Origin of the sequence: Martelella lutilitoris (assembly GCF_005924265.1) — a bacterium.
Taxonomy (GTDB): domain Bacteria; phylum Pseudomonadota; class Alphaproteobacteria; order Rhizobiales; family Rhizobiaceae; genus Martelella; species Martelella lutilitoris.
Window position 1 is genome coordinate 57672 of record NZ_VCLB01000005.1, and the last position, 53860, is coordinate 111531.

General features: G+C 62.4%; 64 protein-coding genes and 1 tRNA gene (2 of these 65 only partly in view). 40 read left to right on the forward strand and 25 right to left on the reverse strand.

Features of this window, described 5'->3' with window-relative positions; translation table 11 throughout:
- The 10 genes from plsX to FF124_RS09495 form a co-directional block, all read left to right on the forward strand.
- On the forward strand, positions 1-218 hold the 3' end of the coding sequence (gene plsX, locus FF124_RS09450; protein ID WP_138748256.1) for a phosphate acyltransferase PlsX. 829 nt of this gene lie to the left of the window's left edge; only the last 218 of its 1047 coding nucleotides appear in the window; the start codon falls outside the window, past its left edge; it ends in the stop codon at positions 216-218.
- 57 nt (positions 219-275) lie between these two features.
- Entirely contained in the window at positions 276-1244 is a 969-nt protein-coding gene (locus FF124_RS09455) for a beta-ketoacyl-ACP synthase III (RefSeq protein ID WP_138748257.1), read from the forward strand.
- Between the two features lie 103 nt (positions 1245-1347).
- A complete protein-coding gene (locus tag FF124_RS09460) occupies positions 1348-1692 on the forward strand; it encodes an integration host factor subunit alpha (protein ID WP_024709611.1) in 345 nt (114 codons plus the stop codon).
- Positions 1693-1796: 104 nt separating this feature from the next.
- A complete protein-coding gene (locus FF124_RS09465) occupies positions 1797-2321 on the forward strand; it encodes a MerR family transcriptional regulator (protein WP_138748258.1) in 525 nt (174 codons plus the stop codon).
- Positions 2322-2615: 294 nt separating this feature from the next.
- On the forward strand, positions 2616-5165 hold the full coding sequence (locus FF124_RS09470; RefSeq protein ID WP_138748259.1) for a plasma-membrane proton-efflux P-type ATPase: 2550 nt from the start codon (positions 2616-2618) through the stop codon (positions 5163-5165).
- Between the two features lie 28 nt (positions 5166-5193).
- On the forward strand, positions 5194-6027 hold the full coding sequence (locus tag FF124_RS09475) for a polyphosphate kinase 2 family protein (protein WP_138748260.1): 834 nt from the start codon (positions 5194-5196) through the stop codon (positions 6025-6027).
- 123 nt (positions 6028-6150) lie between these two features.
- Entirely contained in the window at positions 6151-6435 is a 285-nt protein-coding gene (locus tag FF124_RS20670; RefSeq protein ID WP_138748261.1) for a hypothetical protein, read from the forward strand.
- Between the two features lie 307 nt (positions 6436-6742).
- Positions 6743-9337: a cation:proton antiporter domain-containing protein gene (locus FF124_RS09485; RefSeq protein ID WP_138748262.1), complete on the forward strand. Its 2595-nt coding sequence runs from the start codon at positions 6743-6745 to the stop codon at positions 9335-9337.
- 155 nt (positions 9338-9492) lie between these two features.
- Positions 9493-9569, forward strand: a tRNA-Pro gene (locus tag FF124_RS09490).
- A gap of 205 nt (positions 9570-9774) precedes the next feature.
- On the forward strand, positions 9775-10719 hold the full coding sequence (locus FF124_RS09495) for a formylglycine-generating enzyme family protein (RefSeq protein ID WP_138748263.1): 945 nt from the start codon (positions 9775-9777) through the stop codon (positions 10717-10719).
- A 21-nt stretch (positions 10720-10740) separates the two neighbouring features.
- On the opposite strand, the gene clcA is transcribed toward FF124_RS09495, so the two are convergent.
- Together clcA and FF124_RS20760 are read right to left on the reverse strand one after the other, a co-directional pair.
- Positions 10741-12087, reverse strand: a complete 1347-nt coding sequence (gene clcA / locus FF124_RS09500) for a H(+)/Cl(-) exchange transporter ClcA (RefSeq protein ID WP_425462522.1) — start codon at positions 12085-12087, stop codon at positions 10741-10743.
- Positions 12088-12272: 185 nt separating this feature from the next.
- Positions 12273-12482, reverse strand: coding sequence for a hypothetical protein (locus FF124_RS20760; RefSeq protein WP_246072375.1), 210 nt, complete (start codon positions 12480-12482; stop codon positions 12273-12275).
- Here FF124_RS20760 and FF124_RS09505 point away from each other — a divergent pair.
- Positions 12442-13371, forward strand: coding sequence for a magnesium transporter (locus tag FF124_RS09505; protein WP_246072365.1), 930 nt, complete (start codon positions 12442-12444; stop codon positions 13369-13371). The two genes, FF124_RS20760 and FF124_RS09505, sit on opposite strands and share 41 nt — an antisense overlap.
- A gap of 4 nt (positions 13372-13375) precedes the next feature.
- Here FF124_RS09505 and FF124_RS09510 read toward each other — a convergent pair whose 3' ends face one another.
- Positions 13376-14227 carry a hypothetical protein gene (locus FF124_RS09510; RefSeq protein ID WP_138748266.1) on the reverse strand — a complete coding sequence of 284 codons (852 nt, stop codon included), beginning with the start codon at positions 14225-14227 and terminating at the stop codon, positions 13376-13378.
- A gap of 215 nt (positions 14228-14442) precedes the next feature.
- Between FF124_RS09510 and FF124_RS09515 the strand changes: the two genes are divergently transcribed.
- The 5 genes from FF124_RS09515 (at position 14443) to FF124_RS09535 (ending at position 17209) form a co-directional block, all read left to right on the forward strand.
- On the forward strand, positions 14443-14934 hold the full coding sequence (locus tag FF124_RS09515) for an acyl-CoA thioesterase (protein WP_138748267.1): 492 nt from the start codon (positions 14443-14445) through the stop codon (positions 14932-14934).
- A gap of 232 nt (positions 14935-15166) precedes the next feature.
- Positions 15167-15742: a YceI family protein gene (locus tag FF124_RS09520; RefSeq protein ID WP_138748268.1), complete on the forward strand. Its 576-nt coding sequence runs from the start codon at positions 15167-15169 to the stop codon at positions 15740-15742.
- A 66-nt stretch (positions 15743-15808) separates the two neighbouring features.
- Complete coding sequence (locus FF124_RS09525; protein ID WP_138748269.1) at positions 15809-16393, forward strand: cytochrome b; 585 nt, start codon at positions 15809-15811, stop codon at positions 16391-16393.
- Between the two features lies 1 nt (position 16394).
- Complete coding sequence (locus FF124_RS09530; protein WP_138748270.1) at positions 16395-16946, forward strand: YceI family protein; 552 nt, start codon at positions 16395-16397, stop codon at positions 16944-16946.
- A gap of 44 nt (positions 16947-16990) precedes the next feature.
- A complete protein-coding gene (locus FF124_RS09535; RefSeq protein WP_138748271.1) occupies positions 16991-17209 on the forward strand; it encodes a hypothetical protein in 219 nt (72 codons plus the stop codon).
- Between the two features lie 184 nt (positions 17210-17393).
- On the opposite strand, the gene lepA is transcribed toward FF124_RS09535, so the two are convergent.
- Together lepA and FF124_RS09545 are read right to left on the reverse strand one after the other, a co-directional pair.
- A complete protein-coding gene (gene lepA, locus FF124_RS09540; protein ID WP_138748272.1) occupies positions 17394-19220 on the reverse strand; it encodes a translation elongation factor 4 in 1827 nt (608 codons plus the stop codon).
- 62 nt (positions 19221-19282) lie between these two features.
- Positions 19283-19723, reverse strand: coding sequence for a hypothetical protein (locus FF124_RS09545; RefSeq protein ID WP_138748273.1), 441 nt, complete (start codon positions 19721-19723; stop codon positions 19283-19285).
- A 70-nt stretch (positions 19724-19793) separates the two neighbouring features.
- Here FF124_RS09545 and FF124_RS09550 point away from each other — a divergent pair, with 70 nt between their 5' ends.
- The 6 genes from FF124_RS09550 (at position 19794) to FF124_RS09575 (ending at position 24354) form a co-directional block, all read left to right on the forward strand.
- Positions 19794-20597 carry a hypothetical protein gene (locus FF124_RS09550; protein ID WP_138748274.1) on the forward strand — a complete coding sequence of 268 codons (804 nt, stop codon included), beginning with the start codon at positions 19794-19796 and terminating at the stop codon, positions 20595-20597.
- An 87-nt stretch (positions 20598-20684) separates the two neighbouring features.
- The gene (locus tag FF124_RS09555; RefSeq protein ID WP_187326902.1) at positions 20685-21251 is read left to right on the forward strand and encodes a helix-turn-helix domain-containing protein; all 567 of its coding nucleotides are present in this window, start codon (positions 20685-20687) and stop codon (positions 21249-21251) included.
- 12 nt (positions 21252-21263) lie between these two features.
- On the forward strand, positions 21264-21791 hold the full coding sequence (locus tag FF124_RS09560; protein WP_138748276.1) for a GNAT family N-acetyltransferase: 528 nt from the start codon (positions 21264-21266) through the stop codon (positions 21789-21791).
- 106 nt (positions 21792-21897) lie between these two features.
- Positions 21898-22935 carry a histone deacetylase family protein gene (locus tag FF124_RS09565; protein ID WP_138748277.1) on the forward strand — a complete coding sequence of 346 codons (1038 nt, stop codon included), beginning with the start codon at positions 21898-21900 and terminating at the stop codon, positions 22933-22935.
- 133 nt (positions 22936-23068) lie between these two features.
- The gene (locus FF124_RS20950) at positions 23069-23674 is read left to right on the forward strand and encodes a BA14K family protein (protein ID WP_342777056.1); all 606 of its coding nucleotides are present in this window, start codon (positions 23069-23071) and stop codon (positions 23672-23674) included.
- Between the two features lie 173 nt (positions 23675-23847).
- Positions 23848-24354 carry a BA14K family protein gene (locus tag FF124_RS09575; RefSeq protein WP_138748278.1) on the forward strand — a complete coding sequence of 169 codons (507 nt, stop codon included), beginning with the start codon at positions 23848-23850 and terminating at the stop codon, positions 24352-24354.
- 94 nt (positions 24355-24448) lie between these two features.
- Here the strand turns inward: FF124_RS09575 and FF124_RS09580 are convergent, their stop codons facing one another.
- From FF124_RS09580 to FF124_RS09610, 7 genes are all read right to left on the reverse strand, one after another.
- Positions 24449-24796 (reverse strand): helix-turn-helix domain-containing protein, encoded by a 348-nt coding sequence (locus tag FF124_RS09580; RefSeq protein ID WP_210237458.1) that lies wholly within the window; start codon positions 24794-24796, stop codon positions 24449-24451.
- A complete protein-coding gene (locus FF124_RS09585) occupies positions 24793-25164 on the reverse strand; it encodes a type II toxin-antitoxin system RelE/ParE family toxin (RefSeq protein ID WP_138748279.1) in 372 nt (123 codons plus the stop codon). Before FF124_RS09585 ends, FF124_RS09580 begins: the two co-directional genes overlap by 4 nt.
- 45 nt (positions 25165-25209) lie before the next feature.
- A complete protein-coding gene (locus tag FF124_RS09590) occupies positions 25210-26463 on the reverse strand; it encodes a class I SAM-dependent RNA methyltransferase (protein WP_138748280.1) in 1254 nt (417 codons plus the stop codon).
- The gene (locus FF124_RS09595; RefSeq protein WP_138748281.1) at positions 26453-27232 is read right to left on the reverse strand and encodes a TlyA family RNA methyltransferase; all 780 of its coding nucleotides are present in this window, start codon (positions 27230-27232) and stop codon (positions 26453-26455) included. Before FF124_RS09595 ends, FF124_RS09590 begins: the two co-directional genes overlap by 11 nt.
- A gap of 45 nt (positions 27233-27277) precedes the next feature.
- On the reverse strand, positions 27278-29197 hold the full coding sequence (gene dxs / locus FF124_RS09600) for a 1-deoxy-D-xylulose-5-phosphate synthase (protein ID WP_138748282.1): 1920 nt from the start codon (positions 29195-29197) through the stop codon (positions 27278-27280).
- Between the two features lie 63 nt (positions 29198-29260).
- Positions 29261-30190 carry a pirin family protein gene (locus FF124_RS09605; RefSeq protein ID WP_138748283.1) on the reverse strand — a complete coding sequence of 310 codons (930 nt, stop codon included), beginning with the start codon at positions 30188-30190 and terminating at the stop codon, positions 29261-29263.
- A 39-nt stretch (positions 30191-30229) separates the two neighbouring features.
- Positions 30230-30484 carry an exodeoxyribonuclease VII small subunit gene (locus tag FF124_RS09610; RefSeq protein ID WP_138748284.1) on the reverse strand — a complete coding sequence of 85 codons (255 nt, stop codon included), beginning with the start codon at positions 30482-30484 and terminating at the stop codon, positions 30230-30232.
- 274 nt (positions 30485-30758) lie between these two features.
- Here FF124_RS09610 and FF124_RS09615 point away from each other — a divergent pair, with 274 nt between their 5' ends.
- A complete protein-coding gene (locus FF124_RS09615; RefSeq protein WP_138748285.1) occupies positions 30759-31157 on the forward strand; it encodes an acyl-CoA thioesterase in 399 nt (132 codons plus the stop codon).
- A 5-nt stretch (positions 31158-31162) separates the two neighbouring features.
- Here FF124_RS09615 and FF124_RS09620 read toward each other — a convergent pair whose 3' ends face one another.
- Genes FF124_RS09620 through FF124_RS09630 form a run of 3 tightly spaced genes read right to left on the reverse strand, consistent with a single transcriptional unit; the run spans position 31163 to position 33023 of the window.
- Entirely contained in the window at positions 31163-31726 is a 564-nt protein-coding gene (locus FF124_RS09620; RefSeq protein WP_138748286.1) for a biotin transporter BioY, read from the reverse strand.
- Positions 31723-32346, reverse strand: coding sequence for an energy-coupling factor transporter transmembrane component T family protein (locus FF124_RS09625; RefSeq protein WP_138748287.1), 624 nt, complete (start codon positions 32344-32346; stop codon positions 31723-31725). Before FF124_RS09625 ends, FF124_RS09620 begins: the two co-directional genes overlap by 4 nt.
- Entirely contained in the window at positions 32346-33023 is a 678-nt protein-coding gene (locus tag FF124_RS09630; RefSeq protein ID WP_138748288.1) for an energy-coupling factor ABC transporter ATP-binding protein, read from the reverse strand. The genes FF124_RS09625 and FF124_RS09630 overlap by 1 nt, the downstream gene beginning before the upstream one ends.
- A 112-nt stretch (positions 33024-33135) precedes the next feature.
- On the opposite strand from FF124_RS09630, the gene FF124_RS09635 reads away from it, so the two are divergent.
- Positions 33136-34329, forward strand: coding sequence for a winged helix-turn-helix domain-containing protein (locus FF124_RS09635; RefSeq protein WP_138748289.1), 1194 nt, complete (start codon positions 33136-33138; stop codon positions 34327-34329).
- A 3-nt stretch (positions 34330-34332) separates the two neighbouring features.
- Here FF124_RS09635 and FF124_RS20900 read toward each other — a convergent pair whose 3' ends face one another.
- The 4 genes from FF124_RS20900 to fabI form a co-directional block, all read right to left on the reverse strand.
- A complete protein-coding gene (locus FF124_RS20900; protein WP_281285262.1) occupies positions 34333-34458 on the reverse strand; it encodes a hypothetical protein in 126 nt (41 codons plus the stop codon).
- 60 nt (positions 34459-34518) lie between these two features.
- Complete coding sequence (aroC, locus tag FF124_RS09640; RefSeq protein WP_138748290.1) at positions 34519-35616, reverse strand: chorismate synthase; 1098 nt, start codon at positions 35614-35616, stop codon at positions 34519-34521.
- Between the two features lie 61 nt (positions 35617-35677).
- Positions 35678-36271 carry a histidine phosphatase family protein gene (locus tag FF124_RS09645; RefSeq protein ID WP_138748291.1) on the reverse strand — a complete coding sequence of 198 codons (594 nt, stop codon included), beginning with the start codon at positions 36269-36271 and terminating at the stop codon, positions 35678-35680.
- Between the two features lie 184 nt (positions 36272-36455).
- On the reverse strand, positions 36456-37274 hold the full coding sequence (fabI, locus tag FF124_RS09650) for an enoyl-ACP reductase FabI (RefSeq protein WP_138748292.1): 819 nt from the start codon (positions 37272-37274) through the stop codon (positions 36456-36458).
- Between the two features lie 258 nt (positions 37275-37532).
- On the opposite strand from fabI, the gene pdxH reads away from it, so the two are divergent.
- Both pdxH and FF124_RS09660 read left to right on the forward strand, forming a co-directional pair.
- Entirely contained in the window at positions 37533-38153 is a 621-nt protein-coding gene (pdxH, locus tag FF124_RS09655; protein WP_138748293.1) for a pyridoxamine 5'-phosphate oxidase, read from the forward strand.
- 39 nt (positions 38154-38192) lie between these two features.
- Entirely contained in the window at positions 38193-38666 is a 474-nt protein-coding gene (locus tag FF124_RS09660) for a heme-degrading domain-containing protein (protein ID WP_138748294.1), read from the forward strand.
- Positions 38667-38673: 7 nt separating this feature from the next.
- Here the strand turns inward: FF124_RS09660 and FF124_RS09665 are convergent, their stop codons facing one another.
- From FF124_RS09665 to FF124_RS09675, 3 genes are read right to left on the reverse strand one after another with little or no spacing between them, the layout of a single operon-like run.
- Positions 38674-39201, reverse strand: a complete 528-nt coding sequence (locus tag FF124_RS09665) for a GNAT family N-acetyltransferase (RefSeq protein WP_138748295.1) — start codon at positions 39199-39201, stop codon at positions 38674-38676.
- A gap of 36 nt (positions 39202-39237) precedes the next feature.
- Positions 39238-40656, reverse strand: coding sequence for a metalloprotease TldD (gene tldD, locus FF124_RS09670; RefSeq protein ID WP_138748296.1), 1419 nt, complete (start codon positions 40654-40656; stop codon positions 39238-39240).
- 57 nt (positions 40657-40713) lie between these two features.
- Positions 40714-41289, reverse strand: a complete 576-nt coding sequence (locus tag FF124_RS09675; protein WP_425462523.1) for an invasion associated locus B family protein — start codon at positions 41287-41289, stop codon at positions 40714-40716.
- Positions 41290-41668: 379 nt separating this feature from the next.
- Here FF124_RS09675 and coxB point away from each other — a divergent pair, with 379 nt between their 5' ends.
- The 14 genes from coxB to FF124_RS09740 all read left to right on the forward strand — a co-directional run bounded on the left by coxB (position 41669) and on the right by FF124_RS09740 (position 51887).
- Positions 41669-42562: a cytochrome c oxidase subunit II gene (coxB, locus tag FF124_RS09680; RefSeq protein WP_187326890.1), complete on the forward strand. Its 894-nt coding sequence runs from the start codon at positions 41669-41671 to the stop codon at positions 42560-42562.
- 17 nt (positions 42563-42579) lie between these two features.
- On the forward strand, positions 42580-44235 hold the full coding sequence (gene ctaD, locus FF124_RS09685; RefSeq protein WP_138748298.1) for a cytochrome c oxidase subunit I: 1656 nt from the start codon (positions 42580-42582) through the stop codon (positions 44233-44235).
- A gap of 91 nt (positions 44236-44326) precedes the next feature.
- Positions 44327-45262 carry a heme o synthase gene (locus tag FF124_RS09690; RefSeq protein ID WP_138748299.1) on the forward strand — a complete coding sequence of 312 codons (936 nt, stop codon included), beginning with the start codon at positions 44327-44329 and terminating at the stop codon, positions 45260-45262.
- 7 nt (positions 45263-45269) lie between these two features.
- Positions 45270-45404 carry a hypothetical protein gene (locus tag FF124_RS20905; protein ID WP_281285270.1) on the forward strand — a complete coding sequence of 45 codons (135 nt, stop codon included), beginning with the start codon at positions 45270-45272 and terminating at the stop codon, positions 45402-45404.
- 13 nt (positions 45405-45417) lie between these two features.
- On the forward strand, positions 45418-46020 hold the full coding sequence (locus FF124_RS09695) for a cytochrome c oxidase assembly protein (RefSeq protein WP_138748300.1): 603 nt from the start codon (positions 45418-45420) through the stop codon (positions 46018-46020).
- Between the two features lie 97 nt (positions 46021-46117).
- On the forward strand, positions 46118-47002 hold the full coding sequence (locus tag FF124_RS09700; RefSeq protein WP_138748301.1) for a cytochrome c oxidase subunit 3: 885 nt from the start codon (positions 46118-46120) through the stop codon (positions 47000-47002).
- A gap of 64 nt (positions 47003-47066) precedes the next feature.
- The gene (locus FF124_RS09705) at positions 47067-47345 is read left to right on the forward strand and encodes a GNAT family N-acetyltransferase (protein WP_138748302.1); all 279 of its coding nucleotides are present in this window, start codon (positions 47067-47069) and stop codon (positions 47343-47345) included.
- 39 nt (positions 47346-47384) lie between these two features.
- Positions 47385-47777 (forward strand): DUF983 domain-containing protein, encoded by a 393-nt coding sequence (locus FF124_RS09710; protein ID WP_138748303.1) that lies wholly within the window; start codon positions 47385-47387, stop codon positions 47775-47777.
- Entirely contained in the window at positions 47770-48507 is a 738-nt protein-coding gene (locus FF124_RS09715) for an SURF1 family protein (RefSeq protein WP_138748304.1), read from the forward strand. Before FF124_RS09710 ends, FF124_RS09715 begins: the two co-directional genes overlap by 8 nt.
- The gene (locus tag FF124_RS09720; RefSeq protein WP_138748305.1) at positions 48500-49027 is read left to right on the forward strand and encodes a mismatch-specific DNA-glycosylase; all 528 of its coding nucleotides are present in this window, start codon (positions 48500-48502) and stop codon (positions 49025-49027) included. Before FF124_RS09715 ends, FF124_RS09720 begins: the two co-directional genes overlap by 8 nt.
- Complete coding sequence (gene ispH / locus FF124_RS09725; protein WP_425462519.1) at positions 49024-50043, forward strand: 4-hydroxy-3-methylbut-2-enyl diphosphate reductase; 1020 nt, start codon at positions 49024-49026, stop codon at positions 50041-50043. The genes FF124_RS09720 and ispH overlap by 4 nt, the downstream gene beginning before the upstream one ends.
- 91 nt (positions 50044-50134) lie before the next feature.
- Positions 50135-51097: a homoserine kinase gene (locus FF124_RS09730; RefSeq protein WP_138748306.1), complete on the forward strand. Its 963-nt coding sequence runs from the start codon at positions 50135-50137 to the stop codon at positions 51095-51097.
- 2 nt (positions 51098-51099) lie between these two features.
- Entirely contained in the window at positions 51100-51543 is a 444-nt protein-coding gene (rnhA, locus tag FF124_RS09735; protein ID WP_138748553.1) for a ribonuclease HI, read from the forward strand.
- A gap of 35 nt (positions 51544-51578) precedes the next feature.
- A complete protein-coding gene (locus FF124_RS09740; protein ID WP_138748307.1) occupies positions 51579-51887 on the forward strand; it encodes a Dabb family protein in 309 nt (102 codons plus the stop codon).
- Positions 51888-51893: 6 nt separating this feature from the next.
- Here FF124_RS09740 and FF124_RS09745 read toward each other — a convergent pair whose 3' ends face one another.
- The 3 genes from FF124_RS09745 to FF124_RS09755 all read right to left on the reverse strand — a co-directional run.
- Positions 51894-52994 carry a hypothetical protein gene (locus tag FF124_RS09745; protein WP_138748308.1) on the reverse strand — a complete coding sequence of 367 codons (1101 nt, stop codon included), beginning with the start codon at positions 52992-52994 and terminating at the stop codon, positions 51894-51896.
- Between the two features lie 144 nt (positions 52995-53138).
- Positions 53139-53624: a peroxiredoxin gene (locus FF124_RS09750; protein ID WP_138748309.1), complete on the reverse strand. Its 486-nt coding sequence runs from the start codon at positions 53622-53624 to the stop codon at positions 53139-53141.
- Between the two features lie 44 nt (positions 53625-53668).
- Positions 53669-53860, reverse strand: the end of a protein-coding gene (locus tag FF124_RS09755) for a protein-disulfide reductase DsbD domain-containing protein (protein WP_138748310.1). It continues 642 nt past the right edge of the window; only the last 192 of its 834 coding nucleotides appear in the window; its start codon lies beyond the right edge, outside the window; its stop codon occupies positions 53669-53671.

Consider the following 53860-nt stretch of genomic DNA (forward strand, 5'->3'; position numbering starts at 1 on the left):
GCGAGAAGCTTGATCCGCGCAAGGTCAATGGCGGCGTGTTTCTCGGTCTGAACGGCATCGTGATCAAGAGCCACGGCAGCACGGACGCCGAAGGTTATGCCTCGGCGATCGAGGTGGCCTATGACATGGTGCATAACGGGCTGCAGGCCAAGATCCAGCATGATCTGAGCGAGTATCACGCGCGCAATGAATCACCCATGGGGCCGGAAGCGGCCTGAAGCGACAGTGCGCAAACGGCTTACCGGCCGCAATGTCTGCCAACAAGGAATAACAATATGATGCGATCTGTCGTTTGTGGTTTCGGTGCGGCGCTGCCAGAGCGCGCGGTCACCAATGACGAACTGCGGCAGCTTGTGGACACGACCGACAGCTGGATCCAGCAGCGCACCGGCATTCGCCAGCGCTATATCGCCGGCCCCGAGGAGACCACGGCATCGCTCGGCGAGAAGGCCGCGCGCGCGGCGCTCGACAATGCGGGCCTCGCGCCCGCCGATATCGATCTGATCGTGGTGGCGACGTCGACCCCCGACAACACCTTTCCGGCAACGGCCGTGAACATCCAGAACCGGCTCGGCATGGAGCACGGCTTTGCCTTCGATATGCAGGCGGTTTGTTCCGGCTTCGTCTATGCGTTGACGACGGCCGACAATTTCATCCGCGCCGGGCGCGCGCGCCGCGTTCTGGTGATCGGCGCGGAGACGTTTTCGCGGCTTCTCGACTGGACCGACCGGACGACCTGCGTGTTGTTCGGCGACGGCGCCGGCGCGCTCGTGCTGGAGGCAAAGGAAGAGAGCGAGGCGGAAAATCGCGGGATCATTGCCGCCAGCCTGCGCTCCGACGGCTCCCATTGCCAGAAACTCTATGTCGATGGCGGCGTTTCCACTACAGGCGACATCGGCCATCTGCGCATGGAGGGCCGCGAGGTCTTCAAACATGCCGTCGGGATGATCACCGATGTGATCGAGTCGGCCTTCGCCGAAGCGAAAATCGACATCGACCAACTCGATTGGCTGGTACCGCACCAGGCGAACCGACGGATCATCGAAGGCTCGGCAAAGAAGCTCGGCATTCCGATGGACAAGGTTGTCGTGACCGTGGATCAGCACGCCAATACATCGGCGGCCTCCATTCCGCTGGCGCTCGCAACGGCTGCAGGCGATGGCCGGATCAAACGCGGCGATATGGTGATGCTGGAGGCGATGGGCGGCGGATTTACCTGGGGAGCGGTGCTTTTGCGCTGGTAATGCGCTTCGCGCAACGAAATCAGTCCTTTCATGCGCTTGACCGCCCTGCCGCACAGCAATAGTGTCTTGGCCAAGGGGAAATTAAGAAAACTGGGATGCGGCAATGCCTGGCAAAACTGTGACGCGTGCGGATCTGGCCGAGTCGGTGTTCCGCAAGGTGGGACTTTCCCGTACGGAATCGGCCGAGCTGGTCGAGACCGTTATCGATGAAATCTGCGACGCGATCGTCAAGGGCGAGACGGTGAAGCTCTCTTCCTTCGCGACCTTTCAGGTGCGTGACAAGAACGAGCGGATCGGCCGGAACCCGAAGACCGGCGAGGAAGTGCCGATCTCGCCGCGGCGGGTCATGACCTTCAAGGCGTCAAACGTGTTGAAGCAGAAGATCCTGAAGGCGCATCTCAACCGCAAGCACAAGGCCGAAAAGGCCGCGCAGAAATCGGCCTCCTGAGGCATTTGCCGGAACGGTCTTCTGCCCGGCTTGCTTTGCCGGCCTTATCGCGCTGAAATACAGGTCCGATTCGATCATTCTGGCAGGCGAGGACGGCTGAGCCCATGGACAAGTCTCCCGAGGCATTTCGCACCATTTCCGAAGTCGCGGAAGAGCTGGAGTTGCCGCAGCACGTGCTGCGCTTCTGGGAAACGCGGTTCACACAGGTCAAGCCGATGAAGCGGGGCGGCGGTCGCCGCTACTATCGCCCCGAGGACATCGAGCTTCTGAAGGGGATCCGTCACCTCCTCTATGATCACGGCTATACCATCAAGGGCGTGCAGAAGCTGCTGAAGAGCAACGGCAACCGGTTTGTCACCGCGATCGGCAGCGGCGACGCCGAGCTTGTCGAGGCGCTGGCCGTGACGCCGGAGGCCCGGCAGAACGAGGATCAACCCTCGATCTTCGACGATGACCAGGTTGTCGGACGTCCGAAGAAAGCCGGCGGGACCGGCTTTTTCCGCCGCAAGAAGGATGAGGAGGGGGCTGTCGATCCCGCCTCTGGCCTGGCGCGCTCGGATGACGCGCTCCTGCAAGAAGTGCTCTACGACCTCCTGGAATGCAAGCGCCTGCTCGATCAGGTGCGCTGACGGTCTTCTCCTCGGCCTGCAGTACAGCAAAAGCCCCGGCAACGGGGCTTTGTCATGTCTGCGGCCGGGCCCCGCATCGGCGTTGATCCTCTTCAAATTCCTGTCTTCACGGCTGCGCTATAGTGTCCGCCAGAGGGGGAATTGCGACTCCCGTATTGCCAAAGCCGTCCCATTCTGCTTCCACTTATGGTGGCAATTTCGTATCGTCTCAATACGAAGGCCGGTTTCGGGGGTGAGTTTGCGGATCGCGACGGCGGTGCCCGACACGATGCGCCATGATTTTGGAGAATGATGATGGCGGAGAATGCAGCGGCCAATGACCTGGAAAGCCTGCCGGTCGAGGCGGTTCTGGAAAAGCTCGGCGTCGACCCCGAAAAGGGCCTGAGCGCGGCGGAGGCGCAAAAGCGGCTGGCGCAATATGGCCCCAACGCATTGCCCGAGGAAAAGACCAGCCTTTTCAAGAAGATTGCCCAGCACTTCGTCGGCCCGATCGCCTTCATGATCGAGGCCGCCGCGCTGGTGTCTTTGATCCTCGGGGATACGGGCGACTTCATCATCATCTTCGGCCTGCTGCTCTTCAACGCCGGCCTCGAATTCTACCAGGACAGCAAGGCGACAAGCGCGCTCGCGGCACTCAAGAACTCGCTCGCCCCGCAGGCAACGGCGCTGCGCGACGGCAAGTTTGCCGTCATTGATGCGGCAACGCTCGTGCCGGGCGACATCATCAAGATCCGATTGGGCGGCATCGTGCCCGCCGATGTTCGTCTGGTCTCCGGCGACTACGCCTCGATCGACCAGGCGGCGCTGACGGGCGAATCGCTTCCGGTCAACAAGACGGTCGGCGATATCGCCTATTCGGGCAGCGTGGTGAAACAGGGCGAGATGGCGGCCGTCGTCACCGAAACGGGGTCGGAGACCTTCTTCGGTCGCACCGCCAAGCTTGTCGCCGGCGCCGGCGCCGTCAGCCAGGCGCAGAAGGCGATGTTCCAGATCGGCAATTTCCTGATCGTCGTGGCGGTCGTGCTGGCGCTGATCATGGTCGCCGTCCAGGTCTATGTCGACATCGTCAAGACCGACAACTGGGGTCTCGCCGATGCGCTCGGCATTCTGCAATTCGTGCTGGTGCTTTTGGTCGCCTCCATTCCCGTGGCGATGCCGGCGGTATTCTCCATCACCATGGCGCTTGGCGCGCTGGCGTTGTCGAAGGAGAAGGCGATCGTCTCGCGTCTGTCGTCGATCGACGAAATGGCCGGCGCCGATATTCTCTGCTCCGACAAGACCGGAACGCTGACGAAGAATATCCTGACGCTCGGCGATCCGATCCCGGTCGGCGGGGCAAAGGCCGAGGACATCGTGCTCGCCGGCGCGCTCGCCTCGCGCGCCGAGGACGGCGATGCGATCGACGGCGCGGTGATTGGCGCGCTTGCCGACAAGGCCGTGCTCAAGCAGTACACGATCGGCAAGTTCACGCCCTTCGATCCCGTGTCAAAGCGCACCGAGGCGACGATCAACGGTCCCGACGGCAAGGCGTTCCTGACATCCAAGGGCGCGCCGCACGCGATCGTTCTCCTGGCCAATGCGGACAAGGCGGTTGCCGATGAGGTCGACGCCCATGTCGCAGAACTCGGCGCCAAGGGCTATCGCGCGCTCGCCGTCGCCCGCTCCGATGACGGCGGCGCAAGCTGGACGCTGCTCGGCATCCTGCCGATGTTCGATCCGCCGCGCGACGATTCGAAACAGACGATCGAGAATGTCCGCGCCAAGGGCGTCTCCGTGAAGATGATCACCGGCGACGACACCGCGATTGCCAAGGAGACGGCGCGCCAGCTCGGCCTTGGCACCAATATCCTGCCTGCCGCGGAGGTCTTTCCGAAGGACATGGACCCGGACAATGTGCCTGGTCCGATTGCCAACCGGATCCTGACGGCGGACGGCTTTGCCCGGGTGTTCCCCGAGCACAAATACGCGATCGTCAAGACCTTCCAGAAGAACGGCCATCTGGTGGCGATGACCGGCGACGGCGTCAATGACGCGCCGGCGCTGAAACAGGCCGATTGCGGTATCGCCGTTTCCGGCGCGACGGATGCGGCGCGGGGCGCCGCCGCTTTGATCCTGACGGCGCCCGGCCTTTCCGTGATCCAGAATGCGATCGACGAGGCGCGACGCATCTTCGGCCGGATCACCAGCTACACGATCTATCGCGTGGCGCTGACCATGGACATCATGTTCCTGGTGGTGCTGTCGACCATCTTCCTCGGTTTCCAGCCGCTGACGCCGATCATGATCGTGCTGATGTCGCTCCTCGACGATATCCCGATCATGACGGTGGCCTATGACAATACCAGCGTCTCCGAACAGCCGATCCGGTGGCGCATGCCGCACCTTCTTTCGGTCTCCGCCGTGCTCGGCTTTGCCTCCATCGTCCAGTCCTTCGGCCTGTTGCTGATGGGCATGGAAGTGCTGTCGGAACCGGGACGCTGGGCGGGACTTGGGCTGACCGACCAGTCCCACCTCCAGTCGATGATGTTCCTGCAACTTGTCGCCGGCGGTCATCTGCTGATGCTGGTCAGCCGCAAGGAAAACTGGTTCATGAAGAAACCCTATCCCGCGCCGCCTTTGCTCATCGCCATTTTCGCCACGCAGCTTGTCGCCGTGCTGATGTGCGGGTTCGGTATCATCGTGCCCGAGATCCCCTGGAGGCTGATCGGCTTCGTCTGGATTTACCTGATTGTCTGGCTGTTCATCATCGGGCTGGTCAGGATCGGGATCGACCATGTTCTGGAAAACCGCAGCGCCCGCAGAGCCATGTCGATCGATGTGGTCAATGAACGGCTCTTTCGTTAGACTTGGCCGGTAAAAGGGAGGCCTGCCGATGGATTTTCGCGAAAAACTGAGGATCGAGCCCGCAAGCGCGGTTCGGCTTGCCGATATCGACCCGTCCTTTCACGGCAGCATCAAGGACAAGGAAGAGGGCAAGGCGGAGCTTGACGCTGTTCTCGACGAGATCACGCCGCTGCAGGAAAAGCTCTATGCCGAAAAGAAACACGCGCTTCTTGTCGTGCTGCAGGGCATCGATGCCGCGGGCAAGGACGGCGTTTGCTGGCATGTGATCCGGGCGATGAACCCGCAGGGCACCTATGTGGCGAGCTTCAAACAGCCGACCGAAACGGAAAAGGCCCATGATTTCCTCTGGCGCGTGCATCAGCGCACGCCGGCGCTGGGCCAGGTCGCCGTCTTCAACCGTTCGCATTACGAAGATGTCCTCGTTGCCCGCGTTCACAATCTGGTGCCTGAAAGCGTGTGGTCGAAGCGATACCGGCAGATCAACCATTTCGAGGAGTTCCTCTCCGAAAACGGCGTCAGCATCGTCAAGTTCTTCCTCTATATCTCCAAGGACGAGCAGCTTGATCGCTTCGAGAAGCGGCTGGAGGACAAGGAGCGCCAGTGGAAGATTTCCGGCTCGGACTATTCCGAGCGGGAGCGCTGGGACGACTATATCGCGGCCTATGAGGACATGCTGTCGAAATGCTCAACCGAGCATGCGCCCTGGTATGTGCTGCCGGCCAACCGGAAGTGGTTCCGCAACCTGGCGGCGGCGAAGATCATCCACCAGACCCTTCTCGACATGCGGATCGAAACGCCCCAGCCGACGGTGGATCTGGCCGAGATCTATCGCAAATATCACCATGCCGTGCGCAGCGGCTAAGCTGCATATTTCCTGGCAACGTTCAGATAGGTTATGTTGCGCTGCCACAATATTACTTGATAATAGCTTGATTTGTGTCATCATCGTCTTGGGTGCGGGCTGCTGACGACCCAATTGGTTTTATTGCATCGCATCATTTTACCCTTTTTGGTTGTCCAAAGTGAAGACGACCTGACGACGTTCCTTGCGGTTCGTTATCGCTTCGACATCGACTCCTTTCAGGAGGGCGCGAAGGACATGCGACTTTTAAACTGCCACTATTGCGGACACCATCTTCGCTTCGGGCCTGCAGTCTGTACTGCCTGCAGCATGCCGACGCCGTTGGCCAATCGCAGCCGGTTCTGGGCGAAGGTTCTGCTGGGAACCGTGGTCGCGCTGGTCGCCGCCCTGTTTGTGCTGGTGTTCTGAGGATAAGCCGTTCAATCGGGAAGCAAAAGCCGCACGCTTGCTGAACTTGCGCATGATTTCGGCTAAGTCACCGGGCGTTTGATGTGAACCGCCCGCCGATCCAGCTTTTTGCGCATCAGGTTGTCGAAAAACCGGATTCCACTTTTTCCCCCGATGCTCTAAGTTGAATATCTTCAAGGGTTTGGGCGATGGTGCCCGACCGATGAGGAAACCAACTTGGTTGCGCCATGGGTTGAGAGCGCCCTGCGTCGTTCGGACGCGTCAAGGACGCTCTCACTGACGATGCGCCAGCGAAAGGAAGGGCAGAGTGGAGCTTGCGATCCTCGTCGCAATCGCTGCAGGCATTTTTGCCGTTATCGGGCTGAGCGAACCGCTGGCGGCGCGCCTCAGGCTTCCGTTTTCCGTGATCCTTGCCGCAATGGGCATCGGTATCGGCATCACCGCCACTTTCTTCTGGCAGACGAGCCTGACCAATGCGCTCAACCCGCTGGCGCACGGCATATTGAACCTACCGATCCGGGCGAGCTTCTTTCTCAATGTCTTCCTGCCGCTGCTTGTGTTCCAGGTGGCGCTCAATATCGACATCCGGCGCATGCTGGACGACTGGGTGCCGATCATTGTTCTGGCGGTCCTTGCGGTTTTCGTGGCCATGCTCGCCGTCGGCTTTGCGCTTTACCCGGTCGCCGGGCTGCCGCTTGCCGCCTGCCTTCTGGTCGGCGCGATCGTCTCCACCACCGATCCCTCCGCCGTCGTCTCGATCTTCAAGGCGACGCCGTCGCCCCAGCGGCTGGCGCGTATCGTCGAGGGGGAGAGCTTGCTGAACGATGCGGCGGCAATCGCCTTGTTCTCGCTGTTTCTGGGCTTCGTCACCGTCAATGTCGCCAATCCGAAGATCGGCCCGGCGCTTGTCACCTTTCCCTGGATTGCCGGCGTCGGCGGCCTGATCGGCATTGCCGCCGGGCGGTTTGCCGTCGAGGTAATCGCGCGCATGCCGGATTTTCCGCGCGGTCAGATCTCGGCCTCGGTGGCCGTGCCGCTCCTGACCTATCTGCTGGCGGAGCAGTTCTCCGCCTCGGGCGTGATCGCCGTCGTCGCGGCGGGGCTCACCATCAACCTGCACATGACCGCCCGGTTCACGCCGGCCGCCAACCTGCAGATGCGCGACACCTGGGACCTGATCGCCCACTGGGCCGGCTCGCTGATCTTCATCCTCGCCGCCATCCTTATTCCGAAACTCCTGTCGGAATTCGTGCTCTACGACCTGTTCCTGATTGCGATCGTGGTGGTCGCGGCGCTTGTCGCGCGGGCGCTCATCCTGTTCGGCGTCCTGCCGGTGCTTGCCGTTCTCAGGCTGTCGCCGAAAATGGAACGGCCTTACAGCGTGGCCATCCTTTGGGGTGGTCTCAGAGGCGCGGTGACGCTGGCTCTGGCGCTGGCGGTCACCGAGAACCGCTACGTGCCGCAGGACATCAAGCATCAGGTCGGCCTGATCGCCACTGGGTTCACGCTGTTCACCCTGATCGTGCAGGGCACGACGCTGCGCTGGATCATCCACAAGCTGAAGCTCGACAGGCTCAGCCCGCTCGATGTCGCGCTCAGCAACCAGGTGATCGCGGTCGCGTTGCAGAGCGTGCGCGAGCGGGTCTCCGAGACCGCGCGCGACCTTGGCCTGACGCGCGAGATCGTCCGCGACGAGGCCAAGCGCTTCGCCGAGCGCGTCGATGCCGCCGTGGAGGAGACCGACGCGACGGAACAGCTTCAGGATCGCGACCGGATCACGCTCGGCCTCGTCGCGCTGGCTGCCCATGAGCGCGATTCGATCCTCGACGGCTATCGCGACCAGATCATCTCCGCCGACCTTGCCGAGCGTCTGGTCATCGGCGCCGACATGATCATCGAGGCGACGCGGACAAGCGGGCGCGCCGGCTACCGCGCGGCCTCGCGCCGGGTCTACGCAACGAACCTGCGCTTCCGCGTGGCGACGCTGCTGCACAACTACCTCGGCATCGCCCGGCCGCTCGCCAGCCTTCTGGAAGACCGGTTCGATGTCCTCGTGTCCTACAGCATGGTGCTGCCGCGCCTGGAGCTGTTCATTGACGAACGCATCCGCCGCATCCATGGCCGGCGCGTGGCCGAACTCCTGCACGAACTGCTCAACCGCCGCCTCGAGGAGGCGCGCCGGGAACTTGAGACCCTCAGGCTTCAATTTCCCGGCTATGCCGAGGAACTGGAGCGGCGGCTGATCCGGCGCACCACGCTGCAGCTTGAGGAGGGCGAATACGAGGCGCTGGTGGAAGATGGATTGATCGGTCCCGAACTGCGCGCGACCCTCGGTGCGGATATCGACAAGCGACGGGCGCAGCTGAAGGGCAGGCCGGTTCTCGACCTGAAGCAGCAGAAGCGCGTTGCTGTCGAGGGTTTTGCCGCCTTTTCGGATTTCAACGAGCGCGAGCGCAAGCTGCTGCGAAAGAAGATCCGCATCGTCTACGCCGCACCCGGCCAGCATATCCTGAGGAAGGAGAGCTCGGCCCGCGAAGTTTGGTTCATCGCCGCCGGCACGGTGAATGTCGTCACCGACGGCGTGAAGCTCAGGCTGACGGAGGGGGAGCTCTTCGGCCAGTTCGCCGTTCTGGCCAAGCGCCGTCGTCCGATCCAGGTGACGGCGGTGACGGATTGCACGTTGCTGACGCTGGACGAGCATACCGTCCGCACCTTCATGGCGCGCGAAGGCGCCTTCCGGCGGGCCGTCATTCAAAGCGCTGCCGAGCGCGGCGTTATCATTCCGCCTGAGACCTTCGATCGTCCGGCGGACGAACAAACAGCCGAGATCCGCGCGATCCTGGTGAAATCCGGCTCGCTCAAGCCGCGGCCGCGGAGACGCTTCTACCAAAGCGGATTTTGACCGAGCCTCTAACGCGGTCCGCACCAATTTCGTGAAGTTCGCTGACGTGTTCCGGAGCTTCCGGCGCAAATTTCCGGTTTTTGGTTTGGATCGTCAAATTGCCTCTTGCGCGCCCGGCATCGAAAGTCTAATGGGGACGGGCCGTTATGGCTGGTCGGGGTGTAGCGCAGCCCGGTAGCGCACTTGACTGGGGGTCAAGGGGTCGTGGGTTCGAATCCCGCCACCCCGACCATTTAAACTTCCCCCAAATCTTTCTGGAAATACAGGCGGATAGGGTCGGTTCGGATCGTGAACCGGGCCAATCGCCCTTTGGTCCGTCCACGCTTTCCCGCCAACCCTCCCGTGGTGGAAACGGTTTCCAAACAGCTGGAAAAGCATTAAAGGTCGCTTGAGAGCAACCGGAACGGGCATGGCCCGCTCCATAAGGGAGAAGAACGATGGATGATGCCGTCAAGGGCTGCTGTGCCGTCTCGCGCAATGCAGGAGAGCCGGCGCCCGCCTCGGCCCCCGCTGCCGCGCCTTCTGTTGCCGGCGAGCGTTCCAACGCGATCTTCATCCCCGGCGGACGCAGCCATGTCGGCATGGACAACCCGGTCATCCCGCTCGACGGCGAAGGGCCGGCGCGCAGCGTCAAGCTCAATGACTATAGGCTTGAAGCCCAGACGGTGACGATCGGCCGTTTTGCCGACTTCGTCGCCGCGACGGGTTATGTCAGTGAGGCGGAGCGCTTCGGTTGGTCGGCCGTTTTTGCCGGGCTTCTGCCCGCCGAGACCGAGGTGACGGGCAACGCGCCGTCGACGCCCTGGTGGGTGCGGATCGACGGCGCCAGCTGGCGTCAGCCGGAGGGGCCGGGAAGTTCGATCGACGACAGGCTCGATCACCCCGTCACCCAGGTGTCCCATGCCGATGCGCTCGCCTTTGCCGAATGGGTCGGCGGCAGGCTTCCGAGCGAGGCGGAATGGGAACGCGCGGCCCATGGCGGCGTGCGCGGCCGCAAATTTGCCTGGGGCAATGACGAGCCGGATGACGAGACCATTTTCTGCAATATCTGGCAGGGCACGTTCCCGCATACCAATACCATGGCCGACGGCTATATGGGGACAGCCCCGGCACGGTCGTTCGAACCGAACGAAGGCGGGTTCTACAACATGGCCGGCAATGTCTGGGAATGGACGGCAGATCCCTACCGCATCCGTTCGCTGTCGCGCCACGCCAAGAAGCGCAATGCCGACGCGGTTGCCGCTAACGAACGGCTGTTGAAGGGCGGGTCCTTCCTCTGCCACATCTCCTATTGCTATCGCTACCGGATTGCCGCCCGCATGGCGCTCACGCCCGACAGCGCGGCGAGCAATGTCGGGTTTCGCGTCGCCTATGACGCGTGAGGCCTGCGTCTGAACCGTATCTCAGGCGATGCCCGCGCCTGAACGTTTCTTCGGCATGCGTTCCGGATGGACGCCGGCCTGGGCCAGGGTGCGGTCGAGAAGCTGTTCGTAGATCGGATGACCGCCGATCCACTGCGCCACAAGATTGGCCGTCAGGCAGGTGGCGATCAGCGGCAGCGTCATCGTGTAGGCGCCGGTGAGTTCCAGCGTCAGCGCCACGCCGACGATCGGCGCGCGCACCGAAGCGGAGAACAGTCCGCCCATGGCGGCAATGCCGAAGGCCAGCGGCACGGCGGCGCCTGCGGGCAGCAGACCCGAAAGCGCGGTGCCGAAGGCCAGCCCGATGCAGATGGCAAGCGCCAGCATCGGCGCGAAGATGCCGCCCGGCGTGCCGGCCGAATAGCTGGCGACCATGCTGACATAGCGCAGCACCGCAAGACCCAGCAACGCGCTGAGCGCCATGTTGTCGCGCGCCATCATCACGATCACATTCTCGCCGCCGGTCACGGCGCGCGGAAACAGGATGAACAGCGCGCCGACGGCAAGGCCGATCAGCGCCGGCATCAGATAGGGCACGCGCTTGTGCATGGCCATGACAAAGTTGCTTACGCCCATGATCGCGGCGTTGAGGCTGACGCCGACCGCGCCGAGCACGCAGCCGAGGATGACGAAAGCCGGCAAAAGCGCCAGTTCGGGCGTCGGTACGGACATGGAAAAATCCGGCGCCGTGCCGCCGATCATCTCCGTCATCACAGTGGCGAAGAAGGCCGCGGCGATCACGCCCATATAGGTGCGGAAGGTGTAGGGAAACTGACTGTGCGTTTCCTCGATGATGAACAGCACGGCGGCGAGCGGCGCATTGAAGGCGCAGGCAAGGCCGGCCGCGGCACCCGCGCCGAGAAGCCCGCGCCGCTCCACGTCCGAGACCTTGAAGAAACTGGTGATCGCCGCCGAAATCGATGCGCCGATATGGATGGTCGGCCCCTCGCGACCGAGCACCAGCCCTGAAGAAAGCGCGGCGATGCCGGTGAGGTATTTGACCGGCAGCACCTTGCGCCAGTGCACGGTGCGCAGGTTGCTCATCGCGCCCTCGATCTCCTGAACGCCGCTGCCGCCGGCCTCGGGCGCATAGCGGCGCACGATATAGACCGAGGCGACCGTGAGACACATGGTGATGAGGGCGGCAACGCCGACCAGCGGCGCGCCGTCGAGATGGCGCGACAGAACCGCCGGCCAGGTGAGCAGCCTGTCGATGATCATGTGGAAGAAGGAGCCCGCCGTGCCGGTCAAGATTCCCGCAGCCGCGGCCAGGACGATAAAGCGGACCTCGGCACGCCGGTCGCCGGGTTGATCGGGAAGTTGGGACATGTCATCCATGAAGAACGGCCGGATCGCAAGGGGTCAATATCAACGCAAAAAGCGGGTATGCAGAGCCCTTCGAGAACAAAGGCGCGCCGTGTTTCATCCCCCTTTACGCAACTTCAGTATGCAGACAAGCTGGGTGAAGTCCAGCCTTGCCCAGGGTCGATGCACAACTCGCGCCTGCGGCGTCATCAAATCTTTAGACTGCCTTGTTTAGTAAAGGGAAAAATGAAAAGGAAATGTGTCGTGACGGATGCCACTGCCGGTGATTTTGCGCTGAGCGCGCCCCTAACGCCGCTTGCGCGGATAACTGACCAATCGCCGTTGACGCTGAAGCCTGAAACAAGCGCGGGCGAAGCGGTGAGGCTTTTTGCTGCAAACGGCGCCAGGCCCGTGACCATGGCCTGCATCCGCGACGCGGAGGGGCTTTTTGCCGGCGTCGTCTCTCTGCACGACTGCCTTCGCCGCAAGCCTGACGACCCTGTCGGCGCCTTCGCGCGCGCCGATGCGAAAGTCGCCCTTGCCGAGCGTTCGGCTGAAAGCGTCTCCCATGAGATGGTGGAGGGCAGCATCGACTTCTTGCCGGTCGTCGACCGGCAGAACCGGCTCGTCGGCGTGATCGACGGGGCGCGGGCGAGCCGTTTCGTCGTTGACGCGCTGCAGGAGGATGCCGGGGTTTTCGTCGGCCTTTCGGGCGCCGTCAATGACGACTATTTCGAACATTCGGTCTGGTCGGATTTCCGCCGCCGCTTTCCCTGGGTGCTGGGTCTCGCGATTGCGGGCCTCGCCGCGGGCTATGTCGTCCATATCTACGAAAGCGCGCTCGATGCGCTGGTGATCCTTGCGCTCTACATGCCGATGGTGGCCGATACCGGCGGCAATGTCGGCACGCAGTCGGCCAGCCTCGTTACCCGCGTGCTGACCACCGGCAGCATAAAATGGGCCGAGGCCGGCGCCATCATGTGGCGGGAGGTCCGCGTTTCGCTGCTCATGGCGGCGATGCTGTTTGCCTTCGCCTTTCTCAAGGTTGTGCTGATCTCCAATGCCGCCGATGTGCCCGAAGGGCTGACGCTTGAGGGCATCGGTCTGGCGATTGCCGTCGCCCTCGCGGCTCAGGTGGTTTCCGCCACGTTGATCGGCGCGCTCCTGCCGCTCGGCGCGATCGCAGTGAAGCAGGACCCGGCCGTCGTCTCCGGTCCGGCGCTGACCACGATCGTCGACCTGACCGGGCTGCTTCTCTATTTCACCATCACGACCATGATGCTTGGCATCGTTGTGGTTCACCAGTAACGGCTCATGCGGCGGCGTTGTCGCCCGCATGGCGGGCCTCGCGCATGCTGAGCGCGGCTGCGAGCGCGAAACAGAAGGCGCCGAACCAGAGATTGGCGTTGGAGACATCCATGACGACGGCGGAAACGCCGTGGCGCGGCACATAGGCAAGCGTCGAGGCGATCATGAAGGCGACGCAGCCGGCAAGGTTGATTGCCGCGATCCACCAGCCGAGCTCGCGGCGCGGCCGGGAAAGGTGCGCATGGCCGACCTCGATATAGGCGAGATAGGCCGAAACCAGGAACAGCACCGAGCCGATCATGCCCGGCGTCCAGATCACGAGATCCTGCGCGACCCAGCCCTTTGGCGTGTTGATGGCGTCAAAGGTGTTGAAGTTGAAGGCGACCGTGCCGATGAACTGCGTCGCGGCACTGAGCCAGCCGGGGCTATCCGGGCTCCAGCCGAAGAGCCTCGGCCTGACGCCGGTCCCCGCCGCCGTCTGGTCGGCATTGGCCGCCTGGAACAGCTGCAGATAGGCCGCCGTGGTGAACGGGATCGATCCTGCGAAGAAGGTGACATTGGTCGTCCAGTCCGGCAGCCCGGCGACGATCTTCGGAAAGAGCGCCATCGCGCTTCCCGCCATGAACAGCGAAGAACCGATCACGAAGATGAGGCCCATGATCCAGTTGTAGAGCGCGGTCTGCCAGGCCGGCGCGCGCACATGCTCAAGCGCGCGCTTCTGGCGGAACAGCCCTTTGCGGTGGTCGCGGGCGCGCCAGAGCAATCGCCGTCCGCCGCGCGTTTCATGGCGCAGCGTGACGAAGGGCCAGGGGCCCGCCTGAAGGGTCTCTTCCGCGTGGTTGACCTTTGATATCATGCGTTCTTCTGTCTGCTTGGTTGTGTTGAAACGGCGGTTGCCGGCGACTTTCGCCGCTGGCGTGACGAAGGTCAACTGCAGGCAATGGCACGGTGCTCGGAAAGAGAGCTTCTTTGCTGTTGATCGCGGACGCCATTCGGGCAAAGCTCGGCGCTGCCCGCAGGATGCGGGGAGGGACGGCGGCGCTGCCGCGCAACGAGAGGGATGAACAACGCATGGATCGTGCACACGACCCGAGCCAACTTGAAATGGTTGTACTGATGACGCCGGATATGGCGAATTTTTCCGGCAAAGTGCATGGCGGGGCACTTTTGAGCCTTCTCGACCGGGTGGCCTATTCCTGCGCCGCGCGCTTCTCACAGGATTACGCCGTGACGCTGTCGGTCGATCAGGTGACCTTTCGCGAGCCGATCAATGTCGGCGAACTCGTCACACTGCGTGCCTCCGTCAACTATACCGGCCATACCTCGATGGAAATCGGCATCCGCGTTGAGGCGGAGGATGTGCGCAGCGGCAAGCGCCGCCACACCAATTCCTGCTATTTCACCATGGTTGCGGTCGACGAGCACGGTAAGCCGACGCCGGTGCCGAAACTTAACCTCGAGGCGCCCGACAAGGAGCGCCGCTTCGAGGAAGCCAAGATGCGTCATCAGCTGCGCAAGGAATATGAGGCCCGCTTCAGGGAACTGAAATCGGACAGGGACTGAGGGGCAGGGTTGCGGTTCAGCGCGGTCTCCGCGGATTTTTTGCTGCGCTGCAACCGGTAAAGCGCGGCTCACATTTTCTTCAACTCGAGAGAATAGAAAAAATTCAAACACTTAAGTTGTTGAACAGTGCGTTCAGCATTTGCGAAATTGTCGAACACGCAAATTCCGCTAGCTGTAGCGGTGCACGCGACCATTCCGGTCCTGTCCAAACCGCATCAGCGAGAGGTTATTTATGTTCCGTTTTGCTACCACGGCTGTCGTTCTGTCCATGATGTCCGCTCCGGTTCTTGCCGCCCCGGTCTCCTATGAATTCGACAAGTCGCACAGCAACCTGTCATTCAGCTACAACCACCTCGGCTACTCGATCACCGACGGTCGTTTCGGTGACTGGGACGCCACGCTGACGATCGACACGGATGCGCCGGAAAACTCGTCGGTCGAATTCGTGATCGATGCGGACAGCCTCGACACGTTCTGGGACGCGCGCGACGAGCATTTCAAGAGCGCCGATTTCTTCGAAGTCGAGAACTATCCGGAGGTCACCTTCACCAGCACTGAGGTGAAGAAGCTGTCCGACACCGAGCTTGAGGTGACCGGTGACCTGACCATCAAGGATATCACCAAGCCCGCCGTGCTGACGGTGGAAGTCCTGTCGCTGGGCGAGCATCCGATGGCAGAAAAGCAGGCGGCCGGCTTCCTGATGGAAGCGACGGTCCTGCGCTCCGACTACGGCATGGACATGTACACGCCCTATATCAGTGACGAAGTCTCCGTCGTCTTTTCCGGCGAAGCGCTGATCGCCGAGTAACGGCTGACCAATGAGCGCGCGGGCGGAGCCCGATAGAGGTTCGCCCGCGTCTCTCGGAGATTTTCGATGATCAAGAACACCAGACATGGCTATGGCGCCGTCGCCATCCTGTTTCACTGGGTCATGGCGCTGCTTATTCTCGGCATGCTCGGTCTTGGGCTTTACATGGTGCGGTTGCCGCAGTCGGATCCGGACGCCTTCGCGCTGTTCCAGCTGCATAAGTCGATTGGCTTCGTGGTGCTGGCGCTCGCCGTGCTTCGGCTCCTGTGGCGGGCCGTCAACCCTTCGCCGAAACTGCCGGCGGAGATGCCGGTCTGGGAGAAGGGCGTCGCGCATCTCGGTCACACCGGGCTCTACGCGATGATGTTCCTGCTGCCGCTCTCCGGCTGGCTGGTGGTCTCGGCATCGCCCTGGGGCATCCCGACGATCGTCTTCAATCTTTTCGAGGTGCCGCATCTGCCGGTTCCGGGCGACAAGGCCGCAACGGAGGCGCTTGCCTCGACCGCGCATGAATATGGCGCCTATTTCCTCATCCTGCTGATTGTCGGCCATGTCGCCGCCGCCTTCAAGCATCACTTCATCGCCCGCGACGAGACGCTGAAGCGCATGGTACGACCCGCGCGCGGCGCCCGTCCCATACCCGGAGAATGACATGAACATCAAAGCCTTTGCTGCCGCGCTTGCGCTCGCAACAGCCTTTGCCTCGCCGGCACTCGCCGATACCTGGGCCGTCGATCACGACAACAGCACGCTCGGTTTCGAGGTGCCGCAGGGCGGCAAGACGCTTTCCGGCACATTCGAAAGCTGGTCGGCTTCGATTGATTTCGACCCGCAAGCGCCGGAAGACGCGCTCATCACCGTCGAGATCGACACTGGCAGTGCTCTAACCGGAAACGGCCAGTATGACGGCATGCTGGAGACGTCCGACTGGTTCGCTGTCAAGGAATTCGGTTCCGCCGATTTCACCACAGACAATGTCCTGGTTCTCGACGACGGCAGCTACAAGGCCGACGGCCTTCTGACCATCAAGGCGGTCACCCTGCCGATCGAGCTTAACTTCACGCTCGATATCGACGGCGATACGGCCCATGCCGTCGGCACGGCGACACTGGACCGCAAGGAATACAATCTCGGTCCCGCCGTGAACGCCGATACGGTCGGAGAGACGGTGACGGTGCTTCTAGATTTGACGGCGATGCGGTAAGCTCGCGCCACGAAGGGCCTTGTGAAAGGGCGCGCGTGGCAGAGATGCAGAAACACACAATCCACAACGAGCGCATCAAGCTTCTTGCGAATGCGCTCGACAGGGCTTCAACGGCCTCGATCGCCGCCGGTCTGATTGTCTCGTCTGTCTCGGCGCTTAGCCATGTCGAAGCGCTTTCAGGACTTGCCATCATTTCAAGCATGGTTTGGCTTTTGCCGCTTTTGCACTACATATGGGTGCAAGACACGTTCTCGGAAGGTTGAGAGAGCCATGAACAGCACAATGATATTTTTCTATTTCGTGCTGCCCCTGCTGGTCGCGGGGCTCGGCTGGGTGGCCGTTCTCGCCAACGACTGGAACGTGAAGCGACGGGAACGCCTCTTGCCGCCGGGAGAATGATCCCGGCGCGCATTCGTCGCTCAAACACTCGCAAAAGCGCTGCTTGCTTTATTCGTCGCTCATCTTCAGCGCGGCGATGAAGGCTTCCTGCGGGATTTCCACCTTGCCGAACTGGCGCATGCGCTTCTTGCCCGCCTTCTGCTTTTCCAGAAGCTTGCGCTTGCGGGTGGCGTCGCCGCCATAGCACTTGGCCGTGACGTCCTTCCGGAGCGCCGAGATCGTTTCGCGCGCGATCACATTGCCGCCGATGGCGGCCTGGATCGGAATCTTGAACATGTGCTTCGGGATCAGCTCCTTCAACTTCTCGCACATGTCGCGCCCGCGTTTTTCGGCGGCGGTGCGGTGCACCAGCATGGAGAGCGCGTCGACCGGCTCGCCGTTGACGAGGATCGACATCTTCACCAGATTGCCGGCGCGATAGTCGTCGAGGTGATAGTCGAACGAGGCATAGCCCTTGGAGATCGACTTCAGCCGGTCGTAGAAATCGAAGACGACCTCGTTGAGCGGCAGGTCGTAGGAAAGCATCGCCCGGTTGCCCACATAGGTGAGGTTGGTCTGGATGCCGCGCCGGTCCTGGCAGAGCTTCAGGATCGATCCGAGATGGTCGTCCGGCGTCAGGATCGAGGCCTTGATCCAGGGCTCGCGGATCTCGGCGATCTTGACCACTTCCGGCATGTCGGCCGGATTGTGCAGCTCGATCTCGCGCCCGTCCGTCATCGACATCTCGTAGACCACCGAAGGCGCGGTGGCGATCAGGTCGAGGTCGAACTCGCGCTCCAGCCGCTCCTGGATGATCTCCAGATGGAGAAGGCCGAGGAAGCCGCAGCGGAAGCCGAAGCCGAGGGCGGCCGAACTTTCCATTTCATAGGAGAAGGACGCATCGTTGAGGCGCAGCTTGCCGACGGCAGCGCGCAGATCCTCGAAATCATTGGCATCGACCGGGAACAACCCGCAGAACACGACAGGCTGGGCCGGCTTGAAGCCCGGCAGCATTTTTTCCGTCGGGCGCTTGTCCTCGGTGATCGTGTCGCCGACGCGGGTATCGGCCACTTCCTTGATGGAGGCGGTGATCACGCCGATCTCACCGGGGCCGAGCTCGTCGACAACCAGCATTTTCGGCGTCAGAACGCCGACGCGATCAATCGGGTATTTGGCATCCGTGCCCATCATGCGGATGGTCTGGCCCTTTCTCAGCACGCCGTCGATGACGCGCACCAGAACCATGACGCCGAGATAGGTGTCGTACCAACTGTCGACCAGCAGCGCCTTCAGCGGCGCATCGGCGCCCTTTTCGGTCTTCGGCGGGGGCAATCTGTGGACGATGGCTTCCAGCACGTCCGGCACGCCCATGCCGGTCTTGGCGGAGATCAGCAGCGCGTCGGAGGCATCGATGCCGATCACGTCCTCGATCTGCTCCTTCACCCGCTCCGGGTCGGCGGCCGGCAGGTCGGCCTTGTTCAAAACCGTGACCAGTTCGTGATCATTGTCGATCGCCTGATAGACGTTTGCGAGTGTCTGGGCTTCCACGCCTTGCGAGGCGTCGACCACCAGCAGCGACCCCTCGCACGCCGAAAGCGAGCGCGAAACCTCATAGGCGAAGTCGACATGGCCGGGCGTGTCGATCAGGTTCAGCACATAGGTCTCGCCGTTCTTCGCCTTGTAGTGCAGGCGCACGGTCTGGGCCTTGATGGTGATGCCGCGCTCGCGCTCGATATCCATGTTGTCGAGAACCTGGGCGGACATCTCACGCTCGGCAAGCCCGCCGCATGTCTGTATCAGGCGGTCGGCCAGCGTCGATTTCCCGTGGTCGATATGGGCCACGATGGAAAAGTTGCGGATATGGTCCAGTGGGATGCGGTCTTCATTTGTGCTCATGCGCGCGCATATAGCAGCGCGCGCGGTTTCTTGGAAGCGAAATTGCGGGGAGAGGGGCGGGGTCAGTAGGGACGTTTTGGGCAGCCCAGTTGTCGCTGTTCCTCAATGTTGGCATCGCGCTCCCTGTTTTTCTGGATGATCTCATAAGTGACGGCGACGATTTCGGCTTGCAAGTCGGAAAGCCGCGCTTCAAGTTCTTTTCGCTTCCGCAGGAGGTTTTCGACCTGAGAAATTGTCGAAGCAGAATTTATTGTCTGTAACATGGCGATTGCTTGCCGCCAACGACTGCCTGTGAACATACCGATGATATCGGAACCCGAGAGGTTAAATTCGTCCCCGATGCGGGCGAGGTCAAGTTCAAGCTCATGGATGGTTCCCTCTGCCCTTTGTCGTTCGGCAAGTCTTTCTTTTTTCTTGTCGCTTAGGCGACTGATTTCGTTGTTGATTGCCAATTCGATCCTTCTTAAACTGCGGCATGCATTTTCATTCTGGTCTGCAAGCATGGTTTCGTCCTTTTGCTTGTGGATTCCTCTTCCAGATTAAATGCTCGGACGCTGTCGGGGATTTGCGGGTATGAAAAGCGGCGTGAAGCGAATTTGCACTCTGGCGATATTGACCTTTGGCCTGATAACCAGCCGAGCCTACGCCGCCGACCCCGACATCTGGTTTCAGCGCCATCCGCAGCCGCCTGTTTGGGATCTGACGCCGGAAGAATTCGAGTTTCTCAATCCTCCGGGCTCCCACCTCGATTATACGACGCCGGGTTGCGGTGATTATCTGGAAAAGGCCTTTAGCGTCTATCTCAACCGTTATCCCGCTTATGCTGGCGGCAACAGCGACAGAGATGCGCTCTTCCAGCGATGGAAAAACTATGCCGAAATCAGTGAGGTCTCGAGGCTTCCCTTTTGTCTTACCGCGCCCTATGCCTACCGGCTCAAGAAGCTCGCTGAGGCGCCGGAAAGCGCGATTACGATTTCCTATTGCGGGCGGTATTCAGGCAAAGACAGTACGGTTGACGATAGTCGGGCACTTGCGCTGATCGACGAAGTGGAGCGCATTGCGCGCCGGGGTTCTGTCTCGGCATTTTCAAGCTTTCTTCAACTCGATGGCAACACCAAGGTGGTGCGCCTCAATCCCGATGTCCTTTATTTTCTGAAACAGTCTTTGATGAACGCCTCTCCAATCTTGAGGCCGGACTATTTGTTCGACGGCGCAGGGAATTGGGCCAACGATGCCTGGAACAGACCAGATCTTGAGCAACAGCTTTCGCCGGAACGCCGGGCGTTCGTGGATGGTGCGGTGTTGCGAAACGATCTTGCCGCCGTGCTGGAAACCACCGAACCGTGCGGGGATACGGCCTGGCGAGAGGCTGACTAGACCTGTATGTCAATTGCAGCCGGGTCTTCCATCAAATAACCACTTGACTCTCCTATAGTGGAAATCCATGATCGCATCATGGATATTATCGACTCAACTTTCGACCGAACCATTGCGCTCAACCTCAAACGGCTACGCACCGAAAAGGGGCTGACGCTCGACCGGCTTGCGGAATATTCCGATGTTAGCCGCGCAATGATCTCGCGCATCGAGCGGGCGGAAGCTTCGCCGTCCGCGCTGGTGCTGGCGAAGCTCTGCGCCGCGCTCGGCACGTCGCTCTCGGCCTTCTTTTCCGATGCGGACAGGCCTGTCGACCCGCTGTCGCGCCGGGTCGACCAGCCGGTCTGGCGCGATCCGGAAACCGGCTATACGCGCCGTTCCGTTTCGCCGTCGGGCACCGGTTCGGCGGTCGATATCGTGCTCATCCGCTTTCCCGCCGGCGGCCGCATCGCCTATCCGCCAAAGCATGGCGCGGCGGAGTTGCGCCAGCACGTCTGGGTGCTGGACGGCGTGCTCGATGTCGAATTCGGCGAGGAAAGCCGCCAACTTTCGAAGGGCGACTGCCTGTTCATGCCGGTGGCCGAGCCGCATGTTTTCTCAAATCCCGGCGCAACCGATGTCACCTATTCGGTGATCATCGAGCGCGCGCCATAGTCAGGAGCAGCCATGGACATCAGGCTTTTGAACGCAGACGAGGCGGAAGCAGCGATCCCCGCGCTTTCGGCCCTCCTGGCGGACAGTATCGAGGACAATGCCTCCATGGGCTTCATGGCGCCTTGTGATGCGGGCGCGGTGGACGCCTTCTGGCGACAGGTGGCCGCGGGCGTTGCCGCCGGCGCGGTCATCCTCGCCGTTGCCGAGGAAGAGGGCGAATTTGTCGGTACGGTGCAGGCGGGGCTGGCGCAAAAACCGAACCAGCCGCATCGCGGCGATGTGATGAAGCTCATCGTGCTGCGCGCCTTCAGGGGGAGGGGCGTTTCCCGACTGCTGATGGAGGCGCTGGAGGCGGAATGCCGCAAGCGGGGCCGCTGGCTTCTGGTGCTCGACACCGCCACGGGCAGCGCGGCGGAGGCGATCTATCCGCGCTTCGGCTGGAACCGCGTCGGCGTGGTGCCGGATTATGCGCTTTATCCCGAAGGCGGCTATTGCGCCACGACCTTCTTCTACAAGCGGCTCGCTGATCCGTCGCCATGATGGCGTTGTCACAATTGTCTCAGCGAACTTGGCGTCTGCTGTGGATTTCGCGCCGGAATGGGGCTACCGACAGAGGGGAAGTCTTTCTCGTCAAGGGGCCCTGAAAATGCGTGTCATCTATTCCGAGGATCACAAGCTGCGTGATGCCAAGACCGAGCTGCATGGCGGCGAGTTGGTGAAGCCTTTCGAAGGGCCCTTCCGGGTCGAGTGGATCCGGGCCGCGCTGAAGGAAAAGGGTTTTGACGACGAGGTCGCGCCCAGGCGCTATGATCTCACCGTGCCGCTGAAACTGCATGACGCGGGCTATCTGCAGTTTCTCGAGACCGTGTGGGAGCGCTGGCTCTCCGCCGGCTTCACCACCGAGGCGATCCCGATCTCGCTGCCGGTGCGCCGCTCCTATTACGCCCGCCCGCCGCACAATATCGACGGCCTTCTGGGCTACTACGCCAATTCGGTGGAAACCTCGATCACCGAGGGCACATACGAGGCGGCGATCGCGGCGAAGGACTGCGCCATGACCGGGGCCGATTATCTCGGCGAGGGGCATCGCTTAGCCTTCGCGCTCTGCCGCCCGCCCGGCCATCATGCGGGCATCGACCTTTTCGGCGGCTATTGCTTCCTCAACAATGCCGCCATCGCCGCCCAGCGAATGCTCGACAATGGCGCGAGGAAGGTCGCGATCCTCGATGTCGATTTCCACCACGGCAACGGCACCCAGGACGTCACCTATGAGCGTGACGACATCTTCTTCGCCTCTCTGCATGGCGAGCCGGACGATGCCTTCCCCTATTTCTGGGGGCACAGGGAGGAGACCGGCAAGGGCAGGGGCGAGGGCTACAATGCCAACTTTCCGATGCCGCGCAATACTGCCTGGCCAGCCTATAGCGAGGCGCTGGAGGCGGCGCTGAAGCGGATTGCGGCCTTCGGCGCCGAAGCCCTGGTCCTGTCGCTCGGCGTCGACACGTTCGAGAAGGATCCGATCTCCTTCTTCCGCCTGAAGACGCCTGATTTCCGCACCATGGGCGCCAGGGTTGCCGGGCTCGGCATTCCGGTCCTCACCGTCATGGAGGGCGGCTACGGCGTGCACGAGATCGGCGACAATGTCGCCAATGTCCTGATCGGACTGGAAGAGGACGGAGCCTGAACCCTCCGGCCGACAATCCCTCCGTTAATGCTGCATTCAGGTTGAAAGGCGTAACGCCACGACCGAAGATTGCGGTTGGACGCCTATCCGGTCCGCCGCCGTCGCTTCAGGTGTTTGCTTCAGGAGGAAGCCGATGTTGAAGGCAGTAAGGAAGGCATTCGTCGCGGTCGTGGCGGCGGGCATGCTGGCGGCGGCCGCGATCACGCCGGCCGCGGCGCATCCCGCGGGCGGTTTTCATGGCGGCGGCTTCCATGGGGGCGGTTTCGGCCATTATCACGGCGTGCCCATGGGGCCCGGTCCGGCGCTTCACGGCGGGCTCCACGGGCCGGTCGCGCCGCACTGGCACGGAAATCCGGGCGGGCCGGGTTGGCATGGCGGCGGCCGCTACGGGCCGCATTGGCACGGCAATCCGCCGCCGCCCTACAGGCCGGTCGGTCCCTATCCGGGTCCCTATTTCGGTCCCGTCTATGGCGGTCCTTACGGGCCTTATGGTCCGGGCTGGTATGGCGGTCCCTACTGGAACAACTGGGGGCCGGCCATCACCTTCGGCGCCGGCGCGCTGATCGGCGGCGGCGTTGCGGCTGCTGCATCGTCCAGCGATGCTGCCCCGGTTCAGGCCGGCATCAATCCGAAGCACTATCAATGGTGCGAGGACCACTACAAATCCTATCGCGCCTCGGACAACACCTATCAACCCTATAACGGGCCACGCAAACAGTGCACCTCGCCCTACTATTGAGACGGCGCGAGAACACACGAAATGTGACAGCGCGCCTTGCCATTTGACCGGCGGCGCGCGCCCTTTCTCCTTTCTGAAACGTTAATCTCGGGTTCAGGCAGGCTTGATTAGTCTCTGCCTGTAACCAAGGATTTCGGCGTCCGACCCTTCGGCGCGGCAAACAGGAGAATGAGATGATCAGATTGGCAAGGAAAACGGCGGCGGCCGCCATTGCCTCCGCATTCATGGCGGTGAGCGTTCTGCCTGCGGAGGCGATGCCGGTGATGAAGCCGGCCCCGACGGCGGATAATGCCGTGCAGACGGTGCAGTATCGCGGCGGCGATCGCTATAACGACAATCGCGGCGGCTGGGGTCGCAATCGCGGCTATAACAACAGGCGCTATTACAACAATGGCGGCTGGGGTTACAATAACGGATGGGGCTATCGTCCGCCACCGCCCGGATACTACTACGACAACAATGACAATGCCTGGGTTCCGCTCGCCATTCTCGGCGCGGGCGCGTTGATCATCGGCGGCGCAGTCGCGGCTAACCAGAACCGCCAGCCGCAGCAGACCTACGGGCTGAATCCGAAGCATTACCAATGGTGCGAGGCGCGCTACCGCTCCTACCGCCCGTCTGACAATACCTTCCAGCCCTATAACGGCCCGCGCAAACAGTGCCTGTCGCCGTATTACTGATTAGGGTGCAATGAAAAGAGAAGAGGCCGCGCACATCAGGAGCGTGGCCTTTTCTATTACCGAAACCCGTACCCTCAACACGTAACAGTCAAAATCAAGCGGCTACTGAGACGCGTTTTTTCGGCGTCGCTATGGACAGGCGACCCTGATCGACTTTCGGATTTTTCTTCTTGATCACGATATCGATATCGCGGCCGAGCTTGAGGAGCATCCGCAGAATCCTGTCTGACGTTATTCCCTCGAGCTTGCCGTTCATGATTTTGGATACATGGGACTGAGGAATTCCCAGTATCTCCCCGGCATCGCGCTGCGTCAGGTGACGGTGCTTGATGATGGATGCCACCTGAATCGCGAGCGCAGCCTTCAGGCTCAGTTCCTCTGCGTCTGGGAGGCCAAGATCGGCGAAGATGTTGCCCGAGCTTTCTGTAATGTCTTCAATCATGTTGCTGGTCTTTTCTTGTAGTCATCCTCGGCGAGCTTGATCCGAGACTTGATCATTTCGATGTCTTTGGGCGGCGTTTTCTTGCCAGTCTTCGATTTCTTCTGGAAGGCGTGAAGCACGTAAACGACCTCCTTCAAACGAAGAAGGTAGACGCAACGATAGGTATCGCCATCATGGTCATCGACGATCTCCCAAACGCCGGATCCAACACCTTTGAAGGGTTTGGCGCTGCCTGGTTTCTGCCCGGCTTGCGCGAACATGAGAGCCGTGCCGATATCCTTCTTCACCCGTTCCGGAAAACCCTGAAGATCCTTCTGGGCGCTTCCCACCCAGCGACACGGCTTAAGTGCGTCCTTTTTTATACTCATTTATGTATACTCCGTCAACCTTAAGCAGGTTTCCCGGAGAGTATGCTATTTCCGGCTGAGACAGGCCACCGCCTCGACATGGGCGCTCCAGAAGAACTGGTCGACCGGGACCACAGTGTCGATGCTGTAGCCGCCGTCTCCCAGGATCGAGAGGTCGCGGCCAAGGGTCTGCGGATTGCAGGATACGGCGACGATGCGGGCGACGTTCGAGCGCGCCAGTTCCTCGGCCTGTTCCTTCGCGCCGGCGCGGGGAGGGTCGAACACGACCCCGTCGAAGGGCGCGAGCTCTCGCGGCAGAAGCGGACGGCGGAAAAGGTCGCGCCGCTCCGTTGTCACCTGTTTCAGGCCCTGCCGGTTTCGCACCGCATGATCGAGCGCTGTCAGCGCCGGGCCGTCGAACTCCACCGCGTGGACGCGCGATTTCGCCGCGAGCCTGAGAGCAAAGGTGCCGAAGCCCGAAAAGAGGTCGGCCACCCGCTTGCTGCCCCTCAGATGTCTGACGACCAGATCCGTCATCGCCGCTTCGGCGCCGAGCGTCGCCTGGGCAAAGCTTGCCGGCGGCGGAAACACGCGCGTGCCCGACAGGTTCAGTTCCGGTTTCACCGGTTCGACGATGATCTCGTCGCCGATGGCGAGCCGGTCGATACCCTTGACGGTCATGACTGCGCGGGTGGCGGCCTGCCGGCGTTTTTCCGACGGCGCCTTGATGCCGGCAAAACTGATGTCGAGCCCGGTCTCGGTCTCCATGACGGCGACGCGGAAGGGGTCGCTGGTGGAGACCAGAATGCCGGCCAGAAGTTTCAGTGCAGGAAGCCTGGCAAGAAGCGCCGGCGAAAGCACGGGACATTCCTCGATGGCGACGATGTGATGGCTTTCCGGGCTGGAGAAGCCGAGCAGGATGCCGTTTTCCGTGCGGCGCCCGGCAAAGCTCGCGCGGCGCCGCTCTCCGGGGCCGGAGGTCACCAGCGGCGCAACCGGACAGTCGATGCCATGGGCGGAAAGCGCGTCGATCACCACCCGCCGCTTGAAGGCGTCATAGGCGGAGCGTTCGAGATGTTGCAGCGAGCAACCGCCGCAGGTGCCGTTCTCCCCGTCCGGCCCGAAATGGCGGCAGGCCGGCGCGATCCGCTCGGGCGCGGCTTCGAGCAGCGACAGCATGACCGCCTTCGACTTCTCGCGCGCAACCTTCACTTTCTCGCCGGGCAGTGTGAAGGGGATGAAGACCGGGCCTTGCGCATGGGCGGCAATGCCGTCGCCCTGGCTCCCGAGCCGTTCGATCTCAAAGGTTTCAGCGGCCATGGCGGTCCAGCCTTTCGGTTGCGCCGGGCTTTTTCCCGGCAAGCAGATATTCGTGGTTTCCGTCGCCGCCCTCGATCGGGGAGGGGGCGATGCCGAGGCTTTGCCAGCCCTGATCGCGCGCCAGCCAGTCTTCCAGGTCTTCGGCGATCTTTGGCCCGAGCGCGGGATCCTTCAACAGGCCCTTCTTGCCGATATTCTCCTTGCCGGCCTCGAACTGCGGCTTGACCAGAAGCACGCAGACGGCGCCGGGTTCGGCAAGGGCGAGCGCCGGCGGCAAGGCCAGCTTCAGCGAGATGAAGGAGACGTCCGAGACGACGAAGCCGATGGACCTGTTGCCGATGTCTTCGCGCGCAAGCCGGCGCGCATTCAAGCCTTCGAGATTGGTCACGCGGGGATCTGCGGCAAGCCGCCCGGCCATCTGGTCGTGGCCGACATCGACAGCCGTCACATGGGTCGCGCCGCGTTCCAGCAGCACCTGGGTAAAGCCGCCGGTCGATGCGCCGATGTCAAGCGCATTGGCTCTCTCGGGCGAAAGGCGGAAATGGTCGAGCGCGGCGATCAGCTTCAGCGCCGCGCGGGAGACATAGGCGCCTGCGGGATCATCGACTGCAATGGCGCTTCCGGCAGGCACGGTCTCGCCTGGCTTTTTCGCGATCCGGCCATTCACCGTGACGGCGCCGCGCAGAACGGCGTCGCGCGCCCGCGAGCGGGTTTCGAAATGGTTGAGGCTGACCAGAAGCTGGTCGAGGCGCCGGGCGGTATCGGTCATATCCGCTCCATGAACGCATTTGTCGGCAAGCGCAAGCCTTGCCGCTCACCCCGTCGTGCCGGTCGAGATGCCGGAGCGGCCGAGCGCGCGGAAGACCGTATCGACGATCCCGTCGCGATCGAGACCCGCCTTCGCATACATCACTTCGGGTTTGGCCTGTTCCATCCATATATCGGGGAGCACCATCTGGCGCACCCTGAGCCCGTGGTCGAGCAGGCCTTCATTGGCGATAAACTGGATGACATGTGCGCCGAAGCCGCCGGCCGCGCCTTCCTCGATCGTCACCAGCACCTCGTGCTGGGTGGCAAGCTGGCGGATGAGGTCATAGTCCAGCGGCTTGGCAAAGCGGGCGTCGGCCACGGTTGTCGAAAGCCCGGCCGCATTCAGCACGGTTGCCGCCTCGCGACATTCGCCAAGGCGCGTGCCGAAGGAAAGCAGCGCCACCTTCGACCCCTCGGAAATGATCCGGCCCTTGCCGATCTGAAGGATTTCGCCGCGTTCGGGCAGCTCGATTCCCGTGCCCTCGCCGCGCGGATAGCGGAACGAGATCGGGCCCTCGCTGTAGTCGGCAGCGGTGCGAACCATATGCATCAGCTCTGCCTCGTCGGCGGCCGCCATCACCACGAAGCCCGGCAGGGTCGCGAGATAGGTCGTGTCGAACGAGCCCGCATGGGTCGGCCCGTCGGCCCCGACAAAGCCGGCGCGGTCGATCGGGAACCGCACCGGAAGGCCCTGGATCGCGACATCGTGGACCACCTGGTCATAACCGCGCTGCAGGAAGGTGGAGTAAAGCGCGCAGAAGGGCTTCATCCCCTCGCTGGCAAGCCCGGCGGCGAAGGTGACGGCATGCTGTTCGGCGATGCCGACATCGAAGAGCCGGCTTGGGTAAAGCTCCTGGAACTTGTCGAGCCCGGTGCCCGACGGCATGGCTGCGGTAATCGCCACCACATTCTCGTCTTGCCTTGCTTCCTCGATCAGCGCCTTGGAAAAAACGGATGTATAGCTCGGCGCATTCGGCTTGGATTTCGCCTGTGTGCCGGTCACCACGTCGAAACGGCTGACGGCGTGGCACTTGTCGGCGGCGGCCTCCGCCGGGGCATAGCCCTTGCCCTTCTGGGTCACGACATGGATCAGCACCGGTCCGCGCGCATTGTCGCGCGCGTTGCGCAGCACCGGCAGCAGGTGCTCGAAGGAGTGGCCGTCGATCGGGCCGATATGATAGAAGCCGAGCTCCTCGAACATGGTGCCGCCGGTGACGAAGCCGCGCGCATGGCCGACGGCGCGCGAGATCGCCCGGTCGATCGACTTTCCGAGATAGGAGGTGAGCCGCTTGCCGAAGTCGCGAACCTCGAGATAGGTCTTGCCGGAAGCAAGCCGCGCCAGATAGGCGCTCATCGCCCCCGTCGGCGGCGCGATCGACATGTCATTGTCGTTGAGGATGACGATCTGGCGGGCGCCAAGCGCGCCGGCATTGTTCAGCGCCTCAAAGGCCATGCCGGCCGACATCGCGCCGTCGCCGATGACGGAGATGACGTTGCGCGGCGTGTCCTGAAGCCTGGAGGCGACTGCCATGCCGAGGCCAGCGGAAATCGAGGTCGAGGAATGGCCGGCGCCGAAGGGGTCGTATTCGCTCTCGGCACGACGGGTGAAGCCGGAAAGTCCGTTCTCCTGGCGCAGCGTGCGCATCCGGTCGCGCCGTCCGGTCAGGATCTTGTGCGGATAGCACTGGTGTCCGACGTCGAAGATCACCCGGTCATGCGGCGTGTTGAAAACCTTGTGGATCGCGATCGTCAACTCGACGACGCCGAGACCCGCGCCCAGATGCCCGCCGGTGCGCGAAACCGCGTCGATCATCTCCGCGCGCACTTCGCCGGCAAGCTGCGGCAGGTCGCGGTCGTCCACGTCGCGAAGGTCTGCGGGCAGGTTGATCCGGTCGAGAATGGAGGTTTTGGCCGGTAGCGTCACGTCGTAAGCCTCATGCGCGAAACGGTCGCGCGTTTCCTGTTTCTAAATCGGTTCTAGCGAATTTCAGCGTCCGGGCAAAGGAACAAATTCCGCTTCATCGCCGGGGACAAGCCCGAATCGGCCCTGCCGCCAGTCTTCCTTGGCCTGCTCGATACGCTCCTTCGAAGAGGAGACGAAATTCCACCAGATATGCCGCGGTTTTTCCAGAGCCGCTCCTCCAAAAAGCATGAGACGGCATCCGTGTTCCCCCGAACCCGAAATCGTGATCGTGTCGAGGGGCGCCAGAACCAGCAATTGCTCCGGGCCAAACCGATCGCCGGCGATCTCCACTTCGCCTTCCAGCACATAGATCGCGCGCTCTTCATGCTCGGCGGGAAAGGAAAACCGCGCGCCGGGCCTGAGCGCGAGATCGACGAACAGCGTGTCGGAGAAGGTCCGTACATTAGCCTTCAGACCGCAGAAATCGCCAAGCACCACGCGCCCGCTGACGCCCGCCTCCGAGATCGTTGGCAGCGCGTTCTTTTCCGTATGGCCGAAGGTCGGGTCGGTCTCCTCGTCGTTCTCCGGCAGGGCGAGCCATGTCTGGACGCCGGACAGCGCATGCGGGCGCAGCCTGAGATCCTCCGGCGTGCGCTCTGAATGAACGATGCCGCGTCCCGCCGTCATCAGGTTGACGTCGCCGGGGCGGATGACGGTGTGGTTGCCGAGTGTGTCGCGATGGCCGATTTCGCCCATGGTGAGATAGGTCACGGTCGAAAGCCCGATATGGGGATGCGGCTTGACGTCGAGCGCCTCGCCATTGCCGCCGAAACGTGCCGGGCCCATGCGGTCAAAGAAGATGAAAGGCCCAACGAGTCTGCGCTTGATCGTCGGCAGCGCGCGACGCACCTCGAAGCCGCCGATATCGCTGGTGCGCGGGATGATCAACTGCGAGACGGCATTGCACGACTGTGCGTCGCCGAATTCGGGGTCTTGTCCGGGGAAAAACGACATTACGGCACCTTTCTCAGCGCCGGGCGCTGTCAATCGGCCTCAGGCCTCATCAAGCGGTTCGGTTCCGGCGGGCTTTCCCTCGCGGTCCAGCCTGATTTTCTCGACGCGCGCCTCGGCGGCATTCAGAAGCCTTTCGCAGTGCTTCTTCAACTCTTCGCCGCGCGCATAGATTGCGATTGATTCATCCAGCGCCACGTCGCCGCGTTCAAGCCGCGCAACAATCCGCTCGAGCTCGTCTACGGCGCGCTCGAAGGTAAGTTCGCCAACGGCGGTCGGCTTTGCCGGATCGGTCATAGTCCTGCCTCTTGAATTTTCGATCATTGCCCGCACTTAACGCGACGGGACCGTTCAGGCAAGGTAATGCAAGGCGGCGCGATTGCAAGCAGAGGCAGGGTTTTCCTGTCTGGCCTGACGGGCGCTAACCATTCCCTGACCGCATCGTTTCATTTGATGTGGAAAGGTTCTATAGAACGAATGAGCCGTGCCGCGTTGCGGGGGCTTTGAAGACCGAGGTTTTGCGTAACGCGTCGCAAGTCCCATGAAGGGCAGGCGGCCGGGAAGGTGTCCGATGGACGACAGGCATCCGGAGCGAATTGAACTGCGCGTTCCCTACCGGGATATCGATATGCACGGCCGCATGCACACGGCCGCCTATATCGAGCACGCGGAAGAGGCGCTTGCGCATTTCTGGCGCTTTCGACCCGAGGTCGAGAACGAGCCGGCCTATGTGGTGCGCAAGGTCGGCTGCACCTATTACCGAGGCCTGCGCAATGGCGAACTCGCGCAACTGACGGTCAGGGCGGCCAAGATCGGCGGCAAGTCGATCGGCTTCAATGTCGCCGTGCAGACCGGAAACGAGATCGCCGCCGAGGTCGAGCTTCTGTGGAGCGCCGTCAATCGCGACAGCGGCGAGCCCGCGCCGCTTCCCGAAGCGACACGGGACTGGCTTTATTCCTTCCTCGACTGAGCGCTTCAGGAAGATCGCCGCGGCAGCAGAGGGTAGCCTACCATCACCGCGCGGGCGGCAAGGGCGGCAAGAACGGCCTTGATCACGTCGCCGGGCACGAAGGCTGCCGATCCCGCCACGGCCTTCGATATGCCGAGACCGACCCCGAAGGCGAGCCAGGCGACGCCGAAGAAATAGACCACCACGATTCCGCCCATGGCCGCGGCAATGAAGAAGCCGAATGTCTGGCGCACAGCGCTCTTGGTATCGGCGTGCATTTCCGCAAGGCCGCCGGCGATATAGGCGCCCGGCAGCCAGCCGATGAGGAAGCCGGCCGTGGGGCCGACGAAGGCGCCCAGTCCGCCGCGCCCGCCGGAAAGCACCGGCAGGCCGATGGCGACCAGCACGAACATGAGAAGCACGGCAGCTGCGCCGCGCCTGCGCCCGAGAATGAGGCCGGCAAGCATGACGCCGAGCGTCTGCGCGGTGATCGGTACCGGGACGAAGGCGAGCGGGATCGGCGGAAGAATGCCGAGCGCCACGATGATGGCCGTGAAAAGCGAAACCAGAACCAGGTCGCGTGAGGTCATTTCGTCTTCCTTTTTTCCTGCCCGCCGCGAATGCCGCGGGCGTCAATCGCATCGGCGATACTGTCGGCGTCCCGCAAGGTCAAGATGATCAGCGGGACGATCGCGCCGGATGGCCTGAAGCGGATGCCCCGCGCCCGGTGCGCGTCGCGAATGGCGTGATAGCGTTGAAGGATATCCGGCACGAAGCGGATGACAAGCCCGACCGCAAGGCCGATGTCGGCCGCCTTGAGAAGGCCGGCGCGCTCGAGCGGCATGGCGAAGCGCGTAACCGTGTCGATGAAGGCCGGAACCGGCGTCGCTGCCGTGATCGCGGCGGCCAGGAACATCAGCGCCGAAAGCCTGAGGACGGAGACGGCCGCCACCTGCCAGGGACTGAAGATCAGGTTGAAACCGCCGACAAGAAGGATTGCCGCCCCGATCGGAACGAGCCGGGCGAAGGCCTGGCGGGGTCGCATCGGCAGCGAGAAGTACAGCCCGGCGGCAAAGGCAAGCAGCACGCCGAGGAAAACGAGGCTGTCCGACAGAAACACGGCGATGGAAAAGACCACGAGGCCGCCGAGCTTGAGGCCCGGGGACAGGCGGTGCAGGAACGTGTTGCCCTCGACATAAAGCGACTGCATCAGCGGTTCATCGCCTCGTATTCGGCAATGACTGAAGCGGCGGGACCGTCACTCACCAGCCGGCCTTCATGAAAAAGCAACACGCGTTCGAAGGTCGAAAGCGTGGCGAGATCGTGCGAGATCGCGATCACGTCCTCATTGAGCGCGTCGATTGTTTCTGCCACCCGACGACGGTTCTTCAGGTCGAGCTGGTTGGTCGGCTCGTCGAGGATCACCAGTGAAGGCCGGGTGGCGAGCACGGCGGCAAGGGCCGCCAGTTGCAACTCTCCGCCGGAAAGCTCATGGGCGCGGCGCTCCGCAAGATGGGCGATGCCGAGCCGCGCGAGGCTTTCCTCCGCGCGCTGGGCAAGATCGGCCTTCGCCACGCCGCGCGCCTTGAGGCCAAGCTCGATATCGTCCTTCAGGATCGGCAGGATGATCTGGTTTTGCGGCGACTGGAACACATAGCCGGCATCGGCCGTGACGGCGGCCTGGTCGTCCACCGTGTCGCGGCCGTTGACGCGCACTTTCCCCGTGGTCGGCTTCGTCAGCCCGTTGATAAGCCGCGCGAAAGTCGTCTTGCCGGAGCCGTTCAGGCCGATAATGCCGATGCGGCGCCCGGTGAGCGTCAATGTCAGCGGGTGAAGCGCCGCGCGTCCCTCATAGGTAACCCCGGCTTCAAGAAATTCGATTTTCACATGCGTCCCCGGTTTTCTCTAAAGACTGTCGGGCGCTTCCTTATAGGCATCAACGCGCGGTTTCGAAAGTCCGGATGTTCTTATTTTGTCCGAATCGCATTAACGTTGGTCCATGGCCAAGGTGATTTCGAACATGGATGCGCGTCGCGTCTTCCTCGCGCGTCAGGGACTTTCCGGCCCGCCGGGGCAGGCGATGGACAAGGCGGGCCTTCTGGCGCTGATCGAGAAGATCGGCTTCGTCCAGGTCGATTCGATCCGCACCGTCGAGCGCGCCCATGATCTCATTCTGTTTTCCCGCAACCAGACCTTCCGCCGGCAGCATCTGGCAGCGCTCCTGGAGAAGGACCGCGACCTGTTCGAGCACTGGACCCATGACGCCTCGCTCATTCCCACCCGCTTCTACCCCTACTGGAAACACCGCTTCGCCCGCGAGCAGCAGCGGCTCGTCGCGCGCTGGCGCAAATGGCAGGGCGAGGGCTTCGAGGCGGTTTTCGAGGAGACCTATGCGGCGGTCAGGGACAATGGACCGCTCTTTTCCCGCGACCTGAAGGAGGATGATCACGTCTCCGGCGGCTGGTGGAACTGGCATCCGGCCAAGACTGCGCTTGAATATCACTGGCGCACAGGGCGCGTCGCCATCTGCCACCGGGTCAATTTCCAGAAGGCCTATGATCTTGCCGAACGGGTGATCCCGGACGAACACCGTCTCGTCGATGTCGATCATGACGCCTTCGTCGACTGGGCCTGCCGGGCCGCCCTTCAACGGCTTGGCTTTGCCACCTCAGGCGAGATCGCCGCCTTTTTCGATATCATCACGCCGCTGGAGGCGAAAAACTGGGTGGAGGCAAACCGCGACCAACTGGCGGAGGTTGCGCTGGAAACCGTGGAGAACGGCAAGCCGCGCCTCGCCTTTGCGCTGGCCGGAGAGGTCGAGAACCTTGCCGATGTTCCCGACCCGCCGGGACGCGTTCGCGCGCTGAGCCCCTTCGACCCGCTGTTGCGCGATCGGGCGCGGGCAGAGCGCCTGTTCGGTTTTTCATACCGGATCGAGGTTTTCGTGCCCGAGCCGAAGCGCCAATATGGCTATTACGTCTTTCCGCTTCTGGAAGGCGCGCGCCTGATCGGGCGGATCGACATGAAGGCGGATCGCAGGCGCGGCACGCTCGATGTCAGAAAGCTCTGGCTTGAGCCGGGCGTGCGGCCCTCCGCCGGGCGGCTTGAAAAGCTTGATGCCGAACTGCAGCGGCTTGCGCGGTTTACCGGCGTGGAGCGGGTGGAGTACCTGCCGGGATGGCGGGACCGATAGCCGTCAGGCCCTCGGGCCTTTTTCCTTCCAGACGGCCACTGCCCAGAATGCGGCGCAGCCGACGAACAAGACGCCGAGACCTGCGAAAAAGATGCCAAGCTGGGCAAGAGATGCAGCGGAACCGGACATATCAGCCTCCCTGGGTTTCACGCTTTCCCACATTGGCTGATTGTAGGTCCGGGCGTCGCCTCAGTCCAGACGACCGGTCTGGCCGCGGTCGCGCAGATAGTGGTCGGCGATGGTGCAGGCGAGCATGGCCTCGCCGATCGGCACGGCGCGAATGCCGACGCAGGGGTCGTGGCGGCCCTTGGTGCGCAACTCCACGTCCTGCCCGTCCTGGTCGATCGACTGGCGCGGCGTCAGGATCGAGGAGGTTGGCTTGATGGCAAAGCGGGCGACGATCGGCTCGCCGGTCGAAATGCCGCCGAGAATGCCGCCGGCATGGTTCGACAGGAAGCGCGGCCGGCCGTCATTGCCGATCCGCATCTCGTCCGCGTTTTCCTCGCCGGTGAGGTCGGCCGCATTGAAACCCTCGCCGATCTCGACGCCCTTGACGGCGTTGATCGACATCAGGCCGGAGGCGATGTCCTGGTCGAGCTTGGCGTAGATCGGCGCGCCGAGGCCGGCCGGAACATTCTCGGCGATCACCTCGATCACCGCGCCGACGGAGGAACCCGCCTTGCGGATATCATCCAGATAGCGTTCCCAGACCGGCACCATTTCGGCGTCCGGGCAGAAGAACGGATTGTTGTCGATCTCGGACCAGTCCCAGTTGTCGCGGTTGATCCTGTGCTTGCCGATCTGGATCAGCGCGCCGCGATAGGTGACATCCGGCAGCACCTTGCGCGCGATCGCGCCGGCAGCGACGCGGGCCGCCGTCTCGCGCGCCGAGGAGCGGCCGCCGCCGCGATAGTCGCGCAAGCCGTATTTGACGTCATAGGTGTAGTCGGCATGGCCGGGGCGGTACTGCCGGGCAATCTCGCCGTAATCCTTGGAGCGCTGGTCGGTGTTCTCGATCATCAGCGAAATCGGCGTTCCCGTGGTCACATAGGTGCGCCCGTCTTCCTGCGGCAGGACGCCGGACAGCACCTTCACCTGGTCGGCCTCCCGCCGCTGGGTGACGAAGCGCGACTGGCCGGGCTTGCGGCGGTCGAGATAGGCCTGGATTTCCGCAAGCTCGAAAGCGATGCCGGGCGGGCAGCCATCGATGACGCAGCCGAGCGCCGGGCCATGGCTTTCGCCCCAGGTGGTGACGCGGAAAAGATGTCCGAATGTGTTATGCGACATGGTTTACCTCTGCCGTCGTTGCGCGGCTTCGCTCTATCGCAATTGCCGGGTGAGGGGAAGCCTACTCGATCCAGCCGATCGCTCCGGCCGCCGGATCGATGCGCAGGGCGGCATCCTGGGGGATCGGAAGCTCGGCGGCCTCGGCCGTCGAAACGCCGCCGACAATGCGGAAGAAGCTGCGGATCACGCCGCCATGGCAGACGCAGACGGTGGGGCCGACGACATCCTTCAGCCAGGCGCCGACGCGCCAGGACAGGATTTCGTAGCTTTCGGCATCCGCGCCGGGGGGCACGAAGGCCCATTTGTCCTTCTCGCGTTCATGCAGGAGAGCCGGGCTGAAGCCTTCCACCTCTTTCAGCGTGCGGCCTTCCCAGTCGCCGAAGGAGAGCTCCTTCAGCCGGTCGTCGGTGCGGTAGAGTTCGGGCGTCAGGCCCATGGCCGCGCGCGCCCGCTCCATCGTCTCGCGCGTGCGCAAAAGGGGACTGGAAACGAAATCGTAAAGCCGGGCCTCCTCGCCCAGTATTTCCCCCAGCCGCTCGCCGTTGCCGCGGGCCTGTCCGCGCCCGATCTCGTTCAGCGGAATGTCCTTCTGCCCCTGCAGACGGTATTCGGCATTCCAGTCCGTTTGTCCGTGACGAATGGCGTAGATCAACACAATTTCTTACCGTTCAATTTTCATTAAAGGATGATGCTAAAATTCAAAAGGTTAGGAGGGTTTTGCACATGTTTTGGAAAATCTTCACCCGCGAAACCACGGTTGCGGCTGTCGAAATCTATCGCCGTCGCGAAGAAAGCGCAAAGCAAAACGGCGCGGGCAAGGTCCGCGCCGTCATTCGGACTCAGTCCTTGACCACTGAAATGTCGGGTGCGTCGACCGCCTTCATACCGACCACGTGATAACCGCTGTCGGCATGGAGAACCTCGCCGGTGACCGAGGTCGAAAGGTCGGAGAGCAGGAACAGCGCCGTGTTGCCGACCTCGTCGATGGTGACATTGCGCTTCAGCGGCGAATTGTACTCGTTCCACTTCAGAATGTAGCGGAAATCGCCGATGGCGGAGCCGGCGAGCGTCTTGATCGGGCCGGCGGAAATGGCGTTGACGCGGATGCCGCGACCGCCGAGATCGACCGCCATGTAGCGCACGCTCGCCTCCAGCGCGGCCTTGGCGACGCCCATCACGTTGTAATGCGGCATGACCTTTTCGGCGCCGTAATAGGTCAGCGTGATCATCGATCCGCCTTCATTCATGATCTGTTCCGCCCGCCGCGCGATCGCGGTGAAGGAATAGACCGAAATATCCATGGATTTGGCGAAATTCTCGCGCGATGTATCGATATAGCGGCCGGTCAGCTCGTCCTTGTCGGAAAAGGCGATAGCGTGGACGACAAAGTCGATCTTGCCCCATTCCTGCTCGAGCGTCTTGAAGACATTCTCGACGCTTGCGGGGTCCGTTACGTCGCAATGGCCGGCCATCAGGGCGTTCAGCTCCTTGGCCAGCGGCTCGACGCGTTTCTTGAGGTTGTCGCCCTGCCAAGTGAGCGCGATCTCGGCGCCGGCTTCATGACACGCTTTGGCAATGCCCCATGCGATCGATCGGTTGTTGGCAACACCGAGTATAATGCCGCGTTTGCCTTTCATGAGGCCGTTAGCTTCAGCCATGTGTCGATGCTCCTTGCAACTCTCTTCGTTTCTGCCTATGGCATAGGCAGCAATACGGTTCAAGCAATCAGAACCGTGCTGAACCCGCTTTAGCTTCCGAAAAGGTTATTGCCAAGCCCTTGCAAAAATGCCCCGACCGGCCTTTGGCCGGGTGCCCGGAATCTCTTTTTGGGTGGGGGGATGGCAATGAAAACAGTTCGGTCTCGGGCGGGATCCGAATTGAAACGCGCCGCCGGGCGCGATGCGGGAGACTATGCCATGTCCAAGACGGACGAGACCCCCAACGATTTCACTGCCGAGAACGATCCCTTCGCGCTTTTCGGCACCTGGCTCACGGATGCCGAGGCAAGCGAACCAAATGACCCGACCGCCACGGCCGTCGCCACGGTGGACGAGGATGGGCTGCCCAATGTGCGCATGGTGCTGATGAAGGAGTACGATATTCGCGGTTTCGTGTTCTACACCAATTTCGAGAGCCAGAAGGGCCGGGAGCTTCTCGGCCAGCCGAAGGCGGCCATGTGTTTCCACTGGAAGTCGCTGCGCCGCCAGGTGCGCATTCGCGGTCCTGTCGAGGTCGTTTCGGAAGAAGAGGCGGATGCCTATTTCCGGTCGCGCCCGCGCGGCAGCCGGATCGGCGCCTGGGCCTCGAAACAGTCGCGCCCGCTTGAGAGCCGGTTCGCGCTGGAAAAGGCGGTCGCCCAGCATACCGCCAAGTACGGCGTCGGCGAGGTGCCGCGGCCGTCCTACTGGTCCGGTTTCCGGCTAAAGCCGGTCGCGATCGAATTCTGGCGCGACGGCAAGTTCCGCCTGCACGACCGGATCGAGTTCCGCCGGGCGAACCCCGAGGGCGGCTGGCAGAAGGTCAGGATGTATCCCTGACAACCCTGAAAGGCCGGATTTCCGGCAAGGGAGGAAAGAATGAACGATATCGCAGATTTGGAAAAGCAAGTCGCCGAGCAGGAAGAGCGGCTGGTGTTTCGGACGTTCAGCGAGGATGACGCCTGGGATCTGGGCCAGCGGCTGGTCGGTCGGGCGCTGGCGCATGAGGCGAAGGTGGTGATCAATATCCGCACGCCGAACCGCACCCTGTTTCATGCCGCCCTGCCGGGTTCCGCGCCGGACAACGACATGTGGGCGCGGCGCAAGTCCAACGTCGTCTTCCATTTCCACCGCTCGTCCTATGCGATTGAACTGGAGCACAGACGCAAGGGCCGCACGATCGGACCGGAACTCGGCCTCGACATCAAGGATTTCGCCGATCATGGCGGCAGTTTCCCGGTGCGCCTCAAGGGGGCGGGCGTCTTCGCCGCGATCACCATATCCGGACTTGCCAGCGCCGACGACCACGGGCTGATTGTCGCCGTGCTCGAGGCCTACCTCAACCAACAATAGGACATTCCTACCGTGCCGGATTCGACCGTTCGCCGAAGCGTCTTTGTCCAGTAGGGCAGGGTTTCTGCATCAGGATCAGCGGATGCGGCAGGCCGTTGTCGTCTGTTTCGCGGCGGCGCACGCCGCAAAAGCCGTGGCGACGGTAAAAGGCGACGGCACGGGTGTTGGCGGCATAGACTTCAAGCGCCAGCTTGCTCTTGAGAGCAAACGCATGGTCGAGCAGCTGTCCGCCTATGCCGAGGCTCTGGACCTCCGGAGAAACGAACAATCCGCCGATGAACTGGTCGATCAGGCCGATGAAACCGACCGGGTCACCGTTCCTGACGGCGACCCAGGTCTCGGTCTCCGGCAGGTATTTCTCGGAGATTTCCCGACGCTGGCGCAAAAGGAGGTCGTCGGGCAGGAAAGGGTGCGAGAGGCGCGAGGCGGCATACCAGATATCGGTCAGCCGGGCATTGTCGTCCGCCGTGAATGGACGGATGACAAGTCCGGTTTGGCCTGCGGCGATGGCTGAAGATTCGGGTACGCAATACATGGCGCCCATCAAAGCCCAACAGCGGTAAAAAAAACGCTAAGCCTGCGTGCCGCCGACGGTGACCTGATCCAGCCTCAGGTGCGGCTGGCCGACGCCGACCGGCACCCACTGGCCGGCCTTGCCGCAATTGCCGATGCCATTGTCGAGCGCAAGGTCGTTGCCGACCATGGAAACGCGCTTCATCGCGTCCGGCCCGTTGCCGATCAGCATCGCACCCTTGATCGGCGCGCCGATCCTGCCGTTTTCGATCATATAGGCCTCGGTGCAGGAGAAGACGAACTGGCCGGAGGTGATGTCCACCTGCCCGCCGCCGAAGGTGACGGCGTAGATGCCCTTCTTCACAGAGGAGATGATCTCGTCCTTGGTCTTCTCGCCGGCCAGCATATAGGTGTTGGTCATGCGCGGCATCGGCAGGTCCGAATAGGACTGGCGGCGGCCGTTGCCAGTAGGCGCGACGCCCATCAGCCGCGCGTTCATGCGGTCCTGCATATAGCCCGTCAGCCGGCCGTTCTCGATCAGCACGTTATAGCCCGACGGCGTGCCTTCGTCGTCGATCGAGATCGAGCCGCGCCGGCTGGCGATCGTGCCGTCATCGACGATGGTGACGCCGGGCGCTGCGACCATCTCGCCGACAAGGCCGGAAAAGGCGGAAAGGCCCTTGCGGTTGAAATCGCCTTCCAGCCCGTGGCCGACGGCCTCGTGGATCATCACGCCCGGCCAGCCATTGCCGAGCACGACATCCATGGTCCCGGCCGGAGCCTCGATGGCCTCGAGATTGACGAAGGCCTTGCGCAGCGCCTCTTCCGCGCCCGACTGCCAGTCCTGGCGGGCGAAGAGATCGGTAAAGCCTTCGCGCCCGCCGATGCCGAAGGAGCCGGTCTCCTGACGGTCGCCCTCGCCGACGACGACGGAAATATTGAGCCGCGTCATCGGCCGGACATCGCCGACGCGGTAGCCGTCCGCTCGCAGGATATCGACGATCTGATGGCTTGCGGCAAGCGATGCCGAGACCTGCCGCACCCGCGGATCGCGCGCGCGCAGATAGGCATCGATCTCGCCGAGAAGCTTGACCTTCTCCTCGAAGCTCGGCGCGCCGATCGGGTTTTCGTCCGAATAAAGCTTCGTATTGGTGCCGCGCGGCGGTTCGGCATAGGTGCCGGCATAGCCGGAGGTGACGGCCTTGGCGGTCGCGGCGGCGCGCTTGAGCGCGCCGAGGGACAATTCGCCCGCATGGGCAAAGCCGCTCGCCTCTCCGGCCACCGCCCTGAGGCCGAAACCGTGGCCGGTGTTGAAAGAGCCGCTCTTCAGCCTGCCGTCGTCAAAGGTCAGTGATTCGTTCTGGCTGTACTCGACATAGAGCTCGCCATCGTCCGCGCCATGAAGCGTATCCGAAACGATGTCGCGGATCGTGCTCTCGTCTGCGTCGAAATGGCTGATCAGGTCGCGGTCCGTCATCTGGCTATCGTCCTTTTTCTTGTCCACGCCTCCATATAGGACGTGGCGGGCGCAATATCAGGGCAGGGCGTCAAAGCCTTCGCCGAAACCGGAAAGATCGACCGGAATGCCGATCGTGTCCTGGTCGATGGAGAAATTCAGCGTGAATACGGCCTCGGTGCCGGCGCGCAGGATCTTCATCAAGTCCGCGTCGATATCGACCTCGACATAGCAGCCGTCGAGATAGCAGCGCGAAAATGCGGCCTTGCCGATATTCACGCCGTCGACGAAAAGCCCCATGCCCTCGGGCAGGAACACGCCGAGCGGGGAGAGCACCCTCAAAAGCGTCGCCTGCCGGTCGGCCGTCTTCAGGACCGCGATGGAGAGGCCGATCTCCGGCCGGTCGTCGGCAATCACGTTCTGCATCAGCGCGCATTGATCGAGCGTCGAGCCGGGCGGCTGGTCGCAGATCATCGACCAGGCGCCGTGATTCGCGCGCACCATGGTCGGGTCCTGCTCGCCGCCGATATCTATGCTCTGGCCGGCCTGCGGGGCGGCATTCTCCTGGGCGCGCGCGCCGTTGGCCGGAAGCGCGATCAGCGCGGTCGCGAGCACGAGCCATGCGGCTGCGCCGGACGCGCGCGGCAGGCGGATTGCGGGACAAGTTGGCATGGCACGGATTCCTGCATGAATCGATAAGGCTTTGTCTTCTGAAAGGGTTTTGCCGCTTTCCGGGAGAATTTTCAACGGCGCGACACGCGGGATGGCGTCACACCCGGAACGAAACCGATAGAATTTATTCCGCCTGCGTGAGACAATTTGACGCTTCAAATCGGCAAATGCTATGGCATAATTGTGACTGAGGGAGAAAAAGAGGCACACCGGCCGCGCCACTGTACGCAGGCGGGGCGTGCGTCAGCGAAAACAGATGTTATCATGGCCTAGTATGCGCTTCGGGCCTTCATGCCATATAGCGTTCTTGGAAAGGGTCCGGTTTGACCACGGTCAAACGATGGAGGGAGAATTCAACGTGATGAACAAGACCAGAGCATGCGTGGCAGCTCTTCTCTGTCTTGCGGGCACGGGCAGCGCCTTTGCGGCGCAGCCTCAGCCGTGGGAAATGGGCATGCAGCCGGCGGCTTCGCCGATCATGCATCAGATTCGATGGTTCGAGCAGTATACGCTATGGTTTATCGTGCCGATCGTGCTTTTCGTGCTGGCGCTGCTGATCACCGTGATCGTGCGCTTCAGGGCGTCGAAAAACCCGGAAGCCTCGCGCACCAGCCACAACACCATGATCGAGGTGGTATGGACCGTTGCGCCGGTTCTCATCCTTCTGTTCCTGGCCGTGCCCTCCTTCAACCTTCTGACGGCGCAGCTGACCATGCCGGAGGACCCGAAGCTGACGGTCAAGGCGACCGCGACCCAGTGGCTGTGGAGCTATGACTATCCGGAAATCGAGGATGGCGAGATCTCCTATTCCTCCTACATGCTGACCGAAGACCAGCGTGCCGAATACGGCAAGGAAGACAAGGCCGTCTATCCGCGCCTTCTCGCCGTCGACAACGAGATGGTGGTGCCGGTCGGCGAGGTGGTGCGCCTTCTGGTGACGGCGGCGCCGACGGATGTGATTCATTCCTTTGCCATGCCGGCCTTCGGCATCAAGATCGACGCCGTGCCGGGACGTCTCAACGAGACCTGGTTCAAGGCCGATGCAGAGGGCATCTACTACGGCCAGTGTTCCGAGCTTTGCGGCAAGGACCACGCCTTCATGCCGATCGCCATCCGCGCGGTCTCGGCCGAGCAGTTCGAAACCTGGCAGGCATCCGCCGCGACCGATGTGGAAGCCGCCAACAAGGCGCTGATGGCCAGTATCGACACCGAAAAGCAGGGCGACGACGCCGTTCTGCTGGCAGACAAAGACTAAGGGGGAGGGAGACGATCATGGCCGAAGCAGGCACTCACACCGCTCACGACGACGACCATAAGCCCGGCTTTTTCGCCCGCTGGTTCCTGTCGACCAATCACAAGGATATCGGCACGCTCTACCTGATCTTCGCCATCTGTGCGGGCATCATCGGCGGCGCGCTCTCCGTTGCCATGCGCATGGAGCTGCAGGAGCCCGGCATCCAGATCTTCAACGGCCTGGCTTCCATGGTCTATGGCGACGCAGGCGCCGCGGCCGTCGACCAGGGCAAGCATCTCTACAACGTCTTCACCACCGCGCACGGCCTGATCATGATCTTCTTCATGGTGATGCCGGCGCTGATCGGCGGTTTTGCCAACTGGATGATCCCGATCATGATCGGCGCGCCCGACATGGCCTTTCCGCGCCTCAACAACATTTCCTTCTGGCTGATCATTCCCGCCTTCCTGCTGTTGCTTCTCTCCATGTTCGTGGAAGGGCCGGCGGGTTCCAACGGTGTGGGCGGCGGCTGGACGCTCTATCCGCCATTCTCGTCGACCGGGATGCCGGGTCCGGCGGTGGATCTGGCGATCTTCGCGCTGCATGTGGCCGGCATCTCGTCCATCCTCGGCGCGATCAACTTCATCACCACGATCCTCAACATGCGCGCGCCGGGCATGACGCTGCACAAGATGCCGCTGTTTGCCTGGTCGGTGCTCGTCACTGCCTTCCTGCTGCTTCTGTCGCTGCCGGTCCTGGCGGGCGGCATCACCATGCTGCTCACGGACCGCAATTTCGGCACGACCTTCTTCTCGCCCGATGGCGGCGGTGATCCGATCCTTTACCAGCACCTGTTCTGGTTCTTCGGCCACCCGGAGGTCTACATCCTGATCCTGCCGGCCTTCGGCATCATCAGCCACATCATCTCGACCTTCTCGAAGAAGCCGGTCTTCGGCTATCTCGGCATGGCCTATGCCATGGTCGCGATCGGCGCCGTCGGCTTCATCGTCTGGGCGCACCACATGTATACGGTGGGTCTCTCGCTCGACACGCAGCGCTACTTCGTCTTCGCCACCATGGTGATCGCGGTGCCGACGGGGGTGAAGATTTTCTCCTGGATCGCCACCATGTGGGGCGGGTCGATCTCCTTCAAGGCCCCGATGGTCTGGGCGGTTGGCTTCATCTTCCTGTTCACCGTCGGCGGCGTGACCGGCGTGCAGCTCGCCAATGCGGGGCTCGACCGGTCGTTGCACGACACCTATTACGTGGTTGCCCACTTCCATTACGTGCTGTCGCTCGGCGCCGTCTTCGCGATCTTTGCCGGCTGGTATTACTGGTTCCCGAAGATCACCGGCTATATGTATAACGAGCGGGTTGCGGTCATCCATTTCTGGGTCATGTTTGTGGGCGTGAACCTCGTGTTCTTCCCGCAGCATTTCCTCGGTCTTTCCGGCATGCCGCGCCGCTATATCGACTATCCGGATGCCTTCGCCGGGTGGAATGCGGTGTCCTCCTACGGCTCCTATATTTCCGCCATCGGGGTTCTCATCTTCCTTTACGGCATCTATGAAGCCTTTGCGAAGAAGCGGGTCGCCGGCGACAATCCCTGGGGTCCGGGCGCAACCACGCTCGAATGGCAGCTTTCCTCGCCGCCGCCCTATCACCAGTGGTCGGAACTGCCGCGCGTGCGCTGAGCCGCGCCGCTGAAACGAGACGAAGGCCGCGCGCCCGCTGAACGAGCGAGGGGCGCGCGGTTTTTCCAAGAGAATTGAGACAGAGCAGAACATGACAGTTTTGGACAGCGAGACCGGCCTGGGACATGCCGATATCGGCCTTTCGGAGGCGACGGCGCGGGACTATTTCGCGCTTTTGAAGCCGCGCGTGATGTCGCTGGTGGTGTTTACCGCCTTTGCCGGGCTGTTTCTTGCTCCCGGCCCGATCAATCCGGTCATGGGCGCGATCGCGATCCTGTGCATCGCTACCGGGGCGGGCGCGGCGGGCGCGCTCAACATGTGGTATGATTCCGACATCGATGCCGTCATGTCGCGCACGGCAAAACGGCCCATCCCCGCCGGTCGCGTGGCACGCCAGGAGGCGCTGGCTTTCGGCATCGCGCTATCCTGTTTTTCCGTCGCCACGCTCGGGCTTGCGATCAACTGGTTCGCCGCGGGCCTGCTGGCCTTTACCATCTTTTACTACGCCGTCTTCTACACGATGTGGCTGAAGCGTTCGACGCCGCACAACATCGTCATCGGCGGGGCGGCCGGCGCCTTTCCGCCCATGGTCGGCTGGGCCGCCGTCACCGGTGGCGTGTCGCTCGACAGCGTCATCCTGTTCTCGATCACCTTCTTGTGGACGCCGCCGCATTTCTGGGCGCTGGCGCTCTTCAAGATGCGCGACTACGACGATGTCGGCATTCCCATGATGCCGAATGTCGCCGGCGAGAAATCGACCAAGAACCAGATGGTCGTCTATGCCGTGTTGACGGCGATCGCCGGCGTCGCGCCCGCGCTCACCGGGCTTGCAAGCCCGGCCTATGCGGTTTTTGCCGGAGCGATGGGGGCCTATTTCATCTACGCCTCGCTGAAGGTGCGGGCGATGCCCGAGGGCGATGAGCGCATGCTGCCGGCAAAGAAGATGTTCGGCTTCTCGATTCTCTATCTGTTTTCGATTTTCGCGGCGCTGATCGCCGACCGCGCCATCTTCATGTTGTTCGGGTGAGGGCGTCATGATCGAGACCGTGAAGCTGACCGACAAGCAGAAGAAGGCCCGGCGCGGGCGCAATTTGGCGCTCGGCGTGGTGCTCTTTGGCCTCGTCGTGCTGTTCTACGTCATCACCATGGTCAAGTTTGGATCGGTCTGAGGAGGCTGCACGCATGACGGAGGAGACAGGCCAGAGAAAGCCGCGCAATAACGGCGCGATTGTCGCCATGTGCCTTGTCTTCGTGATCGGCATGACCGGCATGAGCTTTGCCGCCGTGCCCCTCTACCGCATCTTCTGCCAGGTGACCGGCTATAACGGGACCGCGCAGCGCGTCGAGCAGTATTCCAACACCATTCTCGACAAGACCATCAAGGTGACCTTCGACGCCAATGTCGCGCCCGGCCTCGACTGGGAGTTCAAGCCGGTGCAGAAATCGGTCTCGCCGAAGATCGGCGAGACGGTGCAGGTCATGTTCGAAGCGCGCAACAAGTCGAGCGAGCCGATCAACGGCCAGGCGATCTTCAATGTGACGCCGCTGCAGGCCGGCGCTTATTTCAACAAGGTCGAGTGCTTCTGTTTTACCGATACGACGCTGCCGCCCGGAGAGACGCTGGAAATGCCGGTGGTGTTCTTCGTGGATCCTGCCATCACGGAAGCCGAGGAGACGAAGGACATCAAGGTGCTGACCCTGTCCTACACATTTTTCGAGCATGATCTGCCTGCTGCCTCCGAAGCCGCCGCGCTGGAGGTGAAGGCGGCCGACCGGAAGGGCTAGGCCGCTTGCCTGAATTGCGGATTGTCATCCGCGGGGATTGATTAAAGCAGCAAATTCGGCCCTTATGCTGCTGAGGGAGAGGAAACGGGGACCACCAATGGCGGAAACGCAACACAAAAACCACGACTACCACATCATCGACCCGAGCCCGTGGCCGCTGGTCGCCTCCATCGGCGTGTTTCTGATGGCCTTCGGCGGCGTCGGCTATATGCGCTATCTGAGCGGCGGCACGTTTTCGATGTTCGGTCTCAACCTGGCGCAGCCCTGGCTGTTCCTGATCGGTCTGGTCGTCGTTCTCTACGTGCTTCACGGCTGGTGGTCGGATACGATCAAGGAGGGGCAGGAGGGCCATCACACGCCGGTGGTGTCGCTGCATCTTCGCTACGGCATGATCATGTTCATCGCCTCGGAGGTGATGTTCTTCGTTGCCTGGTTCTGGGCCTTCTTCGACGCCAGCCTGTTTACCGGCGAGGCGATCCAGGCATCGCGCGTCGAGGCGACGGGCGGCACATGGCCGCCGGAGGGCATCGCCGTTGTCGACCCGTGGCACTTCCCGCTCTACAACACCGTCATCCTGCTGCTGTCGGGCACGACGCTGACCTGGGCGCACCACGCGCTGCTGCACGGAGACCGCAAGGGGCTGATCCAGGGGCTGACGCTGACGGTCGTTCTGGGCTTGCTGTTCACCAGCGTTCAGGCCTACGAATATTACGAGGCGCCGTTTGCCTTCAAGAACTCGATCTATGGCGCGACCTTCTTCATGGCGACCGGCTTCCACGGCTTTCATGTGATTGTCGGCACGATCTTTCTGATCGTGTGTCTGGTGCGCGCCGCGCGCGGCGCCTTCACCCCGGAGCGGCATTTCGGGCTCGAGGCGGCGGCCTGGTACTGGCACTTCGTCGACGTCGTCTGGCTGTTCCTGTTCTTCACGATCTATATCTGGGGCGGCTGGGGCGCGCCGCTTGCCGAAACCGGACATTGATCCTAAATTCACGGTCGCCGCGTCAGAAAATGCGGCGGCCGTATTTCTTTTGTGAGGCACCGTCATCGATATCCATGAAGAAAAGACCGCTTCGGGCGGGCGCTATTTCACCAATGTGGATGGCCATGAGGCCGAGATGACCTATTCGCGGGCATCCGCAAACCTTGTCATCATCGATCATACCGGCGTGCCCGACGCGCTGCGCGGCAAGGGCGTCGGTCAGGCGCTGGCCGAGCATGCCGTCGAAGCCGCCCGCGAGGGCGGCTGGAAAATCATTCCCCTTTGCCCTTTCTTCAAGGCGCTCAGCATCCGCCATGGAGAGTGGCAGGATGTTCTTCAGTAAGAGGCGCCGCGCCTTTCTCGGTTCGCGGCGATCCGTTTCATGTCAGATCACGACCACAGCCCAAAGCCCGCAAGCCTGGTAAAGTCGGGCCTTGCCGGACGCTGCCCGCGATGCGCAAAGGGGCGGTTGTTCGATGGCTTCCTGGCCTTGCGCCCCGCCTGCGAGCATTGCGGACTCAGCTATGAATTTGCCGATTCGGGCGACGGGCCGGCCGTCTTCGTCATGTTTGCCGTCGGCTTTCTGGTGATCGCGCTGGTGCTCTGGACAGAGATTTCCTATTCGCCACCGCTCTGGGTGCATGCGCTCATCTGGGTGCCGGTCACCATCGCGCTGTCGCTTGGCGCGCTCAGGGCCTTCAAGGGCGTGCTGATCGGCCTGCAATATCGCCACAGCGCCGCGGAAGGCGTGATCGATCGCTCCGACGATGCCTGAGCGCCGCCTGTCTCCGCTCGGCGTCATCGGCCTTGGTCTGGCGCTTATCGCCTTCGTCTGCCTCATCCTCCTCGGTAACTGGCAGGTTCGCCGGCTCCACTGGAAGGAAGGTCTTCTGGCGACCATTGAGGCGCGCCTTGCCTCGCCGCCGGTCCCGCTTGCCGACATCGAGACGATGGCGGGAGACGGCGCGGATATTCGCTACAGGCCGGTGACGGTTACCGGCACTTTCGACCACGACCGCGAGCGGCACTATTTCGCGACCTTCGAGGGCCTGTCCGGCTATTACGTCTACACGCCGCTGAGGCTCGAGGACGGGCGGATCGTCTTCGTCAATCGCGGCTTCGTGCCCTTTGACAGGAAGAACGCGGCAACACGCGCCGAAGGGCAGGTGGAGGGGCCTGTCACCATAGCCGGCCTTTCGCGCGAGCGCCTGCCGGAAAAACCATCCTTCCTTGTTCCCGAAAACGATCTGTCGAAGAACATCTTCTACTGGAAGGACCTTGATGCCATGGCGGCGTCCGCCGGTCTTGGCGCGGAGACGGTTCTGCCCTTCTTCATCGATGCCGGCGATGCGGCAAATCCGGGCGGCCTGCCGGTCGGCGGCGTGACCCGCATTTCCTTTCCCAACAACCACCTGCAATACGCCATCACCTGGTACGGGCTGGCAGCGGTGCTTGCCATCGGGATCGGCGTTCTGGTGATCAGAAGGCGCCGCAACCGTGATTGACCTTCTGGCGCCGGACTTGAAAATCGTTTTCTGCGGAACCGCCAAGGGCACGATCTCGGCGCGCACCGGTTCTTTTTACGCCAACCCGTCGAACCGCTTCTATCGCACCCTGCATGAGACGGGCCTGACGCCGGAGCGGATCGATCCGGCAGATTTCCGGCGGTTGCTCGACTACGGCATCGGGCTGACGGACCTCAACCAGGTCGAAAGCGGCATGGACCGAGCGTTGAGCGAAAGGCATTTCGACCTTCAGGGCTTCCGCGAAAAGATGCTACACTTCCGGCCGAAGCTCATCGCCTTCACCAGCCTGACGGCCGCCCGCATTTTCTTTGCCGACAGGACGATCCGCTGCGGACTTCAGGACAGAGCCATCGGCGATATACCTGTCGTCGCCCTGCCGTCCACATCCGGCGCCAACGCGCATTGGACAAGGGAGCGTCATCATTGGTATCAGTTGCAGGCGTTGATTTGCCGCGCCGAGAACCCATCTTGGGACGACGAGCAAAAGGCGACGGAATGACAGATACGAAAGAGCCGGACATGACCAAGAGCCCACTCACCATCCGTCTGTGCGGGCCGCGCGGCTTTTGCGCGGGCGTCGACCGGGCAATCCAGATCGTGGTTCTGGCGCTGAAGCGCTATGGCGCGCCGGTCTATGTACGCCACGAGATCGTCCACAATCGCTATGTGGTCGAGGGGCTGGAGGCCATGGGCGCGATCTTTGTCGAGGAGCTTGACGAGATCCCGGCAGAGCACCGGGACCAGCCGGTGGTGTTTTCCGCCCATGGCGTGCCGAAATCCGTGCCGGCGGATGCCGAGAGCCGCAATCTCTTCTATCTCGACGCCACCTGCCCGCTGGTCTCCAAGGTGCACAAGCAGGCCATGCGTCATGAACGGCTCGGCCGTCACGTGGTGCTGATCGGCCATGCCGGCCATCCGGAAGTGATCGGCACGATGGGACAATTGCCCGAGGGCGCGGTATCGCTGGTCGAGACGGTGGAGGACGCGGAAAAATACGAACCCGCCGACCCGGACAATCTCGGCTATGTCACCCAGACCACGCTTTCGGTGCAGGATACGGCGGCGGTGATCGCCAAACTGCGGGAGAGATTTCCCAATCTGACCGCGCCATCGGCCGATTCGATCTGCTATGCGACCACCAACCGGCAGGAGGCCGTGTCGGCTGCCGCTCCGGGCTGCGACCTCTTCATCGTCGTCGGCGCGCCGAATTCGTCCAATTCCAAACGCCTGGTCGAGGTTGCAAGCCGCGCCGGCGCGAAGCGCGCCATGTTGGTCCAGCGCGCCTCGGAACTCGATTTCGACGTGATCGGCGATATTGCGACGCTTGGTATCTCGGCGGGCGCATCCGCACCCGAAGTGGTGGTCAACGAGATCATCGAAGCCTTCCGCGACCGGTTCAATGCGGCGGTGGAACTTGCCGAGACGGCGATCGAAAACGAGCATTTCCTGGTCAACCGGGAACTGCGCGATGTCGAGCTGACGGTCGAGGACATGGCCTTCGTCAACGGACGTTAGGCGGTTCGGCCTCGTTGTTCTTATCGTGTTTGCTTGACAGCGACGCGGCCATCGTGAAAACCAGCAGCAGTCTTTCCATCGGGGATTTGCATTGGCCGTCTATACCGACATCAACGAGGTCGAGCTGAAGGAATTTCTTCAGGCCTACGACACCGGCACGCTCCTGTCTTTCAAGGGCATTGCCGAGGGCGTCGAGAACTCGAACTTCCTGCTTCACACCGACCGGTTTCCGCTGATCCTGACGCTTTACGAAAAGCGGGTCGATGAGAACGACCTGCCCTTCTACCTCGGACTGATGCAGCACCTGGCCGAGCGGGGCCTTTCCTGCCCGCTGCCGCTGCCGCGCTCCGATGGCGCGCTCTACGGTGAGCTCTGCGGCAGGCCCGCCGCGTTGATCTCGTTTCTGGAAGGCATGTGGCTCAGGAAATCCGAGGCGCGACATTGTCGCGAACTGGGTGCGGCGCTTGCCCGCATGCACATCGCCGGCCAGGACTTTTCCATTCGCCGCGAGAACGCGCTGTCTCTGAAGGGCTGGGTCGATCTTTGGGACAAGTCCGCCGCGCGCGCCGACGAGGTCCAGACGGGCCTTGAGAGCGAGATTACCGACGAATTGGCGCTGCTTGAGGACCGCTGGCCGGTGGACCTGCCGGAAGGCGTCATCCATGCCGACCTCTTTCCCGACAATGTGTTCTTCATCGGCGACGAATTGTCGGGGCTGATCGACTTCTATTTCGCCTGCAATGACTTTTTGGCTTACGATCTGGCGATCTGCCTCAATGCCTGGTGTTTCGAGAAGGACGGCGCCTTCAACGTTACCAAGGCGCGGGCGCTGATCGAGGGTTATCAGAGCGTGCGCCCGCTGAATGCCGCCGAGATCGAGGCGCTGCCGCTGCTGGCGCGCGGTTCGGCGCTGCGTTTCTTCCTGACGAGGCTTTACGACTGGCTGACGACGCCGGAAGGCGCGCTGGTGGTCAAGAAGGACCCGCTGGAATATCTGCGCTATCTGCGCTTCCACCGCTCGGTGAAAAGCGCCGGTGAATACGGACTGTCATGAGCATGAAGCAGGTCGAGATCTTCACCGACGGGGCCTGTTCCGGTAATCCCGGTCCCGGCGGCTGGGGCGCCGTGCTGCGCTACGGCGACATGGAACGCGAGCTTTCGGGCGGCGAGCAGCTGACCACCAACAACCGCATGGAGCTGATGGCGGCGATTGAAGCGCTGAAGGCGCTGAAAGAGCCTTGCGCGGTGTCGCTCTATACCGATAGCGTCTATCTGAAGGACGGCATCGGCAAGTGGATCCATGGCTGGAAGAAGAACGGCTGGAAGACGGCGGCGAAGAAGCCGGTCAAAAATGCCGAACTCTGGCAGGCGCTCGAGACCGAGCGCAATCGCCACGCGGTGACGCTTTTCTGGGTGAAGGGCCATGCCGGCCATGAGGAAAACGAGCGCGCCGACGAACTGGCGCGCCAGGGGATGGAACCATATAAAAAGGGACGGTGAAGGCTGAGGCCAGGCCGCCATTCTGGAGGAAATTCATGATCTTGCATTGCGTATTCATTCGATTTCGTCAGGACGTCACGGCTTCCGAAAAGGAGGCCATCTATGCCGGCATTGCCGCGCTTAAGGACGTGATCGGTGGGATCGTCGACGTGAAGGGCGGGCCGAATGTCTCACCGGAAGGCCTCGACAGCGGTTATGCCGACGGTTTTGCCGTCACCTTCGAGAACGCCGCCGCCCGTGATGCCTATCTTGACCATCCCGACCACAGGGTGGTTGGCGAAAAGATCGTGGCCGCCGCCGCGGGCGGTCAGTCGGGTATTCTCGTCTTTGACATGAAGGTCTGAGCGGGCTCACGCGATCAGGCGGATGAGCAGCCGGCCGAACGGCAAAAGCGCGATACGCCAGGAAAGCCTGAGCAGGCGGAAGCCGAAATAGGCCGCGCCCGCCAGCCATAGGGCAAGCGACGCGGTCCAGCTTGTCGCGGTCAGGAGGATGCCTCCGAGCCCGACAGCGCCGGAGCCCAGAAGAAACACGACGGCGCGGAAGCGCTTGCCGACACGCGCCGAAAGCTTGCCGAACTTGGTAAGGTCGGCGGGCGTGTCCGCGACCTTGAGCATGTCCGTTCCCGCGCGAAGCCCCTGCTTGGTCATCACCGTGCCGACATTGGCAGCCGCGTCCTGCATGCGCAGCAGCGGCTTGGCGTTGAGCGAAGAGGAAAGCGCCCGGCTTGCCGCCGGCACATTGCCGCGCTTGAGCAGGGGAACGGCCGTGCGCAAGGCGGGCGCGTTTACCGCCTGGCGCGAGAGGCGGGTGAAGGAGCGGCGCAGCGGCGCCGTCAGCGCGCCGGCCTTGCCGGCGGCTTTCAGCGCGCTCGTGCCGACCTTCGCCGTGGTCGCAGAGCCCGCCGAGAGGATCACGGCGCCGGTGATCGCGATGCCCGCGACGGAGATCCCGAGAATGAACGGGTCGTAGTCCTCGCCGGAGAGATAGGCGCCGCCCTCGATGATGATGTCGCGCACATCGCCCACCGTCGTGAGATCGGTCGCGACCGCGCCGATCAGCCCGGCCGCGCTGTCGGGCCGTCCGGTCAGCGCGCCCTCGAACATCTCCGAGAGCCGGTTGCCGAGACTGTTCTCGTTGGAGATGGCCACTTCCGTGCGGTCGCGCAGAGCGCCATCGATCGGGACGCCGCGGCTGTCGGCGAGCGCCAGTACGCTTCCGGCAAGATCGGGATCGTCATTTGCCAGCGCCTCCAGGATCGCTACCTGGTATTCCGAGGAGTCGAGCCGGTCCAGCCGATAATCGGTGATCGCGACAGGATCATTGGAAGATGCCAGAAGCTGGGCGGAACGGAGCCCGTTCGGGAGCACAAAGGGCATGGTGACGACGAGCGTCACGGCAAGAGCTGCCGTGCCGAACCTGCGAACCGCTTTCCGGACTTCAGGCGTCATCTAGGCTTTTCCGTATGCCGCGGCAAGAAGCGGCTCTCCTCACGATTGATGCAAAATGATCTTTGCAATCGCGGGCCGCGGAATGCAAGCGTCCGGCGCGTCATGAAGACCGGGCCGGATATTAACCGGCCCGGCGAAACAGCTTCAGAGCTGACCAAGAATGGTGGCCGCAGCCGAGACCGTGGCCTCGCCGGAATTGTCCTCGACATTTAATTCTTCCACGACGCCGTCCTTGACCAGCATGGAATAGCGCTTGGAGCGGGTGCCGAGCCCGCCGCCGGAAAGATCGAGCTCCATGCCCAGCGCCTTGGCGAATGCGCCGTCGGGATCGGCGAGATAGCGGATCTTGCCTTCGCCGCCCGTCGCCTTGGCCCAGCCGCCCATGACGAAGGGGTCGTTGACGGCGACAACGGCGATCTCGTCGACGCCGCGCGAAAGAATGGCGTCCCGGTTCTCCAGATAGGTCGGCAGGTGGTTGATCGAGCAGGTGGGCGTGAAAGCGCCCGGCACGGCAAACAGCACCACTCGCTTCGACTTGAAGAATTCATCGCTTGCGACTTTCTCCGGCCCGTTCTCCGTCAGTTCCATGAAGGTGGCGGACGGCAGGCTGTCTCCCTTGGCAATCGACATTTTTGAAATCCTCTTTGCGTGTGTTGAAAAGGCGCAATCAGGACTTAGGGTCGATCAGGCTTGATGACAAGCGGCGTTTCCATGGCCCGATCGCCGGATTTGGCCAGAAGCAGCCAGTCGCCATCTTCCGGATCGGCGTCATTGGGCAGGGCGGTGAGGGGAATGTCGATGACGAGATGGCCGTCCTTGAGCTTGCCGTCGGGCGCTTCGACGACATAGCCGCGGTTGTTGGCAAG

Bases quoted from the DNA above. Each gene is read 5' to 3' on its own strand.
- lepA (WP_138748272.1), bottom strand. From the start codon at position 19,220: ATGAGCACAAATGAAGACCGCATCCCACTGGACCATATCCGCAACTTT.
- tldD (WP_138748296.1), bottom strand. From the start codon at position 40,656: ATGACGGACCGCGACCTGATCAGCCATTTCGACGCAGACGAGAGCACG.
- FF124_RS09750 (WP_138748309.1), bottom strand. From the start codon at position 53,624: ATGTCGATTGCCAAGGGAGACAGCCTGCCGTCCGCCACCTTCATGGAA.
- FF124_RS09465 (WP_138748258.1), top strand. From the start codon at position 1,797: ATGGACAAGTCTCCCGAGGCATTTCGCACCATTTCCGAAGTCGCGGAA.
- FF124_RS09595 (WP_138748281.1), bottom strand. From the start codon at position 27,232: ATGACCGATACCGCCCGGCGCCTCGACCAGCTTCTGGTCAGCCTCAAC.
- FF124_RS09510 (WP_138748266.1), bottom strand. From the start codon at position 14,227: ATGATATCAAAGGTCAACCACGCGGAAGAGACCCTTCAGGCGGGCCCC.
- FF124_RS09530 (WP_138748270.1), top strand. From the start codon at position 16,395: ATGAACATCAAAGCCTTTGCTGCCGCGCTTGCGCTCGCAACAGCCTTT.
- FF124_RS09460 (WP_024709611.1), top strand. From the start codon at position 1,348: ATGCCTGGCAAAACTGTGACGCGTGCGGATCTGGCCGAGTCGGTGTTC.
- ispH (WP_425462519.1), top strand. From the start codon at position 49,024: ATGACAGATACGAAAGAGCCGGACATGACCAAGAGCCCACTCACCATC.
- ctaD (WP_138748298.1), top strand. From the start codon at position 42,580: ATGGCCGAAGCAGGCACTCACACCGCTCACGACGACGACCATAAGCCC.
- FF124_RS09615 (WP_138748285.1), top strand. From the start codon at position 30,759: ATGGACGACAGGCATCCGGAGCGAATTGAACTGCGCGTTCCCTACCGG.
- FF124_RS09525 (WP_138748269.1), top strand. From the start codon at position 15,809: ATGATCAAGAACACCAGACATGGCTATGGCGCCGTCGCCATCCTGTTT.
- FF124_RS09545 (WP_138748273.1), bottom strand. From the start codon at position 19,723: ATGCTTGCAGACCAGAATGAAAATGCATGCCGCAGTTTAAGAAGGATC.
- FF124_RS09565 (WP_138748277.1), top strand. From the start codon at position 21,898: ATGCGTGTCATCTATTCCGAGGATCACAAGCTGCGTGATGCCAAGACC.
- rnhA (WP_138748553.1), top strand. From the start codon at position 51,100: ATGAAGCAGGTCGAGATCTTCACCGACGGGGCCTGTTCCGGTAATCCC.
- FF124_RS09470 (WP_138748259.1), top strand. From the start codon at position 2,616: ATGGCGGAGAATGCAGCGGCCAATGACCTGGAAAGCCTGCCGGTCGAG.
- FF124_RS09690 (WP_138748299.1), top strand. From the start codon at position 44,327: ATGACAGTTTTGGACAGCGAGACCGGCCTGGGACATGCCGATATCGGC.
- FF124_RS09740 (WP_138748307.1), top strand. From the start codon at position 51,579: ATGATCTTGCATTGCGTATTCATTCGATTTCGTCAGGACGTCACGGCT.
- FF124_RS20760 (WP_246072375.1), bottom strand. From the start codon at position 12,482: ATGGTCACGGGCCTGGCGCCGTTTGCAGCAAAAAGCCTCACCGCTTCG.
- FF124_RS09575 (WP_138748278.1), top strand. From the start codon at position 23,848: ATGATCAGATTGGCAAGGAAAACGGCGGCGGCCGCCATTGCCTCCGCA.
- FF124_RS09560 (WP_138748276.1), top strand. From the start codon at position 21,264: ATGGACATCAGGCTTTTGAACGCAGACGAGGCGGAAGCAGCGATCCCC.
- FF124_RS09700 (WP_138748301.1), top strand. From the start codon at position 46,118: ATGGCGGAAACGCAACACAAAAACCACGACTACCACATCATCGACCCG.
- aroC (WP_138748290.1), bottom strand. From the start codon at position 35,616: ATGTCGCATAACACATTCGGACATCTTTTCCGCGTCACCACCTGGGGC.
- FF124_RS09610 (WP_138748284.1), bottom strand. From the start codon at position 30,484: ATGACCGATCCGGCAAAGCCGACCGCCGTTGGCGAACTTACCTTCGAG.
- FF124_RS09580 (WP_210237458.1), bottom strand. From the start codon at position 24,796: ATGATTGAAGACATTACAGAAAGCTCGGGCAACATCTTCGCCGATCTT.
- fabI (WP_138748292.1), bottom strand. From the start codon at position 37,274: ATGGCTGAAGCTAACGGCCTCATGAAAGGCAAACGCGGCATTATACTC.
- FF124_RS09715 (WP_138748304.1), top strand. From the start codon at position 47,770: ATGCCTGAGCGCCGCCTGTCTCCGCTCGGCGTCATCGGCCTTGGTCTG.
- FF124_RS09475 (WP_138748260.1), top strand. From the start codon at position 5,194: ATGGATTTTCGCGAAAAACTGAGGATCGAGCCCGCAAGCGCGGTTCGG.
- FF124_RS09455 (WP_138748257.1), top strand. From the start codon at position 276: ATGATGCGATCTGTCGTTTGTGGTTTCGGTGCGGCGCTGCCAGAGCGC.
- FF124_RS09710 (WP_138748303.1), top strand. From the start codon at position 47,385: ATGTCAGATCACGACCACAGCCCAAAGCCCGCAAGCCTGGTAAAGTCG.
- FF124_RS09520 (WP_138748268.1), top strand. From the start codon at position 15,167: ATGTTCCGTTTTGCTACCACGGCTGTCGTTCTGTCCATGATGTCCGCT.
- FF124_RS09535 (WP_138748271.1), top strand. From the start codon at position 16,991: ATGCAGAAACACACAATCCACAACGAGCGCATCAAGCTTCTTGCGAAT.
- FF124_RS09665 (WP_138748295.1), bottom strand. From the start codon at position 39,201: ATGTATTGCGTACCCGAATCTTCAGCCATCGCCGCAGGCCAAACCGGA.
- FF124_RS20900 (WP_281285262.1), bottom strand. From the start codon at position 34,458: ATGTCCGGTTCCGCTGCATCTCTTGCCCAGCTTGGCATCTTTTTCGCA.
- FF124_RS09515 (WP_138748267.1), top strand. From the start codon at position 14,443: ATGGATCGTGCACACGACCCGAGCCAACTTGAAATGGTTGTACTGATG.
- FF124_RS20905 (WP_281285270.1), top strand. From the start codon at position 45,270: ATGATCGAGACCGTGAAGCTGACCGACAAGCAGAAGAAGGCCCGGCGC.
- FF124_RS09745 (WP_138748308.1), bottom strand. From the start codon at position 52,994: ATGACGCCTGAAGTCCGGAAAGCGGTTCGCAGGTTCGGCACGGCAGCT.
- FF124_RS20950 (WP_342777056.1), top strand. From the start codon at position 23,069: ATGTTGAAGGCAGTAAGGAAGGCATTCGTCGCGGTCGTGGCGGCGGGC.
- FF124_RS09605 (WP_138748283.1), bottom strand. From the start codon at position 30,190: ATGTCGTTTTTCCCCGGACAAGACCCCGAATTCGGCGACGCACAGTCG.
- FF124_RS09590 (WP_138748280.1), bottom strand. From the start codon at position 26,463: ATGGCCGCTGAAACCTTTGAGATCGAACGGCTCGGGAGCCAGGGCGAC.
- FF124_RS09660 (WP_138748294.1), top strand. From the start codon at position 38,193: ATGAACGATATCGCAGATTTGGAAAAGCAAGTCGCCGAGCAGGAAGAG.
- FF124_RS09620 (WP_138748286.1), bottom strand. From the start codon at position 31,726: ATGACCTCACGCGACCTGGTTCTGGTTTCGCTTTTCACGGCCATCATC.
- coxB (WP_187326890.1), top strand. From the start codon at position 41,669: ATGAACAAGACCAGAGCATGCGTGGCAGCTCTTCTCTGTCTTGCGGGC.
- clcA (WP_425462522.1), bottom strand. From the start codon at position 12,087: ATGTCCCAACTTCCCGATCAACCCGGCGACCGGCGTGCCGAGGTCCGC.
- FF124_RS09495 (WP_138748263.1), top strand. From the start codon at position 9,775: ATGGATGATGCCGTCAAGGGCTGCTGTGCCGTCTCGCGCAATGCAGGA.
- FF124_RS09635 (WP_138748289.1), top strand. From the start codon at position 33,136: ATGGCCAAGGTGATTTCGAACATGGATGCGCGTCGCGTCTTCCTCGCG.
- FF124_RS09625 (WP_138748287.1), bottom strand. From the start codon at position 32,346: ATGCAGTCGCTTTATGTCGAGGGCAACACGTTCCTGCACCGCCTGTCC.
- FF124_RS09695 (WP_138748300.1), top strand. From the start codon at position 45,418: ATGACGGAGGAGACAGGCCAGAGAAAGCCGCGCAATAACGGCGCGATT.
- FF124_RS09585 (WP_138748279.1), bottom strand. From the start codon at position 25,164: ATGAGTATAAAAAAGGACGCACTTAAGCCGTGTCGCTGGGTGGGAAGC.
- FF124_RS09550 (WP_138748274.1), top strand. From the start codon at position 19,794: ATGAAAAGCGGCGTGAAGCGAATTTGCACTCTGGCGATATTGACCTTT.
- pdxH (WP_138748293.1), top strand. From the start codon at position 37,533: ATGTCCAAGACGGACGAGACCCCCAACGATTTCACTGCCGAGAACGAT.